Origin of the sequence: Kribbella sp. NPDC051936 (assembly GCF_040680955.1) — a bacterium.
Classification (GTDB): domain Bacteria; phylum Actinomycetota; class Actinomycetes; order Propionibacteriales; family Kribbellaceae; genus Kribbella.
Map to the genome: position 1 here is coordinate 1 of NZ_JBFAXS010000011.1, position 57076 is coordinate 57076.

Here is a 57076-nt window from a genome sequence, read left to right on the forward strand (position 1 = left end):
AATCCCCACCCCGACCGACGACTGACCATGACAACCAGCAAGGGGTCCACTTTCAACCGCCGCAAAGGGGTTCATTTTCACCCGTCGTTGACACGGCCCCCGTGCTTCCGCCCCGGGTACTGCGTTCAGCCGTCCCCGTGTACCCCGTGTACCGGATGGCGCTGTGCCTGCGGGGTGCGAGCACAGCTTGCCCAGTGGCCCCTCCGTGGCGATGCCCGTGCTGCGGCTCCCGCGTGGGTGCTGCGCTTCAGCCGCACTCAGCCGTGCACTGGATCGCGCTGTGCCCGCAGGTACGAGCACAGCTCCCCCAGCAATCCCCCGTGTCCCCCATTGCCCTGCGATCCTGCTCCGTGCCCGAGCCACCCGCTCGTGCAGCGCTTCCAGCTGTTCCCGCCGTACGACGTCTCCTAGGCCTGCCCGTCGTACTGCGCCCCCGTGCTCGTCGCGGTGCCGTCCCCCAGACGGCACTGCGTTTACGGCCGTGCGTTCCCCCGTGGTGCTGCGATCCTCGTTCCCCCGTGCGATCCCCGTCGTTCTTTTGCCCGGACCGCATCCCCCCGGTGCGGTCGGGTTGTTGTCGTCGAGTGCCGCCCCTGAACGGCATCGGCGATCGGTGTTGCTCCCCGTTGCATGGTGAACGAGCGGGTTCGGGGAAGGTGACGGGTCAAGCGTGACGAAGTTGGGATCTTGTCGCGTCCCAACCCTCCAACCCTGGATCCAGTCGCGCTATGTCAGCGTTCGATCGCAGACGGTGCCAGCCGGGGCCGATCGCGACCGCATGCCGGCGTGGCTTGCTGGCTTCGAGGAGCGCCAGCGGGGTGTCGAAGGTCGGCGCGAGATCGGTGATCCAGGAAGCGACCGGGGACCCAACCCCGATGGCGACGAGTGAGCCGTCCTCGGCCGGCGTGACCGCGATGTCGGCGTGGCTCAGCGCCCGAAAGAGCTTGCCGATCAACAGCCCGGGAAGATCGGGTACGTCGTACGAGACGGCAACGACCGCCGCAGCCGGCCCGACCACCTCGACCGCATGCAAGACGGGCCGCTCGGGATCGACGGCGTACGTCGGTGTGCCGGGCCAGGTCAGCGCGCTCATCTCAGCCACCGCGGCGTCGTCGCCGGCGACGGCCACCGCCACGTCGACCCGGTCGAGGGAGGCGAGCACCTCGTACGTGTCCTCCGCCAAGGCCAGCCGCCACTTCTCCGGATCTCGTCCCGGCGGCGCCCACGTGCCGACCGCAGGCACGACGACAACCACCACCCGCCGATCAACGACATCGCCCACACCGGAGCCGTCGGTCGCGCTCATGCCGGAGCGCTCGTCGCGTCGTAGACGGAGCGGGCAGTCTGAACCTCAGGCATGTGCGTCTCGGCCCAGAACTTGATGGCCGCGATAAGTGGCATCAGCGTGCCACCCAGCGGCGTGAGCTCGTAGTCGACGCGCACCGGAACGGACGGAGTGACCGAGCGAGTTAGAAGCCCGTCACGTTCCAGCGAGCGGAGGGTCTGGGTCAGCATCTTCTGGCTGACCCCGGCGATACGACGCGACAGGTCGGAGTAGCGCTGCGGCCCGTCCACGAGAGCGGTCAGCACCAGCGTCACCCACTTGTCGCTGATCCGGTCGAGCAGTTGCCGGGCCGGGCAGGTCGCCAGGAACGCGTCGTACTCGCGAGCGGCCTCCTCCCGGAGCTGAGCTGCGGTGCGCGTCGGCATGGCTCTCCTCGTCGTGCGGTACGCACTCCGAAGTGCGTACTTCCCGTCAGAGAGTAACTCTCCCAGAGTGATGCCCAAGCTCACATCGAAAGAGAGACATCATGCGCGCACTGGTCGCCCGGAAGCTCGCCGGCCCCGACGCCATCCAGCTGATCGAGACCCCCATGCCTGAACCAGCCGAAGGTCAGGTGCGGATCAAGGTAGCCGCGGCCGCAGTCAACCCGGTCGACGTGGCTGTCAGCGCGGGCCTCCTGGTGCAGTCCGGCTTGACCGCCGCCCGCGACCAGTTCGGCCTCGGCTGGGACGTGGCGGGAACAGTGGACGCAGGCGACCTTCCGCCAGGTACGGCGGTTGTCGGGCTGGCCGACCTCCTCGGCCGGCCGCTGAAGACGCACGCGGAGTACGTCGTGCTGGACACCGACGCCGTCGCAAAGGCACCCGCGGGCATGGAGCTGATCCCCGCGTCGACATTCGCCCTCAACGCCTCGACAGCACTCCAAGCCCTGCGCGCCTTCGAAAGCGGTCAGACAATCTTGATCACCGGCGCAGCAGGCGGCGTCGGCGGCTACGCGGTCGAGCTCGCCAAGCACTTCGGCCTGTCCGTGATCGCCACCGCCGGCGATCAGGACGAAGACTTGGTACGACGCCTCGGCGCGGACCACTTCATCGCCCGCTCGAAGGACCTGCCGACCGAGGTACGCCGAATCGTCCCGACCGGCGTAGACGGACTGGTCGACGCCGCAGTCACCGGCATCGCCGCCCAAGAAGCAGTCCGCAACCGCGGCCGGCACGTCCATCCACAAGGCGGTCCGCGGCCGCCGCAGCTCCGCGGCATCACGGTCGAGCAGCTCTTCGTCCAGTCGAGCCGCGACGATCTCGAACAACTCGTTCAGCTCGCGGAGTCAGGTGTGATCTCGGCTCGCGTTGCCGACACGTATCCGCTCGAGGATGCCGCAACGGCGTACAAAAGGCTGGCCAAGGGCGGCGTCCGCGGCCGCCTCGTCGTCGTTCCCTAGGCGATGGCCGGCAGCTCGGCGGTGATCAGGCCGAGGCGCAGCGCCGTCATGATCGCGTTGGCCCGGTTCGTCGCGCCGAGCTTCTCGTAGAGGCGGGCCACGTACGTCTTCGCGGTGGAGAGGCTGACGAACATCGCGCCGGCGATCGCCGGGACCGACAGACCGTCGGCGAGCAGGCGCAGGACCTCCTGCTCACGCCCGCTGAGCGACAGCGCGCAGCCCTTCGCGACCACGCGGCCGCGGCGGGCCAGGGCGGGCGCGAGACCGGTCGCGGTGAACGAGGACGCGGCGACGGCGGCATGCCGGATCGCTCCGAGGAGTTCGGTGTTCGGAGCGGTCTTGGCGACGAAGGCGGAAGCCCCGTTCTCCAGGGCCCGGAAGAGTACGTCGTCCTCGTCCTGCGAAGTCAGCACCACGATCCCCAGTGCGGGGTGGCGATCTCGCAGCTCGCGCGCGACGCGCAGGCCGTCGGCGTCCGGCAGCATCACGTCCAGTACGACGACGTCCGGGCGGGCGGAGGCGACCAGCGCCAGCGCCTCGGACGCGAGGCCACACTCACCGACGATGCTGATGTCGGCGTCGGCACTGACCAGCCGGATCAGCCCGTACCTGGTCAGTGTGTGGCCGTCGATGACGACGACGGTGATCGAACCGTTCATGATGTGCCCCCGTGAGACCCCTCAGCACAGAGTGACGAATTTCACCTGCTGTAACTGAAATCGGGCGAGGGCCACGCCCCGTTACGCGAATCAAGCAGGTGTTTTCCACCCACTTGGTTGAACGCTTGGTTACCAACTTCCGGAGCGTGCGAGGGCCACTGCGGGACGCTCCTGCTCGATCAGACCGAGGCGCAGACCGGCCATGATCGCCTGGGCCCGGTTCGACGCACCGAGCTTCTGGTAGAGCCTCGCGACGTACGTCTTCGCCGTCGAATGGCTGACGTACATGCTGGTTCCGATCGCGGCCACGGACAGGCCCGCGCCGAGCAGGGCCAGGACCTCGTTCTCGCGCGGGCTCAACATCGCCTTGGCGCCGGCGGCCTGACGTCGCGCGAGCGCCTGCCCCAGGCCGCTGGCGCTGAACGAGCCGGCGGCGACGGCCGCGTGGCGGATCGCCGCGAGCACCTCGGCCGCGGGCGCGGTCTTGGCGACGAACGCCGACACACCCATCTCCAGAGCCCGGAACAGCACATCGTCCTCGCCGTTCGACGTCAGCAGCACGATCCCGAGACCGGGATTGCGGTCGCGGAGCTCGCGGGCCACCCGTAGCCCGTCGACGTCGGGAAGTGCGGTCTCGAGGACGACGACGTCGGCCGCGGTGGTCGCGACGATCGCGGCCGCCTCCGCGCCGAGGCCGGTCTCGCCGACGACGACAATGTCCGGTTGTGCGCTCGCCAGGCCGGTGAGCCCGAAGCGCGTGAGAGTGTGGCCGTCGACGACGACGGTCCTGATGTGATGACTCATTGTATTCCTCCCCGTGTTGTCGTCACCCTAGGTAACGGAAACGCGGAGCGAATAGGGACTTTGGTCCCTAGTACGAGGGACTCAGCAGGGTCCCGTACCAGCTCGCCACCGGGGCAGCCGCGAACACCGCGAGGAGCACGCCGCCGATCATGAACGGACCGAACGGCAGCGCCGTCTTGCGCCCGCCGCGGCCGGCCAGCATCACAGCGACGCCGACGACCGCCCCGAGCAGGAACGCCGCGAACGCGCCGATCAAGAACGTCTGCCAGGACAGGAACGCCAGTACGCCGCCGACGAGGCCGGAGAGCTTGACGTCACCCCAGCCCATCCCGGCCGGGTACGCGACGACCAGGAGCAGGTAGAACCCGAACAACACCGCCCCGCCGACAACAGCCCGCCCGAGCGCCCACCAGTGGTGCTCCCACGCGGCAGCGCCGGCCAATAGTGCCAGCAGGACCGGGTATGACGGCACCACGATCGCGTTGGGCAACCGCCGTACGTCGAGGTCGATCAACGCGAGCGCCACCCCCGCACCGGCGAACCAGAGGTACGCCGGAAGTACCGCGACCGTGTCGAACCGCAAGGCGATCGCGGCGAACAGGAGCCCGGTCGCGAGCTCCACCAGCGGATAGCGCACGCTGATCGGCAGCCGGCAGTCCGCGCATCTCCCCCGCAACAGGACCCACCCGACCACGGGCACGTTGTGCCTGGCACGCACGAGACTGTCACACCGCGGGCAGTGCGACGGCGGTTTCACCACCGACTCCCCTCGCGGCACGCGGTACACCACCACGTTCAGAAACGACCCGACAGCCAGCCCGAGCAGCCCCGCGAACAGCGCGATCATCCTGGCCTCGACCAACTGAGCACGGTCACTTGCCGGTGTCCGGGGCTCGGTGTCATCGGATTGGAGTCGACCAGCGCGACCTTCGACCGCAACGCCGGCGTGCCACCCGTCGAACACGGTCCTGGTCCGGAGCAGATGTACGTCGACAGGTAGAGGCTGAACACGAAGCCTGGCGAATCGTCCGGCACCTCGATGACCGGGCCGCCGAACGTGAAGCTGCCGGTGACCTTGACCCACAACGACCGCGAGACGACCCCGAAGCGGAAGACCTGCTCCTCGGCGTTGTTGAGCGTGATGTCCAGGACCGCCTTCGGTGTGTAGGTCGTGCCCTGGACGTAGAACAGGCTGTCGTTGGACTGGGCGCTGACGACCGCGCAGGTCGACGCGTTGCCGACCCCGGTGTACGGCGTGTTCGTGATGCAGCCGGAGCCGCCGCGCAGCGTCGGGGTGACAACGGTCAGCTCGAGCCTCAGCGTGTCGAGCATCTCGGTGCCCTTGTGCTTCACGCCCGCCGAATAGGTGAGCTTCGTTCCGGAGAGATTGCCGCTGGTGACGAGCTGCGCGAGCGTGCCGAGGCCGCCTTGGAGTACGTCGATCGACTCGGTGTGCATGGCGGTGTCGCCGTACGACGGGACCGTGACGCTGAACGGCGTGCCGTTCGTCGGCTCGAGTCGGACTGAGACAGTGTCCTGTGACGATCCTGCCGTGTTCCCGTGGACGACGATCAACTTGGCAGCGGTGAGCACCGAGCCGGCCGGGATCGCGGTCGGTGGCGTGTACCCCGACACCTTCACCGTCCCGGTCTCGTTGCTCGCGCTCGTCTTGACCCACGTCGCGCTCTTGGTGTCAGCCAGACCGATCCATCCGGGGTTGTTCGTGAACGCCCCCGGGTCGTCGACCGTCGTCATACTCAGCGCGTTGGTGCCGGTCCACGCCGTCGGAGTGTCCGCGCCGGTGGTCTGGCCGTAGATCGCGATCGGCGCCCTGTCGGTGTGGTACGAACCGCAGATCTCCGCGTGCCCCTTGTTGACCACGAGTTGGCTGTCGCCGCCGAAGACGAACTGGACACCGACGGCGCCCGCGTCGTTGATCGGGTTGTCGCACGCGCCCGGGATGGCGGGCATCACCGGCGGCTTGGCGATGATGGTGCCGGCGGCGGCGGTCGGCGTACCGCCGATCAGGGTCCCGTTGTCGATCGTCCAGATGTTCGAGCCGGACGGGAGCAAGGGGTTGGAGTTGGTGCCGCTGTTGCGGAAGTCGAAGTAGTACGTGCCCGGCTTGAACCACCAGGTGCTGTCCTTGCAAGCGCTGCTGCTCTTCATCATGGTGCTCAGCCCGACGGCGTCGTCGTAGGTGCCCGGCTCGAACGTGACGACCGTGCCCCGGGTGGTGCAGGCCGGCAGGTCGCGGTGCGGCGGCGGTGCACTCGCATCGGAGGCGTAGTTCGGGTCGTCGCCGAGCTCATTGGCGGCGCTGCCGATGTTGCACGCCGTACCGATGCTCTGGATCGTTCCGGTGCAGGAGCCACGTGCCCAGACGTTGGCATTCGTGTTCAGGATGCCTTTGACCACGTTGATGTTGGAGTTCGAGAACACGTTGCCGTGCACGCGGAACGCGGACCCGGTGCTCGGCTGGGTGATGTTCAGACCGTCCTCGCCGGCGACCTTGCCCAGCGTCAGGATGGCGTTGCCGGGCCGGTTGCAGTTCGACAGCGACGGGCACTGGATCAGGACCTTCTTCGGGTCGGCCTCACAGGTGACCGCGGCGGAGTCGCTGCCGTGGAAGTTGGGCAGCTGGAGCGTGTCGCTGGAGCCGAAGCAGTACTGGCCGGTGTTGTGGTTATAGCTGCTGTTGCGCAGGTTGTTGATCGCGGCCTGCATCGCACCGTCGGCGTTGTAGGTGTCCGCGACCTGGTCGCGCAGGCCGACCGTCGTCCGCACACTGGTGTCCGACAACGTGAGCAGCGCGGACAGGCTGAGTGCGATCACGGTGATCACGATCAGCGCCAGGACGAGCGCCGCGCCCTCGTCCCCGCGAGCACGCGCGCGGGCGATGCGGTCTTTCATTGCTGCCTCCGCTGACCGGTGAGAGTGATCGGGTAGTCGCCGACGGACGCCCGCGTTACCTGGAACGCCATGGAGATCTGGTCGGGTACATCGGCCGCCTCGCAGGCGCTCGAACACGTCACGGCCACGCTCCCCGGCTTCACGTTGTGCGCGACCACGATGTCGGTGCCCGTGGTGGCAGGGCCGATGCATTTGACCCGGTGCAGCTCACTGACGACGCCGACCGGCTTCAGGTAGTAGGCCACGACGTTGGTGGACGCATCTGTCTTGGAGGCGTCCCACACGTCCGAGAGGAAGCGGACCACGGCCGTCGAGGACCCGCAGGTGTAGCCACCTTCGTTGTACGCCGCACCGAGTTGCACGGACTGCTTGAACGGCACCGAGCTCGCACTCACGGCCGCCCAGTCCCGAAGTCCCACCTCGGCGACGTCGCGCGCGAAGTACGACGAGCTGATCTGCGCGTCGTGCGACAACTCCAGCCGGTCGGACGTGTCTGTGGTGTTGCGAAAGGCGCCGATGACGACGTTCGCCAGCGGCACCGTGATGACGGCGAGGATCGCGACGGCGACGAGCAACTCGACCAGGGTGAACCCGTCGTCGGTACGGCGGCGGGTCAGCATGTCGTGTCCAATCCGCACGGCTTCCGCAGTACGACGTCCACTCGCTCGGTCGCACGGCCGTCGCTGCTGGCGACCTGGATCGTCAACTGCTGCAGGCCGAGGTCGGACGAGCAGCTCGACTGCCATGAGCTGCCGTTCCAGTACCGGACCGTGCCGGCGACAACGCTCGGCGTGAACCCGGACGGCGCGCTGAACGCCGGCACCAGAGCGTCGGGCTTGTACGACATGGCGCTCGCACATGGCACGTAGTGCTCGGCGGCAACCGAGGTCTGGATCGCCTCGGCGTAGTCGCGGACCGCTGTGCCGGCCGTCGCCTGTTTGCGGTGTACGTCGGAGATCAGGACGCTGGTGACCAGCCCGGCCATGATCGCGACCACTGCGATGCCCATGATGGCGACCGCGATCAGTAGCTCGAGCAGGGATTCGCCCTGCTCGCCGCGAGGGCTGCTCATGACTGGACCTGGCGGAAGATGCCGTACATCGCGGACACCAGGGCGACTGCGACGAAGCCGACGATCAGGCCCATGAGCACGATGACCAGCGGCTCGAACAGGCCGATCAGCTTCTTCAGCTTGTAGTCCAGCTCGCCCTCGTAGTACTCGGCCGTGACCTCGAGCTGCGTGTCCAGGGTGCCGGTGTCCTCACCGACCAGCATCATCTGCGCCGCGGTCTTGGGGAACAGCTTGGTCGCTGCCAGTGGACGAGCGAGGCCCTCTCCCTCCAGCAGGGCCTCGCCCGCCACGCCCAGCGAGCGCCGGAACACCAGGTTGGGCAGCGAACCGGTGGCGACGCGGAGCGCTTCCGGCAACTGCACGCCCGCACCGACCATCGAGGCGAGGATGCGGCAGAAGCGCTCGACCAAGGCGAACTGGATCGTGCCGCCGAGCACTGGCAGCGCGAGAAACACCTTGTCGCGCAGATAGCGGCCGCCGTGCGTCTGCACGACACCGAAGATGAGCAGCGCCAGTACGGCGACTCCACCGCCGAGCGCCCACCACCACGCGGTCAGGAAGTCCGTGACCGCGAGCAGCATCCGGGTCGGCAGTGGCAGCGTCGCGTGCAGGCTGGCGAAGAAGTCCTTGAACCGCGGCAGCACGAACGCTGCGAGCACGATCACCGTGACCATCGACATCACCGCCACGATCGACGGGTAGATCATCGCCTGCTTGACCTTGCGACGGGCCTCGAGGTCGCGCTCGAGGTACGTCGCGAGCTGCTGCAGCACCGTGTCCAGCTGCCCGCTCAGCTCGGCCGAGCGAAGGATGCCGCGGTAGAACTCCGGGAAGATCTTCGGGTGCCGGTCGAAGCAGTCCGAGAGCTTCTCGCCGCCGCGCAGACCGTGCTCGACCTCGGCCATCATCCGCCGGACCGACGCGTTGTCCGCCTCCTCGCCGAGCGAGTGCACCGCGTCGATCAGCGGCAGGCCGGCCTTGATGAAGGCGCCCAGCTGCCGTGACAGGTGCATCACCTCCTCGCGTTTCACGCGTCGCGGCGTGATCTCGAGCTGCAGGACGCTGCGCTTCTCGGTGACCCGGATGTCGCGCAGCTCGAGCTCGTACAGCGCCAGCTCGGCGTCCTCGCGGCTCTCCGCCTTGGTCGTGCCCTTCGCGACCTGGCCGTCCGGCGCGGTCGCGACGTACGCGTACTTGGTCATCGGTCAGCTCCCGACCATGTAGATGGATCGCATGACCTCGCCGATGGTGGTGACGCCCGCCTCGGCGAGCCGGATGCCCTCCTCGGTCAGCGTCCGCATGCCTTCGTAGCGGGCCACCTTGCGGATCTCGTCGTGCGCGGCGCGGTCGACGACCAGCTCGCGGATCGCGTCCGACACCGGCATCAGCTCGTAGACACCGGTCCGCTCCAGGAACCCGGTGTGCGCGCAGAAGTTGCAGCCCGCGCCGCGCACGAAGCCGTCGTCGGGCGTCCGGCCGCCGGCGGCCGCGAGGAAGGCGAGCTCCTCGGCCTTCGGCACGTAGTACTCGCGGCAGTTCGTGCACACCCGGCGGACGAGGCGCTGGGAGACCACAGCGGTGACCGAGGACGCGATCAGGAACGTCTCGATCCCCATGTCCAGCAGGCGGTGCAACGCTGTCGCCGCGTCCGTCGCGTGCAGCGACGAGAGCACGAAGTGGCCGGTCAGCGCGGACTGTACGGCGATCCGCGCGGTCTCGACGTCGCGGACCTCGCCGACCAGGATCACGTCCGGGTCCTGCCGCAGGATCGAGCGCAGACCGCCGGCGAACGTGATACCGGCCGCCTCGTTGATCTGGATCTGGTTGATCGAGTCGAAGGTGTACTCGACCGGGTCCTCGATCGTCATGATGTTGCGCTCGGGACTGTTGATCTCGCCGAGCGACCCGTAGAGCGTGGTGGTCTTGCCGCTGCCGGTCGGCCCCGCGCAGATGACCATGCCGTACGGCGCATGCAGCAGGCCCGAGTACGTCGCGGCCATGCGGTCCGGCATGCCGAGCTGCTCCAGCCGGAACAACGGACGGCTCTTGTCGAGCAACCGCAGGACGACTTTCTCGCCGCCGACCACCGCGGTCGTGGAGACCCGGATGTCGACCGGGCGTCCCTCGACGTCCATGCTGATCTGACCGTCCTGCGGGCGACGACGCTCGACGATGTTGAGGTCGGCGAGGATCTTGATCCGGCTCACCACCGCCGGCCCGATCGACCCGGGCAGTTCGAGTACGTCGTGCAACGCGCCGTCGATCCGGTACCGCACGCGAACACGGTCGCCGTGCGGCTCGATGTGTACGTCGGACGCGCGGTCGCGCAACGCCTGCGTGATGACGAGCTGCACGACCTGGACGACGGGAGCGTCGTCGCTGGCGCCGGGCGTCTCGTCGCGGATGTCCTTGCGGACCGCGTCGCGGGCCTCGAACACCTTGACCCGGTCGTCGATTCCGGTCAACGCGCGGTACGCCGTACCGATGGCGTGCAGCACGTCGGTCGGTGCAGCGAGCTCGAGAACGACCCGGCGGCCGAGTGCAGCCTGCAGCTCGTCGAGGACCGACGGGTCGGCGACAGCCACCGCGACGACGTCCTCGCGGACCTCCAGCGGTACGGCGACCAGGTTGCGAGCTGTTCGTTCGTCGAGGAGTGCGGCCGCGGCCGGATCAGGGCTCGTGGTCCGCAGGTCGGCGAGGCCGAGGTTGTGCTGCTCGGCGAGGTGACGGGCGCGGGTGCGCTCGATGTGCAGGTCCTGCTCGGTGGCGGCCGGGATGATCTCCGGGCGCGGGCTCGGTACGGCGTGCCGGGGTTCGGGCCGATCGGCCTTGCGAAGCTTCATGCCGGCACCCCCGCCCGCAGCCGCGGCCGCGCCTCGATGTCCTTCGGGTAGAGGCTGCGCGCGGCCGCGTCGTCGTACGTGACGACACCGTTCTGCACGAGCGTCGACAGCGACTGTTCGAGCGTGAGCATGCCGTCGCGCTGACCGGTGACGACCGAGTTGCGCAGCTGGTGCGTCTTGCCTTCCTTGATCAGGTTGCGGACGGCGGCGTCGGCGACCATCACCTCGTACGCCGCGACCAGTCCGCCGCCGATGCGCGGAATCAGCCGCTGGTACACCACACCCGTGAGCGCCGCGGCGAGTTGGACCCGCACCTGGGCCTGCTGCTCGGCCGGGAACACGTCGATGATGCGCGCCAGCGACTGTGCGGTGTCGTTGGTGTGCAGGGTCGCGAAGACCAAGTGACCGGTCTCGGCGATGGTGAGGGCGAACCGGATCGACTCCAGGTCACGCATCTCACCCACCAGCAGGACGTCGGGATCCTCGCGCAGTGCCGAACGCAGTGCGTCCGGGAAGCTTGCGGTGTCGCTGCCGACCTCACGCTGGTTGACGGCGGAGAGCTTGTGGTCATGGACGTACTCGATCGGGTCCTCGACCGTGATGATGTGGCAGGCGCGATCGGCGTTGATCTTGCCGATCATCGCGGCCAGCGTCGTCGACTTGCCGGAGCCGGTCGGGCCGGTCACCAGCACCAGGCCCTGGTGCTTGCGGGCGAAGTCGTACAGGACGGGCGGCAGGCCGAGCTCGTCCATCGTCGGGATCTCGCGCGGGATCATCCGGAGCGCCACCGCCGTGTCACCGCGCTGGGTGAACGCGTTGCCGCGGATCCGGGCCTCGTCGCGCCAGGTGAACGAGAAGTCGTGTTCGTGCTTGGTGTTCCAGTCCGCGGCCTGCTCGGCGGTGAGCACCTCTTCGAGCAGGCTGTCGGTGTCGTCGCGGGTCAGCGGGTCCAGGCCGTTGACGGAGTGCAGTCGTCCGTGGACGCGGATCTGAGGTGGCATGCCCGCGGTCAGCAGCAGGTCGGTGCCGCCGGCGTTCCAGAGCTCTTCGAGCAGCAGGTCGACCCGGCTGCCACGAGCAAGACTCATCATGGTGCTTCTCCAGGTAGTTGGTCGGATGCGGTGCTAACCGGTGGGGAAGAGCCTTGGGGAAACCCCTCCCCACCGGAGTCAGGCGGCTACGGAGCGACGGCGTCAGCGGTGCAGCCTGCAGGCGGACCGGCCTTCAGCGTGATCTTGCCGGTGGTGTCAGTGGAGGCGACGTACTTGGCCTCGTCGCTCCGCAGCAGACCAGCTGTCTTGAGCACGGTCAGGCTGCCTGCGTAGACGCCCGGGTCGGTCTTGGCGTAGTAGGCCTCCTGGGCGGTTGCGACGGTGCTGACCTCGGTCTTGCAGGCGGACGCCGCGCCGCGGTCCTGGATGCCGGAGACGGCGAAGACGACGATGCCGGCGAGGACGCCCAGGATGACGATGACCATCAGGAGTTCGATGAGGGTGAAGCCGGACTCGTTCTTGCGGGCTTCGCGGATCTTGTTGAGCATGATGTGTTTCGCTTTCTGTGCAAAGGATTCGAGTGGTTGTGAGGTGGTGCTACGCGGAGGGCGGATCCCGGCTGCACCTCCCGTCGCTCGCGACGAGGGTGTCGGCCAGCCGGCGGACGGCCTGGCTGACGGGATGGTCCGGATACCCGACGGTGATGGGTTCGCCCCGGTTGATCGAGGCGGGCACGTCGGTCCAGTTCGGCAGCTGGGTCGCGATCGGACTCCTGACCAGCTGGTCCGTGTCGGCCGCGGTCAGGTCCGCCCGGCGGTCCGACCGGTTGATGACGACGGACCGGGAGCCGGCGTCGTACAACAGGTCGAGGACGTCGAGGGTCAGCCGCAGGTTCTTCAGCGACGGCCGCTCCGAGGTGGCGACCAGCACGTGGTGATCGGCCGCGTCGAGCGCGGCCAGTACCGACGCATTGAACTGCGCCGGCGTGTCGACGATCACGAAGTCGTACACGTCGCGCGCCACGTCCAGGAGCTCGGCGACAAGGGTGTGCGGGATCTTCATCGCGTTCCCGGGACCGGCCGGAGCCAGCAGGCAGTCCAGCCCCGGGCGGTACATCGTCATCAGGTCGACGACTTGTTCCGTGGTGAGCGACCCGGCCGACGGCAGCGCGTCGCAGAGGCTGCGCCCGGGGCGCAACCCGAGGAGGCAGGCGACGTCGCCGAACTGGAGGTCCAGGTCGACGAGGCAGACGCGCCGGTCGCCGGGGGCGCACAGCGCGACGGCGAGGTTTGTGGCGACGGTCGTCTTGCCGCTGCCGTCCTTGGCAGCGAAGACTGTGATGATCCGCCCGTCCGACATCCTGACACCCCCTGTCGCCACTCTGTGTCACCGCGATGCGCGTTGACTTCGCCTAAAGAGTGGCGGCGCGGGAGTTTCCGTCACAGCGGGTGAACGGATGACAGGCCGGAACGTTCGGAGGACACGGCCCTCCGATCGGCCGACCCGGCGTCGGCCGAACGGCCGACAGCCTCAGCCGAGGGCGGTGTGGAGGCGGAGGGCTACCTGGATGTCGAGGGTGTGGTCCGGGGACTGCCAGCCGTCGCCGAGGAGGGCGGTGACGCGGTCGAGGCGTTGCTGGACCGTGTTGGGGTGGATGTGGAGTGAGGTGGCGGCGCGGGTCGGGCTCTGGCCGGCGGCGAAGTATGCCTGGAGGGTGCCGATCAGGTCGGTGCCTCGCTGGTCGTCGTAGTCGAGGACCTTGCCGAGGACGTGGTGCACGTGGGCGCGCAGGTCGACCTCGGACGCACCTACCAGGCCCGCCACGCCCAGGTCATCAGGTGTGGCCGACTCGCTGGTGCGGCCGAGGCGCAGCATTGTCGTGACCAGACGAGACGCTTGCCGGTGTGCTTCGACCAGGGGCTCGCCCCAGGTCGCAGGGCCTGTGACAGCGACGGTCACGCCGGTGCGCTTGGCGACCTCGGTCAAGTCGCGTGCTACAGCTGCTGCGCTGGTCCGAGCGAACAGCAACACCAAGTCCCCGCCGTACGGGCCGGCCAGGACCATTCTGTCTTCCAGTGGCGCGGACAGCCGAGCACGTACGGCGGAGTGGTCGCCGCGGCAGACTGCGACGACCAGGCGGTCGTTCCGGTGGTTCGGCGCCAGTAGACGGAGTCGATCGGTCAGAGCGCGCGGGTCGGCGCTTCCGCTGAGTACGTCGGCCAGCAGATCCGCCTGGGCGCGTTGGGATTGCTCAGCGGCCTGTCGGCGGAAGAGCAGGACCAGTGCGGTGACAACGGCAGCGCGTTCGACGATGCGCTGGTCTGCACCCGACAGGTCGTCCGCACCGCCGATGACCAGTGCACCGAGCCGTTCACCCTTGGCCGTTGCCGCTACGACCCAGCAGTCACCGATGCGGGTCAAGCGGCCGGACTCGGACTCCTGCCACGGCACCGGCGTACTGGGAACACTGCCGGCGACGGCGAGTTCGTTGCCGCCGGCATCGACCAGCACGACCCACATGTCGAGCAGCTCGGACAGTGCGGCGGCGATGGCGTCCACGTCCCCGCCGGACAGCACGATCTCGGCGAAGCGGTCGTGGGCCGCGGCCGCGTGCTCGACGCCCGCATGGGCCGCGGACAGCTGTTCCAGCGCGGCCTCGGTCTCGGCGGCTGCGCGCACCTGGACGATCGTCACCGCGGCCAGCGCTGCCAGCGAGCCGAGCAGCGACACCTCGTCGTGGCTGAACGGGCGCCGGGTGCGGTTGGAGGCGAACAGCACGCCCACGAACGCTCCGTCGACGATCAGCGGTGTTCCGCAGATCGCCACCAGCCCTTCGTCACCGACGGCGTGGTCGATCGCCGTAGTGTGCCTGAACCGCTGGTCGGACGGGTAGTCGGCGGTCCAGTACGGCTTGTAGGTCTCGGCGACTAGACCGCCGAGGCCTGCGCCCAGAGGAAGGCGGACCTGCTGGAACTCCGCCGACACGGACCCGTCGGTCGCACGCATGTAGGTGTCTCCGCGGGACGGGTCGTACAGCGTCAGGTAGGCAACGTCCACGCCGAGCAGGCTGCGGGTCCGATGCACGATGGTGCCGAGGACGTCGCCGGGGTCGCGGGCCGAGGCGAGCTCGCGGGCGACGTCGACCAGGGTCGAGAGCTCGGCCTCGCGCTTCTTGCTGGCGTCCATGCCGGCCCGGATGCGCAGGGCGAGGTCGCGCGCCACCGCGTCCTCGCCCGCCGCCCGGGCCAGCTCGCTCCCGGGCGCATCCTCGGCCAGCAGCCGCAGAAGCTCCTCCATGGTCCTACAGGGTAGTGAGGTCCCGGCGCCGCGTTTCGGAGTACGACGTCACCGCGACGATCGAGATCACCGCGCACGCTGCGACGTACACGGCGATCGCGTAGCCCGAGTCGTACGCCTTGAGCAGCGCGACCGCGATGAACGGCGCCAGGCCGCCCGCGATGATCGATGCGAGCTGATAGCCGACCGAGACACCGGAGTACCGCACCCGTGTCCCGAACAGTTCGGTGAAGAACGCGGCCTGCGGTCCGTACATCGCACCGTGCAGCACCAGACCGACCGTCACCGCCAGCGTCGCCAGGGCGAAGTTCTTCGTGTCCACCAAGGCGATGAAGACGAACGCCCAGATCCCCACACCGACCGCACCGATCAGGTACACAGGCCGCCGGCCGATCCGATCCGACAGCGAGCCCCACAGCGGAATGGCGAAGAAGTGCACGGCCGCGGCGATCAGTACGGCGTTCAGCGCGAACGACTTGCCCAGACCGAGGTGTTCCTTCGCGTACGTCGCGATCACGATCGTGAAGATGTAGTAGCTGACGTTCTCCGCCATCCGGGCGCCCATCGCGGTCAGCACCTCGCGCGGGTACTTCGTGATCACCTCGAAGAACGGCAGCTTCTCCGCCGGCTGCTCCTTCGCGCGGGCCTGCGCCTGCCGGAACACCGGCGACTCCTCGATCCGCAGCCGCACCCACAGCCCCACCAGGACCAGTACCGCGGACAGCAGGAACGGAATGCGCCAGCCCCACGAGTCGAAGGCAGCCTCGGACTGGAACGCGGCCAGCCCGGCCAGTACGCCGTTCGCGATCAACTGGCCCGCCGGAGCACCGGCCTGCGGCCAGGACGCCCAGAAACCGCGCCGTGCCGGATCACCATGCTCCGACACGATCAGTACGGCGCCACCCCACTCACCACCCAGCGCGAAGCCCTGGATGAGCCGCAGCACCGTGAGCAGGATCGGGGCGAGCGCACCGACCTGTGCGTACGTCGGCAGCAGACCGATGGCGAAGGTGGCGATCCCCATCATCAGCAGCGACAGCACCAGCAGCTGCTTGCGGCCCAGCCGGTCACCGAAGTGCCCGAACACCACACCGCCGATCGGCCGGGCGAAGAAGCCGACCGCGAACGTCGCGAAGCTCAGCAACGTCCCGGTGAGCTCCTCCCCCTTCGGGAAGAACAGGTCGCCGAACACCACCGAGGCGGCGACCCCGTACAGGAAGAAGTCGTACCACTCCACCGTCGTACCGACGAGACTCGCGCCGACCACCCGGACGATCGACGTCCGGGTCTGGGTCGGTTGTGTTGCCGTCATGGGCGGGCTCCTGAGTTGTTAGTGGGCGGTCCAGCCGCCGTCGAGTACGAACGAGCTCCCCGTGATGGAGGCGGACGCGGGACCGCACAGCACGGCCACGAGCTCCGCCACTTCGGCCGGTTCGATCAGCCGCTTCACCGCGACCGGCTCGAGCAGGACCTTGTCCAGCACCTCCGACTCGGACAGGCCGTGGGTCGCGGCCTGGTCCGCCAGCTGTGCGGTGACCAGCGGAGTCCGCACGTACGCCGGGTTCACACAGTTGCTGGTCACTCCGTGCGGCGCACCTTCCAGTGCGACGACCTTGCTGAGTCCTTCCAGCCCGTGCTTCGCAGCGACGTACGCCGCTTTGAACGGGCTGGCCCGGAGTCCGTGGACCGAGCTGATGTTCACCACCCGGCCCCAGCCGGCGCCGTACATGTGTGGGAGCGTCTGCCGGATCAGCCGGAACGGGGCCTCCAGCATGAGCCGGAGGAGGTAGCTGAACCGCTCCGGCGGGAACTGCTCGACCGGTGCGACCTGCTGGACCCCGGCGTTGTTCACCAGGATGTCCACGTCCGTCGGCAGCTCCGCCAGCCGGTCCAGCTCGGACAGGTCGGCCACCAGCGTCTCGACGCCCTCCAGCGCGTCGAGCCCGGCCTGGTCGAGGTCGACGGCCACGACGTGCACGCCGTCCGCTGCCAGGCGTTGGGCGCACGCGGCGCCGATACCGGACGCGGCTCCGGTGACGAGTGCTCGACGGGTCTCCATGGCGGACGACTGTAGGAATCCAGCTGCGCCGCGGCTATGGGATCGACTCACATATCGACAGCGGCATCAGTGGGCCGAGGAGCCACTTATCCACAACCCCGGCTATCAAGGCAGCGCGGCACGATAGCTGGACCTATTGTTGAAACATGGTCGATATCGAGCAGCCGAAGAAGAAGGCCGCCGGCGTCCCCGCGGTCCTGTCGTCGTTCAAGTTCGGCCTTCGCGAGATGGGCCCGGCGCGGACCGGCAAGGTCTTCGTGAAGATGAACCAGGACGGCGGGTTCGACTGCCCGTCCTGCGCCTGGCCGGACCCCGACCACAAGCGCAAACACGCGGCCGAGTTCTGCGAGAACGGCGCGAAGGCGGTGGCCTGGGAGGCGACCCGCAAGCGGGTCCCGCGGGCGTTCTTCGCGGAGAACTCGGTCGACGACCTGCAGCGGATCTCCGAGCTCGACCTCGGCAAGCTCGGCCGGATCACCGAGCCGATGCTGCTGCGGGCCGGCGCCACGCACTACGAGCCGGTCGGCTGGGACGAGGCGTTCCAGGTCGTCGCCCGGCACCTGAAGGCCCTCGTCGACCCGGATGACGCCGTCTTCTACACCTCCGGCCGGACCAGCAACGAGGCCGCGTTCCTGTACCAGCTGTTCGTGCGCGCCTACGGGACGAACAACCTGCCCGACTGCTCCAACATGTGCCACGAGTCGTCGGGTACGGCGCTGTCCAAGGTGATCGGGAGCGGCAAGGGCGCGGTCACGCTCGAGATGCTCGAGGAGTCCGAGCTCATCGTGATCGTCGGCCAGAACCCGGGAACCAACGCGCCCCGGATGCTCAGCCACCTGGAGATCGCCAAGCGCAACGGCGGTTCGATCGTCTCGGTGAACCCGCTGCCCGAGCCGGGGCTGATGAACTTCATGAACCCGCAGCGCCCGCGCGGCTGGGTCGGCAAGGGGACCGAGCTGGCCGACCAGCACCTGCAGATCCGGATCGGCGGCGACCAGGCCTTGTTCCTGGCGCTCGGGCACCTGCTGCTCGAGGCCGAGGCCGCCGCCCCGGGGACGGTGCTGGACAAGGCGTTCGTCGAGTCGCACACCAGCGGCTTCGAGCTGTACGCGAAGCACAACGCCGAGCTCGACTGGGACTCGGTCGAACTCGCGACCGGGCTGCGCCGGGCCGAGATCGAGGAGCTGGCCCAGCGGTTCATCCGCTCGAAGGCGACGGTGATCTGCTGGGCGATGGGCCTGACACAGCACCGCGAGGCGGTCGCGACGATCAGCGAGATCGTCAACGTGCTGCTCCTCCAGGGCAACATCGGCAAGCCCGGCGCGGGCCCGTGCCCGGTGCGTGGCCACTCGAACGTCCAGGGCGACCGCAGCATGGGCATCTGGGAGAAGATGCCGGACGCGTTCCTGGACCGGCTCGACCGCGAGTTCGCGTTCACCTCGCCGCGAGAGCACGGCGTCGACGCGGCCGCGACCGTGAAACGCCTGCGGGACGGCGACGTCCGCGTGTTCTTCGCGATGGGCGGCAACTTCGCCATGGCGACCCCGGACACCGAGGTCGTGCACCGCGGGCTGCGCGAGTGCGACCTCACCGTCCACGTCTCGACCAAGCTCAACCGGTCGCACACGGTCACCGGCCGCGAGGCGCTGATCCTGCCCACTCTCGGCCGCACGGACCACGACCACACGCCGGCCGGCCCGCAATCAGTGACGGTCGAGGACTCACAGGGCGCAGTACACCTGTCCACCGGCAACCTGGTTCCGCCGGCGCCGGAGCTGAAGTCCGAGATCGGCATCGTGTGCGCGCTGGCGCAACACGTCGTACCCGACGTGGGACAGATCCCGTGGGCCGACTTCGCCGACGACTACAGCCTGATCCGGCAGCGGATCGGGCGGGTGGCCGACGGGTACGAGGACTTCGAGAATCGGCTCCGCGCGAACGAGGGCGGCTTCCTGCTCGCGCACGCCGCGCGGGACAAGCGCGAGTTCAGGACGTCGGACGCTCGGGCACAGTTCACCGCGAACGACCTGACCTGGCTGCCGACCGAGCCCGGCCGGTTGCTGCTGCAGACGCTGCGCAGCCACGACCAGTTCAACACCACGATCTACGGCCTCGAGGACCGGTACCGCGGCGTCCACGGGACACGCGAGGTCGTCTTCGTGAACCCGGGCGACCTGGCCGAGCTCGGCCTGCGGGACGGTCAGTACGTCGACATCGTGAGCGAGTTCCGCGGCGTCGAGCGGCGGGCGGCGCATTTCCGGCTGGTCGCGTACCCGACGGCGCGTGGCTGCGTCGCGGCGTACTACCCCGAGACCAACGTGCTGATGTCCGCCGACGACCTCGCGAAGGGCAGCAACACCCCAGTCGCCAAAGGCCTGACAGTCAGGCTGAAGCCGTCCAGCTGACGGCGTCCACGTCCAGGTCACCCGTCGGTTGCGATGCGTCGGTCACCGTTCCTCCGATCCGGATCGAGACGTCGCCTGACCCATGGTTGAAGTAGCGCGAGTGCGCAGGCCACCGCGGCGCTGGTCAACCACAGGCCTTCGGGTCCGGCGGTTTCGAGGAGTTGGGTGACGGTGATCGGCGCGATCGTGGTCGCGATCCCCCAGCTCAGGCCGAAGATCGCGAGATACCGGCCGCGGGCCTTCTCCGGTGCGAGGCCGGACGCTTGGGTGAGGTAGCGGGTGAGGAGGAACAGTTCGCCGAGGCTCCACAGGACGGCGGCGAGCAGGAAGATCGCGAGGTTGTGGGCCAGCGCGACGACCACCAGGCCGACGCCGACGAGCGCGTAGCCGATCGCGATCGCGCGGAAGTCGTCCAGGTGCTGCACGCGGAGCAGCCGCTGGGCCGCGATCAACGTAACGGCCGAAACCGCGAGAATGATGCCGGTGCCCGACTCGGGGAGGCCTTGGTCGAGCAGGGTCAGCGGTACGCCGATGATCAGCTGCATGTAGATCGTCGCGAAGACCGTGCCGCCCGCGAGCAGCAGCACCAGCCGCCGGTCGCGCCACGCGGGCGCAGCCTTGTCAGGCAGATCGTCGCGCCGCTCCCGGCGTACGTCCGCGGGGAGTGCGACGGCCACGAGCGCGGCGCACGACAGACACGTGATCGCGTCGGCGACGAAGAGCCAGCGGAGGTCCCAGTGGCTGATCGCGGCGGCGAGGAGGCCGGCGAGGACGCCCGCCGCGGCCAGCGCCGCGCTGTACAGCCCGTACGCGGCTGGGCGGTCCTCGGGCTCCGTGACGTCGGCGATCATCGCCTGGCTCGGCGGCTCGTAGATCTCGAACGCGAGGCCGAGCAGGATCGTCGCAAGGACGGCGGACCACAGTGCGTGGCTGAGCGCGATCCACAGCTGGCCGACGGCACAACCGGTCAGGCCGAGGACGATCGTGCTGCGCCGGCCGAGCCGGTCGGCCAGCTGACCGCCGAGCAATCGGGACGGGATCGTCGCGGCTCCGAAGACCGCCAGGATCAGGCCGGTCTGGCTGAGCGACGCCTTGAACTCGACCGACAGCACCACCCCCAGGAACGGCAGCGTGAACGCTCCGATCCGGTTCACGGCCCGGGCGACGACCAGGATCCACACCGCGCGGGACAGTCCGCGCGCCGCGACGACTGTGCTCACCTCGAACCCCCATGACTGTCTAAATGGCTATGATCGGTCACGCAAGCCCGAGACTACGGAGGTATCGCGTGACTGGTCAAGTGTCTTTTGATAGTCATGCCCGGAGTGTGCTGGCCGCGTCGGTGGAGTACGTGAACCGGCTGACGCCCGGATACTCCGGCGGCCTTCCGTACGACGCTCCCGCCGACGACGCGATCGCCACTGCCGTCGCCGAGGCGCTCACCGCGATCGGCCATCCCCCGAAATCCGTACCGGCCGACGACGCGCGGCGGCTGGCGCATCTGGCCGGACGGATGCGGATCGTCTTCGAGGCCGCGAACGCGGGCGATCTGGACGCGGCGGCCGACGAGATCAACGCGTTGCTGCTCGACACCAACGCCCGCCCGCAGCTCGACCGCGGCAGGGACCGGCCGTGGAGCCTGCACTTCCACGGCCCCGACGAACAACTCGCGAACGGCTGGGCCGCCGGCTGCGCAGCCGGCCTCGCCCTCGCCGTCGGCAGCGACCTGGCCGGTCGCCTAGGCGTCTGCGCGGCCCCTCAGTGCGACCGAGTCTTCGTCGACGTCTCCAGGAACGGCCAACGCCGCTTCCACTCCCCCCAATGCCAAAGCCGCGTCAAAGCCGCCACGCACCGAGCCCGCCAGGCCGCCGGCTGACCCAACCCTGCACGGGGCAACATCCTCCGGCATCGCGAGCGCCCCACCCGAGAGGTTTCGGGTGGGGCGTCGGGGGTGTTGTCTCAGCCGACCGGGGTGAGTTCGCGGTCGGGGGCGGCGGGTGGGGTTTGGGGGGCATGCTTCGGCTGCTTGGGGCGGAGCCACTTGGGGGCCCACCAGTTGGCGTCGCCGAGGAGGGTCATGATGCTGGGGAGGACGACGGCGCGGATGATCGTGGCGTCGATCAGGATCGCGACGGCGAGGCCTACGCCCAGCTGCTTCATGTCCAGGGTGCTCAGCGTGGCGAAGACCGCGAAGACGCCGATCATGACGGCTGCCGCGCTGGTCACCACCCCGGCCGAGCCGGTGATGCCCTCGGCGACCGCCTGCTTGGTGGGTACGCCGCGGAGCACCGCCTCGCGGATCCGGCTGACCACGAACACGTGGTAGTCCATCGACAGACCGAACAGCACCACGAAGAGGAACAGCGGCAGCCAGCTGACCACGGCCCCGTTCGACCGGAAGTGCAGCAGGCCCTCGGCCCAGGTGTTCTGGAAGACCGCGGTGACGACGCCGTACGCCGCGGCCGCGCTCAGCAGGTTGAGCCCGATCGCCGTGATCGCGACCACCACCGACCGGAACGTCACCATCATCACGATCATCGTCAGCAGCAGCACGAACCCGATCACCAGCGGCAGCTTGTCCCGCGTGTGGGCGGCGTAGTCGACGTCCGCGGCCACGAACCCGCCGACCGCGTACTCGACGCCTGGCACCTTGCCGACCGTTTCCGGCATCAGTTCCTTGCGCAGCTTGGTCAGCGAGTCCCGGGCCTGGTCGCTGCCGCCCTCGTACGGCGTGGCGACCTCGAGCGTGGCGACTGTGCCGTCCTTGGAGAACCGCGGCTCCTCGAGACCGTCCGACGCGAACAGCTTGTCGCCCTTGGTCTTCTCCATCAGCTCGGCCAGCGCGGCCTTGACGGCAGGCTGCTGGTTCGCAGGCGCCCGTACGGCGACCTCGTGGCTGGTGCCCGTGCTGGGGAAGGCCGCGGTCAGCCGGTCGTACGCCTTCATCACCGACGTCGTCCGCGGCAGGTCCTCGGTGCCCGGGAACTTCAGCGTCATCCCCAGTGCCGGCGACGCGACCGCGAGCAGCGCGGTGACCGAGACCAGCAGGGTGGCGATCGGGTGCTTCAGGGCCGGCTTGAGCACCGTCGGCCAGAACCGCGGCTGTCCCTTGCTGGCCGTCAGCCGCCAGACGAACGGGATGCGCGGGCGGTCCACCCAGCGGCCGAGCTTCGCCAGCACGGCCGGCAGCACGGTCAGCGAACCGACGACGGCCACCGCGACGACCAGGATCGAGCCGACCGCGAAGGACGAGAACACCGCGTCGCGGGCCAGGAACAGCCCGGCCATCGAGATGATCACCGCCGTCCCCGAGACGACGACCGCGTGGCCCGAGGTCGCGGCAGCGATCTCGACCGCGTCGATGTGGCCGCGGCCCTTGGCGCGTTCCTCACGTTCGCGGCGCAGGTAGAAGAGCGAATAGTCGACGCCGACCGCCATACCGATCAGCAGGATCACGCTGTTGACCGCGTCGACCGCGGGCACCAGCTGGGACGCCGCGGCCGATAAGCCGATCGCGGCGGCGACCGAGGACAGTGCGAGCAGCACCGGCACCGACGCGGCGATCAGGGCGCCGAACGCGACCAGCAGGATCGCCAGCGTCACCGGCAGGCTGAACATCTCCGCCCGCTTGAAGTCCTTGCCGAGCGTCTCGTTGAGCGCCTTGCCGATCGACAGCCCGCCGACCTCCTCGATCCGGAGATCCGGGTACTGCTGCTGGACCTTGGCGGTCGTGTCGAGCAGCGGCTGGACCCGCGCGTCGTCGTCGGACCCCTCGGGCGCGTCCTTCAGCGTCACCCGGACGATGACCGCGTCGTTCTTCGGCGACGGCATCGGCTGAGCGACCTCCGCGACCCCACCGAGGGCGCGCATCTGCTGGATCACCACGCCGGCGGCCCGGTTCGCCGCGGTCCGGTCGAGCTGTCCGGACGGAGCCGTGATCAGCACGCTCTCGACGTCCGGGTCGTCGAAGTTGCCGGACTTGACGATGTCGTCCGCCCGGGTCACCTCACCGATGTCCCCCTCGTTCTTCGACTCCTTGGTGCCGGTCACCGAGCCGAGCGCGAAACAGGCGATCACGACGACCACCCACATCGCGATCGCCCGCCACGGATGGGTGGCGCTCCAGCGCGCCGCCCGTACCGTGATCTGTCCCCTGGCCATACCTACCCTGCCCCTCTGCGCCCCCTCAGGCGCCCCACCCAGCGCTCCCTGGCGTCACGCTGGCTACGGGCAAAAGCCTCGCTGCCACGGGCGCTCCGCGACCATGCAGGAAGCCCCCCAGCCCACCCTGAGGAAAACCCCACCCCACCCTTTCCCGTACGCCGTACGCACCCCGGCCCCGCTGCCATGCGCTCGACCTTGAGCACGCACCAACCGTTCTCGCCGCGCGCTGATGGTTGGTGGGTGCTCAAAGTCGTCGTACAAGAGGCGACGGCGGCGCGATCCGCGTCGGCGCAAGGCCGGCGCTGTGCGGGGTGGGTGGGGTAGGGGCGGATGGGGTCAGAAGTCGTCGAGGTCCAGGGAGGAGGCGGCGGAGATGCCCTCCAGGTAGCCCTCGGCGCGCTCGGCCTTGGGGTAGCGGTGGACCAGGGACCAGAAGGTGGCGTTGTGGGTCGGCTCGATCAGGTGGGCGAGCTCGTGGACCAGGACGTAGTCGACGACCCAGCCCGGCATCGCCTGCAGCCGGGTCGACAGCCGGATCGACCGGTCCGCCGGAGTGCACGATCCCCACCGTCTGTTTTGGTTCGAAACCCACCTCACCGACGCAGGTTCGGGCACTTCGGGGAGGTGACGACACGCGAGTTCGTGTGCTCTGGCCAACAATTTTTCGTCCGACACGCGGGATCGGCTGCGCTGCTTCTCCAGGCGCGCCAGCATGGTCTCGACCCAGCGCGCCTCCTCCGCGGCGGACAGCCGGTCGGGCATCAGCACGACCACCCGCTCACCGTCGCGGTAGGCGCTGACCGTGCGCTTGCGGCGCTTGCTGCGACGGATGTCCACGTAAGGCGGGATCGGGCGCGGTGGAGAGTCGGCCATGGCTCAAAAATGTACCCCCAGATTCCGACAACTTTCTTCGGTCCACATCCTGTGCATCGGCGTTTTCGCAGGTCAGACGCCAGATCTTGATCCTGCCGACCCCGGTTGTTCACATCGCGTTCCCCCGCCCGTCCACAGCGCCCGGCGGCGCGTCCCACAGGTTGCGCACAGAGTTATCCACAGGGGTGGACAACGCGGGCTTGCCACCGCCGCCGGCGTCTCCTAGCGTCGTCGGGAACAGGCTCCCGGACCGCTTCCGGGGCCGCTCGGAGGGGAAGCCGAGTGGTCGCGGAGGCGGACCACCGGGAGCCTGTTCCGTGTGGGCGAAACTTTCGGTAAGGGCTTTCCCAGGCGGGATTACGCGGCGCGCTGAGCGGGAGGTGCGCTTGAACCGGCGAAAAGCTGCCGTAGGGTGATTCCCGACTGGGCCGAACGGCCTACGGCAGGAACGGTCTGCCGTTAGCATCCAACGACTGCCCGGGGCGAGACCCCGGGCTGAAATTCAGAGCAAGGAGAGGGCCCTCATGGCAGAGACCTGGAGCGGCGAGTTCTACTGCGTCAAGTGCAAGGCCAAGCGCACCGCCGACGGCGAGGTCAAGGTCAACGACAAGGGCACGCGCATGGCGAAGGCCAAGTGCCCCGAGTGCGGTACGAACCTGAACCGGATCCTCGGCAAGGCCTGACGCACCAAGTCGTAGAGGCGGTGTCCGGCACGTTGCGCGTGCCGGACACCGCCTTTCGTCGTCCCCGGGCCCGCGACACACGGGCCCCCGCCGGAGCTGGGCTTGGGTGACCGGACAGAATGGGAGCGTGTCGGACCTTCCTCGCAAGGCGCTGAGCCGGACCGCGAAACTTGCCAGCCTGCCGCTCGGCGCCGCCGGGCGGGCCACGGTCGGCCTGGGCAAGCGCATCGGCGGTGCGCCCGCGGAGGCCGTGCTCGCCGAGTTCCAGCGCCGTACCGCGGACCAGCTGTTCGCCGTCCTGGGTGAGCTCAAGGGCGGCGCGATGAAGTTCGGGCAGATGCTCAGCCTGATGGAGTCGGCGATGCCGGAGGAGTTCGCGGCGCCGTACCGGGCGACCCTGACCAAGCTGCAGGACTCCGCCCCGCCGATGCCGGCCTCGACCGTGCACACGATCCTGTCGCGGGAGCTCGGCAAGCGCTGGCGGGACCGCTTCGAGGAGTTCGACGACCGGCCGGCCGCGGCCGCGTCGATCGGCCAGGTGCACCGCGGGCGGCTGAAGGACGGCCGCGAGGTCGCGGTCAAGCTGCAGTACCCGGGCGCCGCCGAGGCCCTGCGCGCCGACCTGCGCCAGCTCGGCCGGTTCGGCCGGACGATCGGCACGATGATCCCGGGCCTGGACGTGAAGCCGCTGGTCGCCGAGCTGCAGGAGCGGATCGGCGAGGAGCTCGACTACGACCGCGAGGCGCAGGCCCAGCAGCAGTACGCCGACGCGTTCAAGGACCACCCGGAGTTCGTGGTGCCGCGGGTGGTCAAGCACTCGCCCACGGTGATCGTGTCGGAGTGGATCGAGGGCCGCCCGCTGTCGTCGTACATCACCGAGGGCACCAAACAGGAGCGGGACGCGATCGGGCTGAAGTACGTCCGGTTCATGTTCAGCGGACCGAAGTACGCCGGTCTGCTGCACTCCGACCCGCATCCGGGCAACTTCCGGGTGATGGCCGACGGCCGGCTCGGCGTGGTCGACTTCGGCCTCTGCGCGCGGCTCCCGGACGGCCTGCCGCCGGCAATCGGGCGGCTGCTGCGGATCTCGCTGAACGGCGACGGCGTCGCGGTCCGGGACGGGCTCAAGGCCGAGGGCTTCATCAAGCCGCGGATGGACATCGATCCCGAGCAGCTGATGGACTACCTGGCGCCGTTCGCGGAGCCGGCCCGCTCGGAGACGTTCCAGTTCAGCCGGGCCTGGATGCGCGCGCAGGCGAACCGGACCGGTGACTTCCGGTCGCCCAACGCGTCGCTGGCCCTGCGCCTCAACCTGCCGCCGTCGTACCTGCTGATCCACCGGGTGTGGATCGGCGGGATCGCCGTCCTGTCCCAGCTCGAGGCCGAGGCGCCGTTCCGCGCCGTCCTGGAGGAGCTGCTGCCGGGCTTCACCGACGACTGAGGGCAGGCAGCGCCCGCAGGGTGACCGCGAGCAGGATCGTCATCGCGGTCAGGGCCACGGCGGTCAGTGCGGCCGCCAGGTGGAGGCCTGAGGTGAAGGCGTCGCGGGCCTGGTCGAGTACGTCGGCCGCGGCCCCCTGGCTGACTGCTTCGCCCAAGGAGTTGCCGCCACGACCGTCCGTCCGGCCGCGGTACACCGCGGTGACGAGGCTGCCGAGGACCGCGATCCCGAGGGCGTAGCCGAATTCGTTGCCGGTCTGGGTCAGCGCGCCCGCCGAGCCGGCCTTCTCCGGCGGGACCGACCCGATCACCAGGTTCGTCCCCAGGATGACCAGGGCGCCCGGCCCGAAGCACTCGAACGCGAAGGCGATCACCAGCACGGTGGTCGACGTGGTCAGGCTGACGACGACCATGCCGACGACGGTGAACGCGACGCCGACCGGGATCAGGACCCCCGGGCGGATCCGCTGCGCCAGCCTCGGGGCGAGCTGGAAGCCGATCGTGGACGTGATCATGCCCGGCACCAGCGCGAGACCGGCCTGCAGCGGAGTCATCCCCTTCACCAGCTGGAAGTACTGCGCGACGAACACCATCACCCCGCCGGACAGCATCGAGTACGCCGTCATGCTGCCGAGCGTCACGCTGAAGGTGCGGCGCGTGAACAGCCGTACGTCGACGAGCGGGTCCGCCAGGTGCAGCTGCCGCCGTACGAAGATCCAGCCGAACGTCGCACCGGCCACCAGCGCCACGACCGACTCCGCGCCGGCGCCGTGCGCGGCGAGGTGCTTCAGGCCGTGGATCGCCGGCAGGATCGCGGCCAGCGACAGGACGACGCTCGGCCCGTCGATCCGCCCGGCCCGCTCGTTGCGGTACTCCGGGAGGATGAACGGCCCGGCCGCGAGCAGTGCCACCATCGCGGGGACGCCGATCAGGAACGCCGAGCCCCACCAGAAATGGTTGAGCAAGACGCCGCCGACGATCGGGCCGACGATCGCGCCGACGGTGAAGCACCCGCCCCAGACGCCGAGCGCGGTGGCCCGCTGCCGCTCGTCCGGGAAGATCGTCGAGATCAGCGACAGGGTGCACGGCGCGATCGCGGCGCCGGCGATCCCCAGCACCGCGCGAGCGCCGATCAGCATGCCGGGGCTGACGGAGTACGCCGCCACGATCGAGGCGACGCCGAACACGGCAGCGGCGATCAGCAGCAGCCGGCGGCGCCCGATCCGGTCGCCCAGGGTGCCCATGGTGATCATCAGGCCGGCGACCATGAAGCCGTACACGTCCAGGATCCACAGCTGCTGGCTGCTCGTGGCGCCGAGCGCCTCGGTGACGGCCGGAACGGCGAGCAGCATCACGAACAGGTCGAGCGACACCAGGAGCGTGGCCAGGCACAGCACACCCAGCGCGATCCACTGCCGCCTGCTGGTCACCACGGCGTCTACCTCGAGGGTCATCGATCCGGTCCTTCCGAGAGGGTGTCTTCACCCCCTGCGTCGAGCGGATCGGCCGTGGATCGACACATCGCCCGGATTTTGTCCCAGCCGTGCCCTAGCGTGGTCGGTTCCTGCCGACGATGGGAGCTGGACCATGAACCGGATCGGGAATCTGCCGGAGGTCGTGTCGCCCGAGGACTGGCTCGTGGCGCGCCGGGAGCTGCTGGCGCGGGAGAAGGAGGTGACCCGCGCACGGGACCGGCTGAACGCCGAGCGACGGCGGCTGCCGATGGTCCGGATCAGCAAGGCGTACGTGTTCGAGGGTCCGGACGGGCCGGTCAGCCTGCTCGACCTGTTCGCGGGGCGCCAGCAGCTGGTGATGCATCACTTCATGTTCGGTCCGGACTGGGACGAGGGCTGTCCGAGCTGTTCGTCGGCGGCCGACGAGATCGGCAACCTGCGCCAGCTGCACGTCCGCAACACGTCGCTGGTCGCGGTCTCCCGAGCGCCGTACGAGAAGCTCGCGGCGTTCAAGGCCCGGCTGGGCTGGACGTTTCCGTGGTACTCGTCGTACGGGAGCGACTTCAACTACGACTTCCACGCAACCCTGGACGACCGGGTCGCGCCGGTGCTGCTGCACTTCCGCACGCAGGAGGAGCTGGCCGCGGAGAAGGGCACGCCCTGGACGGACGGGCCGTGGACGCCGGACATGAACGGCGAGGAGATGCCGGGGATCAGCACGTTCCTGCGGGTCGACGACGACGTCTTCCACACCTACTCGACCTTCGGGCGCGGCATCGAGGACTTCCACAACTGCTATCGGTACCTCGACCTCACGGTCCTCGGCCGCCAGGAGGCGTGGGAGAAGCCCGCCGGCCGGGCCGAACCGCTCGGGCTGCACGTCGGCGGTCCCGCGATGCGCGTCCCCGATCGGTACGAGGGGTGACTCACCAGTAGACCGGGTCCAGCTTGCCCTCGATGTTGCGGACGTTCTCCCGGGCGCACCGGTCGCAGTACAGCAGCTTGCGGCCGTCCTCGATCGAGGTCACCCAGGTCAGCGGCGCGTCCTCCGACTCCGCCTGCCGACCACACAACGCACAGGTAGCTCTGCTCACGGGCCATAGTGTTGCACCACCGGTCCCCAGGAATCTCCGCACCTCGGCGTTGAACGCCTCGGGTTCCTCGAGGTTGATCTCGTGACCGGCTCCGGGCAGCACCACGAGCTCCGCGGCGGGGATCGCCGACCACAGGGCCGCGGCGACCGTGCGGACCGGCGCGCGCTGGTCGCGCTCGCCCCAGATCAGCAGAGTGGGCACGGCCACGGTCGGCAGCACCGCGGTCAGATCCGACTCGGCGAAGGCGTTCAGCATCGGCAAGGTCCCGGCCCGGCGGCTCTCGAGCATCATCGTCCGGACCAGCTCCAGCGTCCCCGGCGGCACTGGCCCCTCGAAGAAAGTCGGCAGGTAGCCGTCCAGCCACTCCTCCGGCGGCCGGTCGACCTCCGCCCGGACCCGCCGGATCCGGGCCTCGGCTTCCTCCGGCGAGAGGGAGCCCTTCCAGCCGGCGTACGCCCCCGCCAGGACCAGCGAGCGCACGAGCCGCGGGTGGCGCTCCCACACGGCCAGCGCGAGGCCGCCGCCGAAGGATAGGCCGCACAGAGCGGCACGCTCGACGCCGAGCTCGACGAGGAGCGCGGCCACATCGTCCGCGTAGCCGGCCATCGTCATCTCGCCGGGCGGGTCGTCGGAGCCGCCGCAGCCGGGCGCGTCCCAAGCGATCACGTCGTACCGGTCGGCGAGCCCGGCCAGCTGCGGCCGCCAGGCGCGGCCGTCGCTCCACCCGCCGTGCAGCAGCACCAGCGCCGGCCCCGCCCCAGCCCGGTGGTAAGCCAGCTTCCTGCCGTCGATGTCAACCAACTTCATCGCCCGGCACCTCCCCCCGCCTATGCTCCTCAGCATGCGCTGGGTGATCCACGGTGAGGAAGAGGCTTGGTCCAATCCGTGGCTGAGCGTACGGCGGCTGGACGTGGAGCAGCCCGACGGGCGCCGGTTCGACTACCACGCGGTCCGGTTGAAGGACATCGCCGCCGCGGTCGTCACCCGGGACGGCTGTGTGCTGCTGATGTGGCGGCACCGGTTCCTGACCGATACCTGGGCGTGGGAGATCCCGATGGGGATCATCGAGCCTGGTGAGACTCCGGAGGCCGCCGCGGCGCGGGAGCTCGAGGAGGAGACCGGCTGGCGGGCGGACGGGCTGACCGAGCTGATCCGCTCCGAGCCCGCCGCCGGGATCACCGACTCCCGGCACTTCGTCTTCCGGACGACCGGTGTGCGGTACGCCGGACCGCCGACCGAGCTGAACGAGTCCGACCGGATCGAGTGGATCCCGCTGGCCGACGTCCCGGCGATGATCGCCCGGCACGAGATCGTCAGCGGCATCACGCTGGTCGGGCTCCAGCAACTGCTGCTGTCCGAACGTGGCTGAGGGGCGGCACCCCCGGTGGGTGCCGCCCCTCAGTGATTCAGCTGGTCAGGCTGTGCTTCTGGTGGATCAGACCAGGCGGGCGAGTGCGAGGCGCGCGCGTGCGCTGGCCCTCTCGGCTCGCCGGCCGGCCCGCTCGGCCTGCTTCTGCGCCTTCTCGATCTGGTGAGCGAGGCGGAAGCGCCGGTTCTGCTCTGCGTCGTTCAGCAAAGTACGACAATGAGCACGGGCGAGATCTTCATGAAGTAAATGCATTTCGGTGCTCCTGGTAAAAGTCTGAGTGGTCACGTTCGGACTCGATTCGGATGGGTTGAGGTCGTCAGGCTGCGGTTACGGTGTCACTCTTGCGGGGACGCCCACGGGGCCGCTTGCGCGGAACCACCACTCCCTGGACGAACAGCTCGCCGCCCCACACTCCCCACGGCTCGGAACGCTCGAGCGCTCCGGCCAGGCACTCGGCCTTCAGCGGGCAGGTGGTGCACAGCGACTTTGCGTACTCGACGTCCGCCGGCGATTCGGCGAAGAAGAGTTCTGGCGCGTAGGACCGACAGGGCAGGTCCTGCGACGTTGCGACCTCGGTGAAGACATCGAGGAAGCTAACGCTCATTCCGGTCACCTCCCAGTGACTTTGGTGCTGATCTCTTGTCGTCCGTGACGGCTGCCGGTTGACAGCCACCAAAACTGTGTTGACAAACAAAAGGGCCGCGGGACCCTATCGGGTTCCGCGGCCTTGGAGGTGCCGGCTCTGACGCTTGTCAGACCGGTGGACTCCATGCTCGAGAACCCGAACCGCCGTGCTTCACATCGCCGACAGCTCCGCCCTTGAACTGGGCAGCGCCGGAAGCCATGAGCACAACGGTCGCGACGTGCAGGCGCGGCGAGGCACCCTGAATCGGGGCGCACGGCAGCGCGGCAGCGTCGCTGAACGGCTTCTTGACCGTGTTGATGTTCATTCCAGGGCACCTCCTCTCGTTGTGGCGAAGCGGGCGGTTAGCTCGATCGCTATGGTGGTTTGAAGTTTTCGGCCAGGCTTCGACCGCAGAAAGAACAGTACGCCGTCCGCGCCGGAGCCTGCAAACTATTTATCGCCAGTTCGCGAAGTTGGCCGGAAGTTGCCGCTCCGGCGGCCGGATCTGGCTGCCGAACCCTGCTTCCGGCACGCTCCGGGGCGCCGTCCGCACGCTCCGAGATCGTTGCCTCTGTCACCTAACTGCCACGTCTGCCAGGAGCAGAATGCGGCACGTCCTCCAGCATGCGCCGCGATCGCCTTCCCGGCAAGCACATTTAGCCCCGCCGGGCGGGGTACCGCAGGGACGCGACCTGGGGGTGAGGAGGCCGGCGATGACGAATGAGAGAGCAGTGGGAGTTCCGGGCGGCGAGGCAGGCAGGCCACGCGAGATCCCGGCCCGCGGGTGGTGGCAGATCCTGCGGCGGGCGTGGGCCGAGGCCAAGGCCGACCAGGTGCCGTTGCTGGCCGCCGGTGTCGCGTTCTTCGGGTTCCTGTCCGTGTTCCCGGCGATCATCGCGGCCGTCCTCGCCTACGGGCTGGTCGCGGATCCGGCGCAGATCCGGAACCAGGCCGAGGACCTGGCGAAAGCGATGCCGGCCTCGGGCCGCGATCTGCTCCTGCAGCAGATCGACTCGCTCACCTCCGCCCCGCAGCGCAGCCTCGGCATCGGTGTCGCGATCGCCGTCCTCCTCGCGCTGTGGAGCGCGTCGAGCGGCATCGGCTACCTGATCACCGCCGTCAACCTCGCGTACGACGAGGAGGAGTCGCGGGGATTCGTCCGCCGGAAGGCGCTCGCCCTCGGCCTGACGCTGGGTGCGATCGTCTTCGTCCTGCTCGCCGCCGCGCTGTTCTCGGTCGGGGCCGCGATCGGGAACGACGTACCGGCCCCGGTGCGCTACGCGCTCGTCGCGCTCCGGCTGGTGCTCGCCCTGGTCCTGATCAGCATCGCGCTGGCAGTCATCTACCGGATCGCCCCGAACCGGGAAGCGCCTCAGGTCCGCTGGGTCTCCGTCGGCGCCGGCGTCGCCACCGTCATCTGGCTGCTCGCCTCGATCGGTTTCTCGGTGTACGTCGAAACGTTCGGGAGCTACGCGAAGACCTACGGCAGTCTGGCGGCGGTGGTCGTCCTGCTGTTGTGGCTCTGGCTCACCGCCTACGCCATCTTGCTCGGTGCGGAGATCAACGCAGAGTCGGAGCAGCAGACGATCCGCGACAGCACCTCCGGCGAACCGCGACCGCTCGGTGCGCGCGGGGCCGTGAAGGCGGACTCGGTCCCGGCCAAGGACTGACTACCGGGTACAGAGGTTGAGGATCTTCTCGCCGTACTTGGACAGCTTGGTGTTGCCGATGCCGGGGATCTGGCGGAGGGCCTGGGCGTCGCCCGGCCGGGTCTCGGCGATCGCGGTCAGGGTCGCGTCGGTGAGGATCACGAACGCGGGCATCCGCTCGGTCTCGGCCTGCTCGGTGCGCCACTCGACGAGCGCGTCGTACAGCTTCTGGTCGATCGTGGACGGGCAGTCCTCGCAGCGGCCGAGCTTGCGGGCGCCCGGGTCGAGCAGGCCGCGCCCGCAGACGCGACACTTTGGGATCGGGCGGCCCGAGCGGGGCTCGCCCGACGGGCGCTCGTAGCCGACGGACGTCGACGGGGTCCACTCGGTCCGCGCCGTCCGGACGCCGATCGGGTCCAGGAAGCGCGTCGGTCCCCGCGTGCCGCGGCCGCCCGGCGAGCGGGAGGTGGACCAGCTGATGAACAGCTGCTGCTTGGCCCGGGTCACCCCGACGTAGAACAGCCGCCGCTCCTCCTCCACCTGGGCCGGCGTCTGGGCGTAGCTGATCGGCAGCGTGCCCTCATGGGCCCCGACGATGAAGACGCACTCCCACTCCAGGCCCTTCGCCGCGTGCAGCGTCGCCAACGTGACGCCCTCCGCCAACGGCGCGTGCTGGATCGTCGCCCGCCGGTCCAGCTCGGCCATCAGCTCCGGCAGCCGGGCCTCGGGATGCTCGGCCGCGAAGTCGCTCGCCATCGTCACCAGCGCGCTCAGCGACTCCCACCGGTCCCGCACGGCGCCGGTCCCGGTCGGCGGCTCCTGCGTCCATCCCGCCCCGGCCAGCACTCCGGTCACAGTGGTGACCAGGTCGTCCGAGCCTTCGCCGGCCTTGACCTGCCCCCGCAGCAGTACGGCGGCCTGGCGGATCTCCGCCCGCTCGAAGAACCGCTCCGCGCCCTTCAGCACGGTCGGGATCTTCCGCTCGGCCAGCGCCTGCTCGAAGTTCTCCGACTGCGCGTTGGTCCGGAACAGGACGGCGATGTCCCGCAGCGGCACACCCTCGTCCCGCAGCCGGACGACGGCTCGCGCCACGGCGTCCGACTCCGCGACCTCGTCGGAGTACTCCCGGTAGACCGGAACCGGGCCGGCCTCCTTCTGCGACCGCAGCGTGACCCGCCCGGGCAGCCCGGTCGGTCCGGCCGCATCCAGGATCTTGTTCGCCACGTCGACGATCTGCGGCGTCGAGCGGTAGTCGCGGACCAGCTTGATCACGGTCGCCGACGGGTGCCGGGCCGCGAAGCGCACCAGGTTCTCCGGGTCGGCGCCGGCCCATGAGTAAATGGTCTGCGCCGGGTCCCCGACCACGCAGACATCCTCACGGCCGCCCAGCCAGAGGTCGAGCAGGCTCTGCTGCAGTGGTGAGACGTCCTGGTACTCGTCCACGACGAAGGTCCGGTACTGCCGGCGGATCTCCGCGGCCACTCGCTCGTCCTCCGCCAGCAGCGCGACCGTGCAGAGCAGCACGTCCTCCAGGTCGATCCGGCCGCGCTCCAGCTTGACGTCCTCGTACGCCGCGAAGATGCGGGCGATCGTCGGCGGGTCGAAGGCCGCCAGCGCCCGCGCCGACCGGGGCGCCAGCCGCGCGTAGTCGTCCGGGCGGACGTTGCTCACCTTGGCCCACTCCACCTCACCGGCCAGGTCGCGCAGCGCGGGCGTGTCCACCCGGACCCGGCAGCGGGACGCGGCCTCGGTCAGCAGCGGGAACTTGCGGTCCGCGATCGGCGGCAGCTCCCCGCCGTACACCTTCGGCCAGAAGAAGCGGGCCTGGCGGAGCGCGGCGGAGTGGAACGTGCGGGCCTGCACGCCCTGGACGCCGAGCTGCGCGAGCCGGCCGCGCATCTCCCCGGCGGCCCGCTGGGTGAACGTCACCGCGAGCACCCGGACCGGGTCGAAGGTGCCGGTACGCACGCCGTACGCGATCCGGTGGGTGATGGCCCGGGTCTTCCCGGTGCCCGCGCCGGCCAGCACCGCGACGGCCCCGTGCAACGAGGTCGCGACCGCCCGCTGCTCCGGATCGAGGGCCTCGAGGAGGTCATCGGCGGAGCCGGGTCGTGTGAAGTCGCTCACGGGCTGGGTCATGCGGGAACAGCACCACCTGCAACATGGTTCGGATACGTCGAGGGCAACCCTAGACGGCGCGCCCGACATAATCCCCTCCCACTCCACAAGGAGTCCGCCGATGTCGGCATTCACGATGTACTCCACGCCTTGGTGCGGCTACTGCCACCGGCTCAAGGGCCAGCTCAAGCGAGCCGGCATCGAGTTCACCGAGATCGACATCGAGCAGGTGCCGGGCGCGGCCGAGATCGTCGAGAAGATCAACAACGGGAACCAGACGGTCCCGACGGTGGTCTTCCCGGACGGAACCGCGATGACCAACCCGTCGCTCGCCCAGGTCGCGGACAAGCTCGTCGCCTGACACCCGACTCAGGTCATATCGCCTGAGTTATGGACTTTACGGTCATGGCCGTTATACCTTGCGATGAACGCCGTCGCAGGGAGTCCGCCCATGTTCTCGCGCCGTTCATTCCGCCATGCCCTGATCACGCTCGCCGCCGTGCTCGGCCTGCTCGCCACGAGCGGCCTGCACGCGGCGGCGGCCCCGCCGGGCGACGCGCCCCCGGACCTGCCGCACCCGTTCCCGTCGGAGAACTGGCCGCTCGGCACGCCGACGAAGCCGTTCGCGCCCAGTGCCGATGTCGTCAAGGACCTCGGCTCGCCGGTCAGTTCGCTGACGATCATGGAAGGCGCGATCGGCCGCACCCCTGACGGGCGCGACGTCGTGTACGCCGTGCCAGCAGGTGAAAACGCCCGTTTGAACGTGGTCGACCTGCACACCCGCGAGCTGATCCGGACCGTGCCGTTGCAGGGCGCGGCGGGTGGCTGGGCGATCGTCGTGACGCCGAACGGCGACGTCTACCTCGGTACGTACGCCAACGCGCATCTGTACCGCTACAGCCCCGCCACCGGCGAGGTGACCGACCTGGGTCAGCCCATCCCCGGTCAGTCCCAGATCTACGGCCTGACGTCCGACCCGGCCGGCAACGTGTACGCCGGGACGTACCCGAACGCCCACGCGTTCAAGTACGACACCACGACGGGACAGGTCACGGACTACGGCTCGCTCGACCCGGTGCAGCAGTACGCCCGGTCCACGGTCTACGACCCCGACCACAACAAGTTGTTCGTCGGCGTCTCCACCCCGAACGCTCGGCTGCTCCGCATCGACCCGGACACCAAGGTGGTCGAGGACATCACTCCCCCGGGCACGACCGCGAAGGACTTCATCGACCTGGACTACGCCGGCGGCAAGGTGTTCGCGAACGCCAGCAGCCGGCTGGTCGTGGTGGACGCGGTCACCGGTGAGCAGGTCAAGTACACCGACGCCACCACCGGTCAGCTCGTGATGGACTACCCGATCGCCGCCCGCGGTGTCTCCGCCGCCGGGCCGGGTGGCGTCTACTTCACCAACAACACCCTGTCGCTCACGCATTACGACCTGAGCACCAACACGGTCGGTCCGGTCTCGCCGCCGCGCACGCTGACCCGTGGCGCGTCCATCGGCTACGGCTGGGTGACCGAGAACGGCGTACCGGTGCTGTACGGCCTCGCCGGCAACTACTCCGGCGGCACGTTCCGCTACAACCCGGCGGACGGGACGCTCGCGCAGTGGAGCTCGCCGTTCCAGTACGTACCGTCGCCGCTGATGCACGAGCTGGCCGACCCCAGCACGGGCAAGGTGTTCGTCAACGTCTACCTGAACGGCTCCACCGCCGTGTACGACCCGGCGACCGGTAAGTCGACGGTCACCACGCGGCAGGGCCAAGTGGAGGGCTGGGCCTGGGACGGCAACGGCAAGATGTACGTCGGCATCTACCCGTACGGCCGGCTGTCGCTCTGGGATCCGAGGCAACCGGACAGCCCGACCAACCCGAAGGAACTGTTCAGCCTGGTCGACAGCGACCACCAGAACAGGCCGGTCGCGGTGGTCCCGGCGGGCAACCGCGTGTACGTCGGCACCACCCCGGCGTACGGCGAGTACGGCGGCGCGCTGACCGTGTACGACGTAGCGACCGGCAGCCACACGGTCTACCGCAACCTGGTGACCGACCAGACGATCTCCTCCGTCGTACCGGCAGGCGCTGACGTCTGGGTCGGCTCCAGCATCGAGGGCGGTCAGGGCACCGAGCCGCGGGCCACCGAGGCGCACCTGGTAAAGGTGAACCCGTCGACCGGACAGGTGCTCACCGACATCGTCCCGGTGTCAGGAGCGGCCAGCATCAACGAGTTGGTCACCGGACCGGACGGCAACATCTGGGGTCTGGCCGACGGGATCGTGTTCGTCCTCGATCCGTCGACCGGTGAGGTGAAGCGCCTGCTGCCTGTGTTCAGCGGATTCACCGGCTCACAGGACGGTGCGCTGTCCTGGCGCGACGGCTACCTGTATGGCGTGACCGGCGGCCGGCTGTTCGTGCTGGACATCCTGAGCGGCGACACGACCGTCCTGCGCAACCGCGGCCTCAACCGGCTCACCCAGACGCCGGACGGTACCTACTACACGCTGCTGCGGCCGGACGGCTACATCAACCCGACCAACCTGGCGTCGTACACGCCACCGGTCGACAGCTGTCCGCAGTCAGACCTCCGGCCGACGGTCTGGACCGGCAACATCGACAGCCACGTCCAGAACCGCTTCCTGACGTACGGCTGCACGCTGACCGACGTGCTGCCGGACGCCGAGGCGGACTGGCCGAGCCACAGCGCCTACGTCAGCGCGGTGGGTCAGAAGGTGCGAGAGCTCCAGGCCAACGGTTCCATCGAGCGCTGGGAAGGCACGCTCATCGTGACCGCCGCGGCCCGCTCCGACGTGGGCCGGTGATCACCAGCTCCCGGTGAGGCTGTCGCCGTACCAGCCTTCGATCAGGCGGCGGGAGATCGAGATCGCTCCCGGGAGGGCCATCGTGCCGGCTTCGACCAGCGCGCGGAGGTCCTCCCGGGTGAACCACTTCGCCTCGGCGATCTCGTCGGCGTCCACCTCGATGTCGAAACCGGTCGCCTTGGCGTAGAACCCGAGCATCAGGCTGGCGGGCAGCGGCCACGGCTGGCTGCCGGCGTACTGGATCTCCGGCCCGACGATCACGCCGGTCTCCTCGAGCACCTCCCGGCGGACGGTGGCCTCCAGGGACTCGCCGGGCTCCACGAAACCGGCCAGCGTCGAGTACCGGCCGGCGGGCCAGGCCTCGTTGCGGCCGAGCAGCGCGCGGTCCTGGTCGTCGGTGACGAGCACGATGATCGCCGGGTCGCTGCGCGGGAAGTGGCTGCGGCCGCAGACCGGGCAGTGCCGGACGTGGCCGGCCTCCACCACCTCGGTGTGTTCACCGCAGTTCGCACAGTGCGTGTGGACGCCGTGCCAGTTGGACAGGCCGATCATGTGGACGGCGATTCCCGCCTCGCGGTCGTCCAGGACGGCGCCCAGCTCGCGCAGACCGCCGTACGACTCGTCGGCCTCGCCCTCGGCCAGGACGCCGAAGACCGCGCGGCCCTCGGCGGTCATCCCGGCGCCCGACTCGCGGTCGATCCCGAGGAAGATGCGGGTGCCCTCGGGCGCCTCGGACGGCGGCACGAAGCGCAGCGCGGAGCGGTCGTCGACCACCTGGATCTGGTCGCCGGCCACCACGACCACCTGCGTCTCCGGCGAGACCCACGCCTTCTCCAGCCAATCGTCGTCACGGCGACGGTCGCCGGCGCGGTCGAGCACGGGTCGGGACAGGGCTAGCGAACCAGGTGCGATGGAGTAGGCCACGTACCTCAACATATCCCGCCCGCATGAGAGCATCCCGGCATGAGTATTCACATCGCCGCCGAGAAGGGGCAGATCGCACCGCGGGTGCTGTTCCCGGGGGACCCGCTGCGGGCCAAGTGGATCGCGGAGACCTACCTGTCCGACGTGATCTGCTACACCGAGATCCGCAACATGCTCGGGTTCACCGGCACCTACAAGGGTGAGCGCATCTCCGTGCAGGGCTCCGGCATGGGCCAGGCGTCCGCCTCCATCTACGCGAACGAGCTGTTCGAGGAGTACGACGTCCAGACGCTGATCCGGGTCGGCACCTGCGGCGCGCTCACCGAGGCGGTCCGGGTCCGCGACGTGATCGTGGCGATGTCCGCGAGCACCGACTCGCAGATGAACCGGCTGCGCTTCCACGGCATCGACTACGCCCCGACTGCCGACTACCAGCTGCTCCGCGCGGCGGTGGACGCGGCCGAGGCGGCCGGGCTGAACGTGCACGTCGGCCAGGTGTTCTCCGGCGACCTGTTCTACAACGACCGTCCGGACCTGGTCTCGCGGACCGCGGAGTACGGCGTGCTCGGCATCGAGATGGAGGCCGCGGCGCTGTACACGCTGGCCGCGAAGTTCGGCCGCCGCGCGCTCGGCATCATGACGGTGTCGGACCACCTGATCACGCACGAGGTGACGTCCGCGGAGGAGCGCCAGACGACGTTCTCCGAGATGATCACGATCGCGCTCGACGCGGCGATCGAGGTGCCGGTCTGAACCCGCGGTCCGGCGCTGCCGCACTGCTCTGCGCAGCGCTCCTCGCCGGGACGAGCGCATGCTCTGGCGACAAGCCGGAGCAGGCCGGCACCCCGAGCGCTTCAGGCACAACAGCGACCAGCACCACGCCCTCGGGACCTGAGGAGACGTTGCCCGACCTGACCGCCGCACAGGTCGTGGCTGCACTCAGCGCGAAGAGCTACCAGTGCAGCACCGACGAGGCGTACGAGACGTGCAGCCAGGGCACGACCTCGGTGCAGGTGCTCATCGGCAACCACCCGCGTCCGCCCGTGGTGTCGCTGCAAGCGTCCGGGTCGCCCGCGGAGGCGACGACGAAGCTGGCCGAATTCGCACCGCAGGCTCTCGAGCTGGCGCACGTGAACCCGCGCGGTCAGATCGTCGACTGGCTGACACAGCAGCAGGGCAAGACGACCGCCGCGACGACGGCCGGCAACTGGAGCGTCGAGTTCTCCACCGAGGCCGAGTCCGAGGCACCCGGTGCGATCCTCACCCTCACCGACAAGCTCTGCAAGGCGAACTGCGGAGCCGAGTAACCCGTCGGGCTACGCCGCGACCAGCTTGGGCAGGACCTGCAGCAGCCGGCCGGTCAGCAGGTCCGGGACCTTCTCCGGGTTGGCGGCGTAGCCGACGACGGCCTGCTCGAACAGGCCGTCGATCAAGGCGTACGCCGTCGGCGCGTCCACGGCCGCTGCGGTGCCGGTGAGATCGGCGTACCGACTGAGGATCCGCCAGATCATCTCTTCCAGCAGCTGGTCGATCGCCTCGACGTCCGGCCGGAGCTGCTCCTCGAACATGCTCTGCGCCCGCAGGTCGTACCAGAGCTTGTGCATCGGGGTCTCCTCGACCAGCGTCTGGGTCATCTTGCCCAGGAACCCGGTGACGAGGTCCTCCCCCGACGTCGCGGTCTCGACCACCTCGTCGTACCGCCGGGAGCACTTGGTCTTGTAGTAGCGCACGCAGTAGCTGATCAGATCGATCTTGTCGCGGAAGTAGTAGTGCACGACGCCGTGCGTGAACTCGGAGTTGTTCGCGATCTCCCGCAGGCTGGTGCGCGCGTACCCGAGCTCGCCGAGGGTCTTCAGCGCGGACTCGGCCAGCGCGATCCGGCGGCGCTCGATCTTGTCGATCCCGGAGACACGGGCAGGCCGCTCCTCAGCCGCGGACGCCACAGCACTCACCCACTCTCGAATCGGGGCCGATGCGTCAGAGTACCCCGCCCCGGGCCAGGCGCGTCCCGCGGCGGGGAGATTTCTTGACAAGTGTCAAACAAAGTCTTGACGAGTGTCAAAGGACTGGTCAGAGTGTGAAACAGCCCGTGCGAGCAGAAGGAGCTTCAGATGGGTTCACTCGATCTCTCCGGCCGCAAGGCCCTGGTCACCGGCGGCGCGCAGGGACTCGGCGAGGGGATGGCGAAAGCCCTCGCCGCGGCCGGCGCCAAGGTCGTGATCAGCGATATCCAGAAGGACGCCGGCGAGGCCGTCGCCGACGCGCTCGACCAGCAGTACGGCGGGGGCAACGGGTTCGTCGCCCACGACATCACCGACGACGGCGACTGGGAGAACGCGGTGGTCGCCGCCAACGACATCCTCGGCGGCCTCGACATCCTGGTGAACAACGCAGGCATCGAGATCACCAGCCTGCTCACCGAGGTGACCGCCGACCAGATCCGCAAGATGCTCGAGGTCAACGTGCTCGGCACCACGCTCGGCATCAAGTGGGGCCTGCGGACGATGCGCCCGGACGGCCTGGCCGGTCAGGGCGGCGCGATCATCAACGTCGCATCGGTCGCCGCCACCATCGCCTTCCCCGGCATCGCGGTCTACTCCGCGACCAAGTCCGCCGTCGACCGGCTGACCCGGGTCGCCGCGATGGAGTCCGGCAAGCTCGGGTACGGCGTCCGCGTCAACTGCATCTACCCGGGCCTGGTCCCGACCGCGATGGGCGCCGGCCTGGCGAACGACGTCGCGCAGCTCGGACTGTTCGAGTCGCCCGAGGCCGCGGTCGCCGCGGTGGTCGGGCTGACCCCGGCCGGCCGGCTCGGCGAGGTCTCGGACATGGCCGACGCGGTCGTCTTCCTCGCGTCCGAAGAGTCCCGCTTCATCACCGGTATCGGCCTGCCGGTCGACGGCGGAATGGGGATGTGATGACCACGAAACCCGTTGTCGTGTACGGCGCGTCCGGTTACACCGGGCGGCTCGTCTGCGAGTACCTGCGGCAGTATCACGTGCCCTTCGTGGCCGCCGGCCGTGACGAGACGAAGCTCAAGGCTTCTATGGACTCACATGTTCCCGGTATCGAGACAGCCGACTACGAGATCGCCGCGGTCGACCATGACGTTGCTGCGCTCACCGAGCTGTTCACGGGTGCGTCCGTCGTCCTCAACACGGTAGGACCGTTCAGCGAGCTCGGTCCGGTGGCGGTGGAAGCCGCACTCGCTGCGGGTGCGCACTACACCGACACGACCGGCGAGCAGGACTGGCTGATCACCTGCGACGAGAAGTACGGTCCGCGGTTCGCCGAGGCCGGTCTGGTGCTGGCTCCGGGCATCGCGCAGATGTACACGACCAGCGAGATCGCCGCGCAGCTCTGTCTCGAGCAGCCCGGGCTGGACTCTCTGGACATCGCGGTGTTCTGGGGCGGCAGCCCGACCATCGCTTCGACCCGCACGATCCTGGTGAACGCCGCGACGTCGAAGGCGCACTACTTGGAGGGCAACCAGTACGTCGAGTTCCCGGAGCAGGGTCTGGTGCCCCTGGTGGTTCCCGGCCGGCACGAGCTCGCCCTGTCGCTGCCATGGGGCGGCATGTCACATCCAGTGTGGTTCAAGCGCGATCCGCGGGTGGCGAACTGCAAGGCGCAGGGCGGCGTGTTCAACGCGGCGCTGATGAACGGGGTCCCGCAGATCGTCGCCGCGGCACTGGAGGCCACCAAGGACATGGCGCCGGACGAGCGGAACGCCGCACTGACGGAGACCGCCCGCCAGGTGATGAACGAGATGCCGCCACGCGAGAACCCGCGCGTCAACAAGACGCTGGACTCGGTGCATGCCTCCGGGCCGCTCGGCCGGGCGCACTGTGTCATCCACGGCAACAGCAACTACCAGCAGACCGGTCTGCTTCAGGCGTACGCGGCGTACTCGCTGCTGCAGACGCCGCCGAAGCGGGTCGGTTTCGCCAGTGGCTGTCAGGCCTTCGGTCACCGCGAGCTGCTCGGCGTACTGCGGAGCTTCGGGCTGGTGTCCGAGCCGCAGCTGACGGTGCAGCACTAGAGGAGTTGCTGTGCGGCTGGTCGACTACCTGGACAAGGGCGCATCGCTCGCGCCGGACGCCGCCTGCCTGACGACGGACGGCGAGTCGCTGACGTACGCCGAGGTGCAGCAGCTCTCGTACCGGATCGCGGGTGCCCTGGCGGCGACCGGCGTACGGCCGGGCGGCAAGGTCGCGATCCTGTCCGCGAACGACCCGGTGGCGTTCAGCTGTGTGTTCGGGATCAGCCGGGCGGGTGCCGTCTGGTGCCCGATCAATCCACGCAACGAGGCGGCCGAGAACCGGGAACTGCTCGACCAGTTCGACTGTGAAGTACTGATCTACCAGTCGGCGTTCGCACCGCTGGTGGACCGCATTCGGGACTCTTTGCCGAAGGTGCACACGTTCGTGTGTCTCGACGGGGAGCCCTCCTCCGGCCTCACCCCCCACCCCGCCGGCCGGAGGACCGTCGGCTGGGACGCGTTCTGCGGGGGCGCGTCCCAGCCGGCACCTGATCTGACCGATCCGGACGACCTGGCAATGATCGTCGGGACCGGCGGTACGACGGGCCGGCCGAAAGGGGTGATGCTCGGCAACGCCAACCTGGAGACGATGACCGCGCTGACGCTGATGGGCTACCCGTTCGGCGAGCGACCGGTCTACCTGGCACTGGCACCGCTGACGCACGCGGCCGGCGTGCTGTGTTTCCCGGTGCTCGCATGCGGCGGCGAGATCGTGATCATGCGAGCTCCCGACGTACACGCGTTCCTGGAGCTGATACTGCGGCACGGGGTGACGCACACGTTCCTGCCGCCGACGCTGATCTACATGGTGCTGGCGGCGCCGGAGCTCGACTCCACGGACCTGTCGTCGTTGCGGTGCTTCTGGTACGGCGCGGCGCCGATGTCGGTCGCCCGGCTCGAGGAGGCACTGCAGCAGATCGGTCCGGTGATGGCGCAGCTGTTCGGGCAGACCGAGGCGCCGATGATGATCTCGATGTTGCCGCCGGCAGCGCACTTCGATGCCGCCGGCAACGTCGCCCGGGGACGGCTGTCATCCGCGGGACGGCCGTCCCCGCTGGTTACCGTGGCGATCATGGGAGCCGACGGCGAACTGCTCCCGCACGGCGAGCGCGGCGAGATCGTGGTGCGCGGGTCGCTGGTGATGAAGGGGTACTACCGCAACGCCGAGGCGACCGCAGCAGCTTCGGCGTACGGCTGGCACCACACCGGCGACATCGGCTACCTGGACGCGGAGAACTACCTCTACATCGTCGACCGGGCCAAGGACATGATCATCACCGGCGGCTTCAACGTGTACTCCACCGAGGTGGAGCAGGCGCTGATGGCGCACGCCGCCGTCCAGGACTGCGCGGTGATCGGTCAGCCCGACGAGAAGTGGGGCGAGCGGGTCGTGGCCGTCGTCCAGCTCCAGCCGGGCGCCTCGGTGGACGCTGCCGAGCTGATCGCGTTCGCGAAGGCGCGCATCGGCAGCGTGAAGGCGCCGAAGGAAGTGCTCGTCTGGCCCGACCTGCCACGCTCCAAGGTCGGCAAGGTGGTCAAGCCGGACATCAAGGCCCGCTTAGCTGCTACCGGCTGAGGCACCTGCAGACGAGGCCACCACGATGGCTGCCGTGACGGCGGCCTGCATCTCGGTCACGGCCTTCTTGACCGCGGCGGCCGCCCAGTCCGAGTCGGCGATCTCTTTCGCGCGCTTCTTTAGCGCCTTCTTGTCCACCGCGTCCGTGACCACCTTCGGTACGACGTTCAGCGCGCTGAGGAGAGCGATCAACGCGGCCGTGCGCTCGTCCGGCGTCGTACCGACCTTCAGCACGCTCTCGAGCTTCCCGCGCACGTCCTGCTCATGCCGCGCGTCCTTGGCGGGCCAGCGCGTCACCGGAAACAGACCGAGCACCCTGCCCTGGTCCTGCTCCAGCACACCCCGCTCGGCGAGCCGGGCCAGCAGTTGGTCGCGCAGGCGCTTCGAGAGCGCACCGATCTGGTCCTTCGGCTTCTTCCCAGGCCTCTTGACGACGTACGCCAGGCGCTCGTCCAAGATCGGATCACCGGTCGGAGCACCGTCCAGCACGTGCAGGCGACCGGCCTTGCCGTCGACGGTGACGTCGAGCTTCTGGCCCAGCGTGAGCTCGATCAGCACCGCACCGGCCAGCGCGTAGTCCAGGCCGGGCGACCCGGTGAGCGGCTTGCCGGTCTCGTCGTCGTACAGGAGCAGCAGCAGATCCTCGGCGATCAACATGCCTCCACCGTAGGCACCACCGACTGCCCGGCGCATCCACCGCGCGGACTACCGCGAGGGTCCGTCCAGAGGCTCAGGTAGGGTCTACTAAGGTAAGCCTTAGCTAACATGCCCGCCCAGCCTGAAAGCAGCTCCGCCATGACCAGAGCACTGCCCGAGCCGACGTACCGGCGCTTCGTCGCCGGCCTCGGCACCCTCAGCCTCCGGCCGTTCGACCTCACCGAGGACGTGACCACGCTGCACAGCTGGGTCACCCAGCCGTACGCGCGGTACTGGGGACTGCTGACCGCGTCGGTCGCCGATGTGCACGCGGAGTACCGCAGGATCGCCGGGAGCCCGCACCACGACGCGTTCATCGGCGAGCACGACAGGCGGCCGGCGTTCCTGATGGAGCGCTACGCCCCGGCGTACGACGCTGTCGGTCAGGTGTACGACGCGGCGCCCGGCGACGTCGGCATGCACGTCCTGGTCGGGCCGCCGACGGCGCCGATTCCCGGGTTCACCGGGGCGGTGTTCGAGACGATCATGGACAGCCTGTTCAGCGATCCGCTGGTCGACCGGGTGGTGGTCGAGCCCGACGTACGGAACGTGAAGATCCAGGCGCTGAACGCGCGGATGGGGTTCCGCAAGCACAGCATCGTGACACTGCCCGGCAAGCAGGCATGGCTGAGCTTCTGCACCCGCGACCAGTACGCCGACGCGCACCGGATGAACGAGGCGGGCTGATGAACGACTGGGAGATCGTCAACCAGGCGCTGGTCCGGAAAGCGTTGTCGGAATTCACCCACGAGCGCATTCTCGAGCCTGTTGCCGACGGCAATGAGTATGCGGTCGGCCGGTACCGGTTCACGGCACGGCGCTATCCCTTGAATCACTGGGACATCTCGGCGGTGGTGCGTGACGACGGTTTGCCCGTCGACGCGCTGGAGTTCGTCACGGAGTTCCATGTGCAGCTCGGGATCGGGCGGGACATGCTGCCGGTCTACCTGGAGGAGATCAGCAGCACGCTGGCGTCGGCGGCGTACAAGCTGTCGAAGCCCGATCTGACGGCGACGGACCTGGTCACCGCGGACTTCCAGACGATCGAGGCCGCGATGACCGAGGGGCATCCGTGCTTCGTGGCGAACAACGGACGGCTCGGGTTCGGCCTCACGGACTACCTGGCGTACGCGCCCGAGACGGGCGCGGGTGTGCAGCTGACGTGGATCGCGGCCCGGCGGGACCGGACCACCGTTTCCTGCAGTTCCTCGTTGGCCTTCGACGCGTTCATGCGGTCGGAGTTGGGCGAGGAGACGCTGGCGCGGTTCGCCGAGATCGCCGATCCTGCGGAGTACGTTTACCTGCCGCTGCATCCGTGGCAGTGGGACAACAAGACCTCGATCACCTTCGCAGCGGACATTGCTTTGCGGCACATCGTCCACCTCGGCTCGACGGACGATGTCTATCAGCCGCAGCAGTCGATCCGGACGTTCTTCAACCGGTCCGCGCCGTCGCGCTGTTATGTGAAGACGGCCTTGTCGGTGCTCAACATGGGGTTCATGCGCGGGTTGTCGCCGTCGTACATGGCCGCGACGCCGGCGATCAACGACTGGGTGCATTCGGTCGTCTCGAACGACCCTGTCTTCAAGCGGTACGGGTTCACCGTCCTGCGGGAGATCGCCGCGGTCGGGTTCCACAACCGGTACTACGAGAACGCGACGGACAAGACCTCGCCGTACCGGAAGATGCTGTCGGCGCTGTGGCGAGAGAGCCCGGTGCCGTCGCTGGAGCCCGGCGAACGGCTCGCGACGATGGCGTCGCTGCTGCACGTCGACCGGCACGGGGCGTCGCTGGCCGCGGCGCTGGTGCGGGCGTCCGGGCTGGCGCCGGCGGACTGGTTGCGCGCGTACGTCGACGCGTATCTGATCCCGTTGCTGCACAGCTTCTACGCGTACGAGCTCGTGTTCATGCCGCACGGCGAGAACCTGATCCTGGTGCTGCGGGACGCGATCCCGATCCGGGTGATCATGAAGGACATCGCCGAGGAGATCGCCGTCCTGAGTCCGTCGACACCGGTACCGGCCGAGGCGGAGCGGGTGCGGGCCGACGTACCGGACGACGAGAAGCTGCTGTCGATCTTCACCGACGTGTTCGACTGCATCTTCCGGTTCCTGTCACCGCTGCTCGACCGTGAAGGCCTGCTGACGCCGGCCGAGTTCTGGTCGGTGGTGGCGTCGTCGATCCGCGACTACCAGGCGGCCACGCCGGAGCTCGCCGAGGCGTTCGCGAAGTACGACATCTTCGCGCCGTCGTTCGCGCTGTCCTGCTTGAACCGGCTGCAGTTGCGCAACAACCAGCAGATGGTCGACCTGACCGACGTCGCCGGGTCCTTGCAGTTCGCCGGGACCTTGGACAACCCGCTGATCACGGAAGTAACTGACTGACCAGGGTGCTTGTGGATAACTCCCGCGGCAGTACGGCGAAATCGGTCAAGCTGATGGAGTGACCACAGTCTCCGCTCCGCACGACGGCCGCCGGTACGAAGTGCTGGAGGGCCGCCTGCTGATCACCGGCGCCCAACCACCGGCCCACCACGCCGCCGTCGTCGCCCTGATGATCCGCCTGAAACACGCCTGCCCGGCTGACCTGCTCGTCGCGGTCAACTCCCTCGACTACCGCCCCGACCTCAACACCACCCTCCGCCCCGACCTCCTGATCTGCCACCGCACCGACGCCGGCCCCCACCTCCTCACAGCCCCACCCGTCCTCGCGGTCGAGGTCCTCTCCCCCACCACCCGAACCACCGACATCGTCCTCAAACGCGCCGTCTACGAGCAACACGGTATCCAGTCCTACTGGCTTCTGGACCCCACCACCCAAGAACTAACCATCCTCGACCTGACCCCCACCGGCTACACCTGCCAGGCGGTCATCCAGTCCGAGGAAACCTTCCACACCACCACCCCGTTCCCCCTCACACTCACCCCTGCAGACCTCACCAAATGACCCACCGAACGGGGCATCCAAGGGCATCCAGGGGCAGATCAGCGAAACGGCACCAACCACCCCTCAACTGCCGCCATGCTGGTTGTGTGATCGAGAAGGAGGCACCACCATGGGGTACGTGGAAACACTTGAGCCGGGACACTTCACGCTGGCCGATCTCGAAACGCTTCCCGACGACGGGAACCGCTACGAGGTGGTCGACGGGATGCTGCTGGTGACGCCCGCGCCGTTGACGGTCCATCAGACAGCGGTCGTCGAACTCACCTATGTTCTTCGGCATAGCTGCCCAGGCGACCTGAAAGTGCTGGTTGCACCGACGGACTACCGGCCGACGCCGACGAGATCGGTACAGCCCGACGTGCTCGTCTGCCACCGGAAAGATGTCGGACGCAAGACGATCGAGCAGCCGCTGCTACTGGCGGTCGAGGTACTGTCCCAGTCGACCAGCCTGGCGGACCGGGTCCTCAAGCGACGTTTGTACGAGCAGGCCGGCGTGACGTCGTACTGGATCTTCGACCCGGCCGAAGAAGAACTGACCGTGCTCGAACTCGAAGGCGATGCCTACGTCGAGCGGGCAGTTGTCACCGGCAAGGACGCGTTCGAGGCCGAGCTGCCGTTCCCGGTTCGTATCGTCCCCGCCGACCTCGTCATCTAGCACCAGCGGGGCAACCCGGGGCAGATGCTTATCTGCCCTCCCGTACTTGGGCCTGTCCGGTGCAGGCGCTGGGCATGTGGTCTGCCGAACCTGGTGAATTCACGCTTGCTGATCTCGACGCTGCACCGGACGAGGGTGCGCGGTACGAGCTGGTCGACGGAGTTCTGCCGCTGACCTACATGTCGTCGGTGGTTCATAGGGCGGGCAGTACGTCGAGCGGGCCGTTGTCACCGGCAACGATGCGTTCGAGGCCGAGCTGCCGTTCCCGGTCCGCATCGTCCCCGCCGACATCGTCCACTGAGACCCCTCACCCCTCACCCCTCACCAGGTGATCAGCCGTCGAGGAGTTGGGTGAGTTGGGGTTTGGTGGGGAGGTTTTCGGGGCGGATGATGTCGCCGGTGCGGACGTAGTAGAAGGCTGCGGTGACGTGGTCGAGGGGGATGTTCATGAGTTCGGACCAGGCGACTCGGTAGATGGCCAGCTGCAGGGGGTCGGCGGTTTCGCCGCGGGTGGTTTTCCAGTCGATGACGTCGTAGCCGCGGGAGCCGTCGGGGCGGACGACCTGGTAGACGGCGTCGATGCGGCCGCGGATCACCCGGCCGTCGAGGGCCAGGGCGAACGGGGCCTCGATCTCGTACGGCGTAGTGTCACCGAACGGGCCGTCGCGGAAGGCGTCCATCAGGTCGGTGAGGTCGGTGTCGTCGACGATGTCCTCGTCCGCGGCGCCGGGGAGGTCGTCGGGGTCGAGCAGTAGCTGCTGCCCGAAGTAGCTCTCCACCCAGGCGTGGAACCGGGTGCCGAAGCGCGCGGCCCGGTTGGGTTTACGCGGCATCGGCCGGGCCAGGTCGGCGGCCAGGCCGTCCGGGTCCTTCGCCAGCCGCATCACCTGGGTCGCGGACAGCGCAGCCGGCAGCGTCACGTCGTACGCCTTCCGACTCCGGCTTTCCCTTGCCTCGGACAACAATCGCTCGAGCTCGGAGTCCCAGCGCGCGACCGTCGCCTGCTCGTCGAGCAGCAGCGACTCCTCCGCCTCGACGGACGGTCCTTCAGCGCGCGCCTGCTGCACGAGCGCCGCCGCGTCGAGCCGCCGCTGGTACGACTCCAGGTCGTACGCCGTCGGCCAGGGCGCCTGCGTCTGCTCGGCGAGCTCCGGGTTCTCCTCGGTGAGCTCGGGCTGGTCCGCCCAGGCGATCACCCGCTCCCCGGCGTGTTTCTTCAGGGTGTCGAGGTACGCCGACGGGCCGCGCGGGCGTTTCTGCGTCGGACCCCACCAGTGACCGGTCGCCACCAGCAGCTCCTTCGCGCGGGTGAACGCGACATACCCGAGCCGCCGCTCTTCGAGCGCGTTCACGTCCTTGCACTCGTCGGCGAACGCCTTCAGCCCGGCGTTCGTCAGGTCGTGGATGTCCGGAAGCGTGTCGGCGTCGCCGCGCAGCGGCCACGGCAGGACCTTCGCGTTCGTCGTCCACTTGTCCCGGCCGCGGTCCGAGGGGAACACCTTCGACACCAGGGTCGGCACGAACACGACCGGCCACTCCAGACCCTTCGAGCGGTGTGTGGTGAGCAGCTTCACCGAGTCCGCCTCGCTCGGTACGGCGAGGTCGAGACCGGCCGCGTACTCCTCCTCGGCCGCCAGGTACGCCAGCAGACCGTCGAGCGAGCCGTCCGACTCGGTCGACACGAAGTTGCCCACGGCATCGAGGAACGCGGCCAGGTGATCACGGCGTCCGGCGTCGACGTGGTCGGGTGTCGCAGTCAGCTCGACGTCAAGGCCGATCGTGCTGATCACCCGTCGGACCAGGTCGAGCAGCGGTTCACCCGCGTGGGCGCGCAGCTCGCGGAGCTCGACCGACAGCTCCTTGAAGCGGGTCACGGCCTCCGGCGCATACGGCAGCGGCCCCGGATCGTCGACCGCCTCGGCGAGCGCGATGACCTCGGTCGAGTCCATCCCGGCAACGGCCGCGTCGAGCGCGGCGACCAGGTCGTCGGCGGCCGGCCGCTCCCCCGCGTCCGCGAGTCCGCGGGCGCGATTGGCGAGCAGCGCGAGGTCGCGGTGACCGATCCGGTACCGCGGGCCGGTGAGGATGCGGAGCATCGCCGCGTTCGCCGTCAGGTCGTTGACGGCCTGCAGCGTCGCGACGACGTCGACGACCTCGGGAAGCGCGAGCAGACCGCCGAGGCCGACGACCTCGACCGGGACCTTGCGCGCGATCAGGGCCTCGTGGACGGCGCTGAGGTCGACGTTGGTCCGCATCAGGATGCCGATGTCCTTCCAGCGGCGGTTCCGGGTGCGGTGCGCGGCGACGATCGCGTCGGCGACCCACTCGATCTCCTGCGAGCGCGTCTCGAACAGCCCGACGGTGATCGCGCCTTCGGGAGCGTCCGGCGGCGCCTCGAGCGGGATGACGCCGGGGTGCTGTTCGTACAGCTCGGCGGCGTGCTGGTTCGCGGCAGCGAGGATCCGGCTGCCACAGCGCCGGTTCACGCTCAGGACGTAGCGCTGCGCCGGTGAGCCGTCCGCCTGCGGGAAATGCTCGGGGAATTCGTCCAGGTTCGCCACGGAGGCGCCGCGCCAGCCGTAGATCGCCTGGCACGGGTCGCCGACAGCGGTGACCGGGTGACCCCGGCCGTGCCCGGCGTCCGGCCCGGCGAAGAGTGCCGTGAGCATCCGGCGCTGCGACACCGACGTGTCCTGGTACTCGTCGAGCAGGACGACCTTGTACCGCGCGCGCTCGACCGCGGCGACCTCGGGACACTCCTCCGCGAGGCGGGCGCCGAGCGCCATCTGGTCGGCGAAGTCGACGACGCCGCGCTCCCCCTTGTACGCCTGGTACTCCTCGACGAGCTGCAGGATCTCCCCGCGCTTCAGGGCAGTCTCGGCGAGCTTGCGGACCTCGACGGTCTGCTTGCGCGCCGCGGCGACCTCCTGTCGTACGGCGTCGTCGTGGTCGCGGATGTCGTCCGGGCGGAGCAGGTGGTCGGCGAGCTCGCCGTCCAGCGCGAGCAGGCTGTTGACGAGCGTCGGCACGTGGTGCGACGCGAACCGGATCGGCCCGGCGGACCGCCGTACGACCCGGCCGGCCAGCTGGAACCTGGTGGCGTCGGCGAGCACCCGCGAGTCCGGCTCGAGGCCGAGCCGGAGCCCGTGCTCCGCGATCAACGTGCCGGCGAACGCGTGGTACGTCGAGACGACGGGCTCGCCCGGCTCCTCCGGCTCCCAGTTGGGGATGTTGCTGCGCAGGTGCGCCGCGAGGATCGGGTGCTGGTCCCTCGGCAGCGTCGATCCGAGGACGCCGGCCTTCGTCAGGTCCTCGCGGATCCGGACGTCGAGCTCGTTGGCCGCCTTCTTGGTGAACGTCAGCCCAAGCACTTCCTCCGGCTTCACCTGCCCCGTGCAGATCAGCCACACCACCCGGGCCGCCATCGCGGTCGTCTTCCCCGACCCGGCACCCGCGACGATCACGCCCGGCGCCAAGGGCGCGGTGATCGCCGCCAGCTGCTGATCCGAGAACGGAATCCCCAGCAGGTCGCACAAGTCAGCCGTCGACGTGAGCTGAGCAGGCATCAGCAGACCCCCCGCAGAGGACGCCCGTCGTGACCGGAGACCCCTTGTTGTGACCTGAGACCTGGAATAACAGATCCCAGGTCACAGCAAGAGGTCCCAGCCACCCGCAGGTACGAGCGGAGGTGGGAGTGGGAGCTCTGCATCAGACGATCTCCCGGCCTTCGGGTTGGATGGGGCAGAGGGCCCGGGCCTCGCACCGGGTGCAGCCGTCGTTGCGTTTGGCCACGAAATCCTCCGAGCGGATCATCGTCTCGGCGTCGTCGACGGCCTCGTCGAGCCAGGTCCGGCCGGCCTCGTCGGTCTCCAGCGGGCCCTGGTGCTGGACCTTCGGGAAGCCGCCGTTGTCGTCGTGCCGCAGCTGCACGAGCTCGGCGCCGCCGGCGACCGCGTCCTCGCCGAGCTTCTTGAGCTGCCGCGCGTTGATCGCCCGCTGGTAGATGGCCAGCTGCACATGCCGCTCGAGCGCCGGCTTGGTCGGGATGTTGCGCCCGGTCTTCAAGTCGACCACCCGGACCATGCCTTCGGGGTCCTTCTCGATACGGTCCATCCGGCCCTTCACCCGCACCGCCGGGTGCTCCGCGTCGGGCAGCAGGACGTCGAATTCCACTTCGGTCCCGACCAGCGTCCGGTCCGGACGGCCCTGGTGCCACGCGACGAACCGCCGCAACGCCTGCTCCGCCTCACCGCGCTCCCGGTCCGAGATCCAGGCGGACTCGAACTCGAGCTGGGTCCAGACCTTGTCGAGCCAGCCGTTCAGCTCGTCGACCGACGGCGGCAGCGTTCCCGTCGCGACCGCGTCGGCCAGCGCGTGCAGCACCGAGCCGAAACCGAGCGCCGACGTACTCGGCGTCTCCCCACCGGCCCGCCTGGTCAGGAACCAGCGCAGCGGACAGTCCACGATCGTCGTCAGCGCACTTCCCGACAGCGGAACGGGCTCGGCGGGATCCGCGATCGGCCGCGCCGACTCGGTGCGCTCCCGCACGCCCCACCAGCGCGACGGATCGGCCGTCGGCACCAAGGCCTGATCCCGGTCGTCGACAGCCGAGGCCAGCAAGGCCAGCCGGTCCGCCGCCGCCCGCTTCAACGCCGGCGACGACGCCGGATCCGCCAGCACGCAGCGCAGATCCGCCACCAGCCCCGGCAACGACAACGGCCGCCGCGGGCGCCCCGCGACCAGCTTCCAAGGAATGTCCAGCTCGGCAATGAATCGGGACGGCTGGTCGCCGTCGGCCTCGGGTGCCTGTACGGCGGTCACGATCAACCGCTCGCGGGCCCGGGTGATCGCGACGTAGAACAACCGTCTCTCCTCGGCGAGCAACGCACCCGCCGACAACGGGTCGATCAACCCGTCGGGCCCCAACCGGTCCGGTTCCAGCAACGAACCGCGGCGCCGCAGGTCCGGCCACTGCCCTTCCTGGACGGAGGCGACCACGACGAGCCGCCATTGCAGCCCCTTCGACCGGTGCGCCGTCATCAGCTGGACGCCGGCCTCGCGGTACGTCCCGTCGAACCGGTTGTCCGCCGCGATGTCCAGCGACTCCAGCTCGGACAGGAACGCCGACACGCCCTTGAACCCGACCTGCTCCTCGGCCCGGCCGGCCGCGTCGAACAGCGCGCACAGCGAGTCGAGGTCCCGGTTCGCGGTGCGCGCGACCTCGCCGCCCGACGAGGCCTGGCCGCGCAGCCGCCGCAGCCACGGCGACTCCGACCACAGCGACCACATCACCTCGTCCGGCGCCGCGCCCGCGGTCACGATGTTCCTTGCCTTGAGCAACCGCTCGCCGAGCGCCGCGAACCGCGCCTCGGCCGGTGACGCCTCCTGGTCGAGCAGCAGCGGGTTCAGCATCGCCTCGCGCAACAGCTCGTCCGACGACCGCGGCAACCGCTGCCCGCCCGCCGCGTCGCGGTCCCGCCGGCGCAGTACCCGCGCCAGCCGGCGCAGCTGCCCCGCGTCCATCGCGCCCAACGGCGACAGCGCCAGCGCCCGGACGACATCGACGGTCAGGGTCTCCGGATCGGCCACCGCCCGCAGCGCCAGCAGCATCGGCCGGACGGCGGGCTCGCGCGACAACGGCAGCTCGTCGCCCGCGACGTCCACCGGGATGCCGGCCGCGGACAACGCCCGCCGCAACGGCGGGATCGACCGGCTGCCGGAGCGCACGAGCACGGCCATCTCGTTCCATCCGATGCCGTCCTGGACGTGCGCCCGGCGGAGCAGATCGGCGATGTGTTCCAGCTCGGCGCCGCTGGTCGAGTACAGGTTCGCCTCGACCTTGCCCGGGCCGTACACACACGCGGACGCGTCGGGGTTGCGGAAGCGCTCGAACGTGTCGCGGTCCAGCGATCCCGGCACACCGAGCCGGTTGACGACGTTGCGCGACACGCGCTGCAACGTGGTGCCGAAGCGCCGTGTCGTCCCCAGCGCGATCTGCGCGGCCTCCGCGCCGTCGCGGGTGCGGAACTCGTCGGTGAACCGCAGCAGCCCGCGCACGTCCGCGCCGCGGAACGTGTAGATCGACTGGTCCGGGTCGCCCACGACGACCAGGTCGCGACCGTCACCGGCGATCGCCTGCAACAGCTTCGTCTGACCGGGATCGGTGTCCTGGTACTCGTCCACGAACACCGCCTTGAACTCTGCCCGCAGCTTCGCCTGCACCTGCGGCTGCTGCGCCAGGATCACCGCGCGATGGATCAGCTCGGAGTAGTCCAGCACCTGCTCGGCGTCGAGGATCTGCAGGTACTCCTGGAAGAAGTCGCCGACCGCGACCCACTCGGCCCGCTCGGCCGATCGCCCGATCGCGGACAGGTCCTCCGGGTCGAGCCCCAACTGGCGCGCCTTGCCGATCACGGCCTGCACCTCGTCGGTGAACCCGCGGGTCTTCAACGCCGGATGCAGACTGCCCGGCCAGTGCACCGCACCGACGTCACGACTGCCCGACAACGCCTCGCTCAACCGCAGCGCCTGCTCCGGACCGGACGGCAGCCGCAGTGGTACGTCGAACGCGTCGGCCGGTGTGAACCGGCGCAGCAACGCGTAGCAGAAGGAGTGGAACGTCATCGACGGCATCACCCGCGTCGTCCGCCCGAGGCGCCCGGTGATGCGATCGCGAAGCTCGGTCGCGGCCTTCCGGCCGAACGTCAGCACGAGCACCTCGTCGGGGCTCAGGCCGCGGTTGCGGACCCGGTCGACGACGGCCTCCACCAAGGTCGTGGTCTTACCGGTGCCGGGCCCGGCGAGCACCAGCAGCGGCCCGCCCGGATGCTGCACGACGGCTTGCTGGTCGGCGTCGAGAACAGGTGCCTCCGCGCTCCGGCGCTCCTCCCGGACCAACCGGTACCGGGATCCCTGTCTGCTGACCACCGACACATCTCAACAGACGGCACCGACAGTCCGCGACGAGGCTCCCCGGGCGCCGGCCGGATCGCCGGAAACCGGACAGAACCGCGTAGCCGGCCGATAACTTTCCGCAGCTCCGGTGCATCGAGTCCCTCGACGGCAACACGACGACAAGGAGCACCGAATGAGGACGCTGCGGCACACCGCCGCCCTCCTGGGGACGGCTGTTCTCCTCGCAGGACCGACGACCACCACCGCCTCGGCGGCGAACCCGAAGATCGCGTCGATCTGCTCACTGGACCTCGGCTCGATCACCGCAGGGGGCAACTACGTCGACCAGGTCCTGTCCGCCGCGAGTCCGCCGGCCGCGAGCGAACGCCGGGTGGGCCCGCAGATCGCCGACCCGGGCGCGACGAAGGCCAGTGCGACCTGGGAGTTCTCCTACGACAGCCACGACGGCATCGTCGACCGCGGCTACGCGATCTACGGCACCTGGCTCTACAGCACGCTGATCGCCCGGCCGCCGGACGGACCGTGGTGGGGTCAGGCGAACATCCAGGACGGGATGGGCGACTTCACCCAGCTCGCCCGGTCCGGCTACCCGAAGGGCGCCGACCCGACCCGCGAGTACCTGTACGGGCTGCGCAACGACGGCGTGCTGTTCCGCTGGAAGAAGGACAGCACCGGCTTCCACGGGCTCGGCTCGTCCGCCGGGTTCTCCGCGGTCAAGACCATGACGCTGATCAGTCAGACCGCGACGTACGACACGCTTCTCGCGACCACGCGAGGCGGCGCGCTGTACACGATCCGGATCCCGGTCACGTCGCCGATGACGCCGGTGGTGAAGGCCGTGCGGACGTCGACCTGGCAGGGCTTCGAGGCGATCGTCGCGGAGAAGTGCGGCACGCAGAGCACGCTGCTCGCCGCGGTCGACCGGGACAGCGGGTCGGCGTACCTGTATGCGATCGGGCACGCGAACGGAACCGCCACGGTCATCCAGGCCCTGGGCAAGGTGCCTGGCACGTTCAACGACCCGATCTACTTCCTGCGCACGTCGCAGGAGGGTTCGTCGCTGTACGGCGAGTAGACGCTCTAGTCGTGCGGATCCCAACGGGCCTGGCGCAGGTTCACCCGGCCGTTGGTGATCCGCACGCCGTCGGAGCGCAGCCGGTGGAGCTGCTCGTCGCCGACCTCATCGGCCGGTACACCGGACGCGCGGATCACCCGCCACCACGGCACGCTCGCGCCGTACTCGCGCATGATCGCGCCGACCT

The 57076-nt window shown here is 69.2% G+C and carries 51 protein-coding genes (1 of these 51 cut by a window edge); 20 read left to right on the forward strand and 31 right to left on the reverse strand.

Annotated features, from left to right (window positions below; translation table 11 throughout):
• Window positions 1-664: 664 nt before the first annotated feature.
• Both AB0L64_RS34305 and AB0L64_RS34310 read right to left on the reverse strand, forming a co-directional pair.
• The gene (locus tag AB0L64_RS34305; protein WP_363717058.1) at window positions 665-1306 is read right to left on the reverse strand and encodes a DUF2064 domain-containing protein; all 642 of its coding nucleotides are present in this window, start codon (window positions 1304-1306) and stop codon (window positions 665-667) included.
• A complete protein-coding gene (locus AB0L64_RS34310; protein ID WP_363717060.1) occupies window positions 1303-1710 on the reverse strand; it encodes a helix-turn-helix domain-containing protein in 408 nt (135 codons plus the stop codon). The genes AB0L64_RS34305 and AB0L64_RS34310 overlap by 4 nt, the downstream gene beginning before the upstream one ends.
• A gap of 101 nt (window positions 1711-1811) precedes the next feature.
• On the opposite strand from AB0L64_RS34310, the gene AB0L64_RS34315 reads away from it, so the two are divergent.
• The gene (locus AB0L64_RS34315) at window positions 1812-2726 is read left to right on the forward strand and encodes an NADP-dependent oxidoreductase (protein ID WP_363717062.1); all 915 of its coding nucleotides are present in this window, start codon (window positions 1812-1814) and stop codon (window positions 2724-2726) included.
• Here AB0L64_RS34315 and AB0L64_RS34320 read toward each other — a convergent pair.
• From AB0L64_RS34320 to AB0L64_RS34385, 14 genes are all read right to left on the reverse strand, one after another.
• Window positions 2723-3385 carry a response regulator transcription factor gene (locus AB0L64_RS34320; protein ID WP_363717064.1) on the reverse strand — a complete coding sequence of 221 codons (663 nt, stop codon included), beginning with the start codon at window positions 3383-3385 and terminating at the stop codon, window positions 2723-2725. The two genes, AB0L64_RS34315 and AB0L64_RS34320, sit on opposite strands and share 4 nt — an antisense overlap.
• A gap of 129 nt (window positions 3386-3514) precedes the next feature.
• A complete protein-coding gene (locus AB0L64_RS34325; protein ID WP_363717066.1) occupies window positions 3515-4189 on the reverse strand; it encodes a response regulator transcription factor in 675 nt (224 codons plus the stop codon).
• 67 nt (window positions 4190-4256) lie between these two features.
• Window positions 4257-5051 carry a prepilin peptidase gene (locus AB0L64_RS34330; RefSeq protein ID WP_363717068.1) on the reverse strand — a complete coding sequence of 265 codons (795 nt, stop codon included), beginning with the start codon at window positions 5049-5051 and terminating at the stop codon, window positions 4257-4259.
• Window positions 5033-7102, reverse strand: a complete 2070-nt coding sequence (locus AB0L64_RS34335; protein ID WP_363717070.1) for a hypothetical protein — start codon at window positions 7100-7102, stop codon at window positions 5033-5035. Before AB0L64_RS34335 ends, AB0L64_RS34330 begins: the two co-directional genes overlap by 19 nt.
• Entirely contained in the window at window positions 7099-7740 is a 642-nt protein-coding gene (locus AB0L64_RS34340; protein WP_363717072.1) for a prepilin-type N-terminal cleavage/methylation domain-containing protein, read from the reverse strand. Before AB0L64_RS34340 ends, AB0L64_RS34335 begins: the two co-directional genes overlap by 4 nt.
• Window positions 7716-8174, reverse strand: coding sequence for a type II secretion system protein (locus AB0L64_RS34345; protein ID WP_363717074.1), 459 nt, complete (start codon window positions 8172-8174; stop codon window positions 7716-7718). Before AB0L64_RS34345 ends, AB0L64_RS34340 begins: the two co-directional genes overlap by 25 nt.
• The gene (locus AB0L64_RS34350; RefSeq protein WP_359925693.1) at window positions 8171-9376 is read right to left on the reverse strand and encodes a type II secretion system F family protein; all 1206 of its coding nucleotides are present in this window, start codon (window positions 9374-9376) and stop codon (window positions 8171-8173) included. The genes AB0L64_RS34345 and AB0L64_RS34350 overlap by 4 nt, the downstream gene beginning before the upstream one ends.
• 3 nt (window positions 9377-9379) lie before the next feature.
• Window positions 9380-11017: a GspE/PulE family protein gene (locus AB0L64_RS34355; protein ID WP_363717077.1), complete on the reverse strand. Its 1638-nt coding sequence runs from the start codon at window positions 11015-11017 to the stop codon at window positions 9380-9382.
• Complete coding sequence (locus AB0L64_RS34360; RefSeq protein WP_363717079.1) at window positions 11014-12105, reverse strand: type IV pilus twitching motility protein PilT; 1092 nt, start codon at window positions 12103-12105, stop codon at window positions 11014-11016. Before AB0L64_RS34360 ends, AB0L64_RS34355 begins: the two co-directional genes overlap by 4 nt.
• Window positions 12106-12194: 89 nt before the next feature.
• On the reverse strand, window positions 12195-12557 hold the full coding sequence (locus AB0L64_RS34365; protein WP_363717081.1) for a prepilin-type N-terminal cleavage/methylation domain-containing protein: 363 nt from the start codon (window positions 12555-12557) through the stop codon (window positions 12195-12197).
• A 49-nt stretch (window positions 12558-12606) separates the two neighbouring features.
• Complete coding sequence (locus tag AB0L64_RS34370; RefSeq protein ID WP_363717083.1) at window positions 12607-13368, reverse strand: AAA family ATPase; 762 nt, start codon at window positions 13366-13368, stop codon at window positions 12607-12609.
• A gap of 171 nt (window positions 13369-13539) precedes the next feature.
• Complete coding sequence (locus tag AB0L64_RS34375) at window positions 13540-15306, reverse strand: helix-turn-helix domain-containing protein (protein ID WP_363717085.1); 1767 nt, start codon at window positions 15304-15306, stop codon at window positions 13540-13542.
• Window positions 15307-15310: 4 nt separating this feature from the next.
• The gene (locus AB0L64_RS34380; protein WP_359925708.1) at window positions 15311-16618 is read right to left on the reverse strand and encodes an MFS transporter; all 1308 of its coding nucleotides are present in this window, start codon (window positions 16616-16618) and stop codon (window positions 15311-15313) included.
• An 18-nt stretch (window positions 16619-16636) separates the two neighbouring features.
• A complete protein-coding gene (locus AB0L64_RS34385; protein WP_363717088.1) occupies window positions 16637-17365 on the reverse strand; it encodes a 3-hydroxybutyrate dehydrogenase in 729 nt (242 codons plus the stop codon).
• Window positions 17366-17511: 146 nt separating this feature from the next.
• Here AB0L64_RS34385 and AB0L64_RS34390 point away from each other — a divergent pair, with 146 nt between their 5' ends.
• Window positions 17512-19770 (forward strand): FdhF/YdeP family oxidoreductase, encoded by a 2259-nt coding sequence (locus AB0L64_RS34390; protein ID WP_363717090.1) that lies wholly within the window; start codon window positions 17512-17514, stop codon window positions 19768-19770.
• A gap of 17 nt (window positions 19771-19787) precedes the next feature.
• On the opposite strand, the gene AB0L64_RS34395 is transcribed toward AB0L64_RS34390, so the two are convergent.
• The gene (locus AB0L64_RS34395) at window positions 19788-20990 is read right to left on the reverse strand and encodes an MFS transporter (RefSeq protein ID WP_363717092.1); all 1203 of its coding nucleotides are present in this window, start codon (window positions 20988-20990) and stop codon (window positions 19788-19790) included.
• Between the two features lie 80 nt (window positions 20991-21070).
• Between AB0L64_RS34395 and AB0L64_RS34400 the strand changes: the two genes are divergently transcribed.
• On the forward strand, window positions 21071-21646 hold the full coding sequence (locus AB0L64_RS34400; protein ID WP_363717094.1) for a CGNR zinc finger domain-containing protein: 576 nt from the start codon (window positions 21071-21073) through the stop codon (window positions 21644-21646).
• An 83-nt stretch (window positions 21647-21729) separates the two neighbouring features.
• On the opposite strand, the gene AB0L64_RS34405 is transcribed toward AB0L64_RS34400, so the two are convergent.
• Window positions 21730-23931 (reverse strand): MMPL family transporter, encoded by a 2202-nt coding sequence (locus AB0L64_RS34405; protein ID WP_363717096.1) that lies wholly within the window; start codon window positions 23929-23931, stop codon window positions 21730-21732.
• Between the two features lie 339 nt (window positions 23932-24270).
• Window positions 24271-24807, reverse strand: a complete 537-nt coding sequence (locus AB0L64_RS34410; RefSeq protein ID WP_363717098.1) for a YgjP-like metallopeptidase domain-containing protein — start codon at window positions 24805-24807, stop codon at window positions 24271-24273.
• Window positions 24808-25331: 524 nt separating this feature from the next.
• On the opposite strand from AB0L64_RS34410, the gene AB0L64_RS34415 reads away from it, so the two are divergent.
• Together AB0L64_RS34415 and AB0L64_RS34420 are read left to right on the forward strand one after the other, a co-directional pair.
• Window positions 25332-25490, forward strand: coding sequence for a DUF5679 domain-containing protein (locus tag AB0L64_RS34415; RefSeq protein WP_012922897.1), 159 nt, complete (start codon window positions 25332-25334; stop codon window positions 25488-25490).
• A gap of 127 nt (window positions 25491-25617) precedes the next feature.
• Window positions 25618-26931 (forward strand): AarF/ABC1/UbiB kinase family protein, encoded by a 1314-nt coding sequence (locus AB0L64_RS34420; protein ID WP_355700193.1) that lies wholly within the window; start codon window positions 25618-25620, stop codon window positions 26929-26931.
• On the opposite strand, the gene AB0L64_RS34425 is transcribed toward AB0L64_RS34420, so the two are convergent.
• Complete coding sequence (locus AB0L64_RS34425) at window positions 26918-28384, reverse strand: MFS transporter (RefSeq protein WP_363717101.1); 1467 nt, start codon at window positions 28382-28384, stop codon at window positions 26918-26920. The genes AB0L64_RS34420 and AB0L64_RS34425 overlap by 14 nt on opposite strands.
• A gap of 133 nt (window positions 28385-28517) precedes the next feature.
• Here AB0L64_RS34425 and AB0L64_RS34430 point away from each other — a divergent pair, with 133 nt between their 5' ends.
• Entirely contained in the window at window positions 28518-29309 is a 792-nt protein-coding gene (locus AB0L64_RS34430) for a DUF899 domain-containing protein (protein WP_363717103.1), read from the forward strand.
• Between the two features lies 1 nt (window position 29310).
• On the opposite strand, the gene AB0L64_RS34435 is transcribed toward AB0L64_RS34430, so the two are convergent.
• On the reverse strand, window positions 29311-30285 hold the full coding sequence (locus AB0L64_RS34435) for an alpha/beta hydrolase (RefSeq protein ID WP_363717105.1): 975 nt from the start codon (window positions 30283-30285) through the stop codon (window positions 29311-29313).
• A 34-nt stretch (window positions 30286-30319) separates the two neighbouring features.
• Here AB0L64_RS34435 and AB0L64_RS34440 point away from each other — a divergent pair, with 34 nt between their 5' ends.
• Window positions 30320-30847, forward strand: coding sequence for an NUDIX hydrolase (locus tag AB0L64_RS34440; protein ID WP_359925742.1), 528 nt, complete (start codon window positions 30320-30322; stop codon window positions 30845-30847).
• Between the two features lie 66 nt (window positions 30848-30913).
• Here the strand turns inward: AB0L64_RS34440 and AB0L64_RS34445 are convergent, their stop codons facing one another.
• The 3 genes from AB0L64_RS34445 to AB0L64_RS34455 form a co-directional block, all read right to left on the reverse strand.
• On the reverse strand, window positions 30914-31054 hold the full coding sequence (locus tag AB0L64_RS34445) for a hypothetical protein (RefSeq protein WP_355700199.1): 141 nt from the start codon (window positions 31052-31054) through the stop codon (window positions 30914-30916).
• Between the two features lie 109 nt (window positions 31055-31163).
• Window positions 31164-31451: a WhiB family transcriptional regulator gene (locus AB0L64_RS34450; protein ID WP_131285495.1), complete on the reverse strand. Its 288-nt coding sequence runs from the start codon at window positions 31449-31451 to the stop codon at window positions 31164-31166.
• Between the two features lie 148 nt (window positions 31452-31599).
• Window positions 31600-31797 (reverse strand): hypothetical protein, encoded by a 198-nt coding sequence (locus AB0L64_RS34455; RefSeq protein ID WP_359925748.1) that lies wholly within the window; start codon window positions 31795-31797, stop codon window positions 31600-31602.
• A gap of 388 nt (window positions 31798-32185) precedes the next feature.
• Between AB0L64_RS34455 and AB0L64_RS34460 the strand changes: the two genes are divergently transcribed.
• On the forward strand, window positions 32186-33142 hold the full coding sequence (locus tag AB0L64_RS34460) for a YihY/virulence factor BrkB family protein (RefSeq protein ID WP_363717109.1): 957 nt from the start codon (window positions 32186-32188) through the stop codon (window positions 33140-33142).
• On the opposite strand, the gene AB0L64_RS34465 is transcribed toward AB0L64_RS34460, so the two are convergent.
• A complete protein-coding gene (locus tag AB0L64_RS34465) occupies window positions 33143-35260 on the reverse strand; it encodes an ATP-dependent DNA helicase UvrD2 (protein ID WP_363717112.1) in 2118 nt (705 codons plus the stop codon).
• Window positions 35261-35360: 100 nt separating this feature from the next.
• Here AB0L64_RS34465 and AB0L64_RS34470 point away from each other — a divergent pair, with 100 nt between their 5' ends.
• Both AB0L64_RS34470 and AB0L64_RS34475 read left to right on the forward strand, forming a co-directional pair.
• The gene (locus tag AB0L64_RS34470) at window positions 35361-35600 is read left to right on the forward strand and encodes a mycoredoxin (protein ID WP_355700203.1); all 240 of its coding nucleotides are present in this window, start codon (window positions 35361-35363) and stop codon (window positions 35598-35600) included.
• A gap of 90 nt (window positions 35601-35690) precedes the next feature.
• Complete coding sequence (locus tag AB0L64_RS34475; RefSeq protein ID WP_363717114.1) at window positions 35691-38060, forward strand: hypothetical protein; 2370 nt, start codon at window positions 35691-35693, stop codon at window positions 38058-38060.
• Here the strand turns inward: AB0L64_RS34475 and nudC are convergent, their stop codons facing one another.
• Complete coding sequence (nudC, locus tag AB0L64_RS34480) at window positions 38061-38984, reverse strand: NAD(+) diphosphatase (RefSeq protein WP_363717116.1); 924 nt, start codon at window positions 38982-38984, stop codon at window positions 38061-38063.
• 39 nt (window positions 38985-39023) lie between these two features.
• On the opposite strand from nudC, the gene deoD reads away from it, so the two are divergent.
• Window positions 39024-39737: a purine-nucleoside phosphorylase gene (gene deoD / locus AB0L64_RS34485; protein ID WP_363717118.1), complete on the forward strand. Its 714-nt coding sequence runs from the start codon at window positions 39024-39026 to the stop codon at window positions 39735-39737.
• Window positions 39738-39886: 149 nt separating this feature from the next.
• Window positions 39887-40291 (forward strand): hypothetical protein, encoded by a 405-nt coding sequence (locus tag AB0L64_RS34490; RefSeq protein WP_363717120.1) that lies wholly within the window; start codon window positions 39887-39889, stop codon window positions 40289-40291.
• A gap of 9 nt (window positions 40292-40300) precedes the next feature.
• On the opposite strand, the gene AB0L64_RS34495 is transcribed toward AB0L64_RS34490, so the two are convergent.
• Window positions 40301-40936, reverse strand: coding sequence for a TetR/AcrR family transcriptional regulator (locus AB0L64_RS34495; protein WP_355700208.1), 636 nt, complete (start codon window positions 40934-40936; stop codon window positions 40301-40303).
• A gap of 159 nt (window positions 40937-41095) precedes the next feature.
• Between AB0L64_RS34495 and AB0L64_RS34500 the strand changes: the two genes are divergently transcribed.
• Genes AB0L64_RS34500 through AB0L64_RS34510 form a run of 3 tightly spaced genes read left to right on the forward strand, consistent with a single transcriptional unit; the run spans window position 41096 to window position 44602 of the window.
• The gene (locus AB0L64_RS34500; RefSeq protein ID WP_363717123.1) at window positions 41096-41902 is read left to right on the forward strand and encodes an SDR family oxidoreductase; all 807 of its coding nucleotides are present in this window, start codon (window positions 41096-41098) and stop codon (window positions 41900-41902) included.
• Window positions 41902-43026: a DUF5938 domain-containing protein gene (locus tag AB0L64_RS34505; RefSeq protein WP_363717125.1), complete on the forward strand. Its 1125-nt coding sequence runs from the start codon at window positions 41902-41904 to the stop codon at window positions 43024-43026. The genes AB0L64_RS34500 and AB0L64_RS34505 overlap by 1 nt, the downstream gene beginning before the upstream one ends.
• Window positions 43027-43036: 10 nt before the next feature.
• A complete protein-coding gene (locus AB0L64_RS34510) occupies window positions 43037-44602 on the forward strand; it encodes an AMP-binding protein (protein WP_363717127.1) in 1566 nt (521 codons plus the stop codon).
• Here AB0L64_RS34510 and AB0L64_RS34515 read toward each other — a convergent pair.
• Window positions 44585-45259 (reverse strand): GPP34 family phosphoprotein, encoded by a 675-nt coding sequence (locus AB0L64_RS34515; RefSeq protein ID WP_363717129.1) that lies wholly within the window; start codon window positions 45257-45259, stop codon window positions 44585-44587. The two genes, AB0L64_RS34510 and AB0L64_RS34515, sit on opposite strands and share 18 nt — an antisense overlap.
• Before the next feature lie 138 nt (window positions 45260-45397).
• On the opposite strand from AB0L64_RS34515, the gene AB0L64_RS34520 reads away from it, so the two are divergent.
• From AB0L64_RS34520 to AB0L64_RS34535, 4 genes are all read left to right on the forward strand, one after another.
• Window positions 45398-45985 carry a GNAT family N-acetyltransferase gene (locus AB0L64_RS34520; protein ID WP_363717132.1) on the forward strand — a complete coding sequence of 196 codons (588 nt, stop codon included), beginning with the start codon at window positions 45398-45400 and terminating at the stop codon, window positions 45983-45985.
• Window positions 45985-47682, forward strand: coding sequence for an IucA/IucC family siderophore biosynthesis protein (locus AB0L64_RS34525; RefSeq protein ID WP_363717134.1), 1698 nt, complete (start codon window positions 45985-45987; stop codon window positions 47680-47682). The genes AB0L64_RS34520 and AB0L64_RS34525 overlap by 1 nt, the downstream gene beginning before the upstream one ends.
• 58 nt (window positions 47683-47740) lie before the next feature.
• Window positions 47741-48244 (forward strand): Uma2 family endonuclease, encoded by a 504-nt coding sequence (locus AB0L64_RS34530; RefSeq protein WP_363717136.1) that lies wholly within the window; start codon window positions 47741-47743, stop codon window positions 48242-48244.
• 109 nt (window positions 48245-48353) lie between these two features.
• Window positions 48354-48899: a Uma2 family endonuclease gene (locus AB0L64_RS34535; RefSeq protein WP_363717138.1), complete on the forward strand. Its 546-nt coding sequence runs from the start codon at window positions 48354-48356 to the stop codon at window positions 48897-48899.
• 332 nt (window positions 48900-49231) lie between these two features.
• On the opposite strand, the gene AB0L64_RS34540 is transcribed toward AB0L64_RS34535, so the two are convergent.
• Together AB0L64_RS34540 and AB0L64_RS34545 are read right to left on the reverse strand one after the other, a co-directional pair.
• The gene (locus AB0L64_RS34540; protein ID WP_363717140.1) at window positions 49232-52465 is read right to left on the reverse strand and encodes an ATP-dependent DNA helicase; all 3234 of its coding nucleotides are present in this window, start codon (window positions 52463-52465) and stop codon (window positions 49232-49234) included.
• Between the two features lie 142 nt (window positions 52466-52607).
• Window positions 52608-55826 (reverse strand): ATP-dependent DNA helicase, encoded by a 3219-nt coding sequence (locus AB0L64_RS34545; RefSeq protein WP_363717142.1) that lies wholly within the window; start codon window positions 55824-55826, stop codon window positions 52608-52610.
• Between the two features lie 160 nt (window positions 55827-55986).
• Between AB0L64_RS34545 and AB0L64_RS34550 the strand changes: the two genes are divergently transcribed.
• Entirely contained in the window at window positions 55987-56889 is a 903-nt protein-coding gene (locus AB0L64_RS34550) for a hypothetical protein (RefSeq protein WP_363717144.1), read from the forward strand.
• 5 nt (window positions 56890-56894) lie between these two features.
• Here AB0L64_RS34550 and AB0L64_RS34555 read toward each other — a convergent pair whose 3' ends face one another.
• Window positions 56895-57076, reverse strand: partial view of an MGMT family protein gene (locus AB0L64_RS34555; protein ID WP_355700220.1) — the 3' portion only. Its footprint extends 115 nt past the window's final position; the window shows 182 of its 297 coding nt (coding positions 116-297); its start codon lies beyond the right edge, outside the window — the gene reads right to left on this strand; its stop codon occupies window positions 56895-56897.

Coding starts and splice junctions, on each gene's coding strand:
- AB0L64_RS34305 (WP_363717058.1), bottom strand. CDS start 1,306: ATGAGCGCGACCGACGGCTCCGGTGTGGGCGATGTCGTTGATCGGCGG.
- AB0L64_RS34310 (WP_363717060.1), bottom strand. CDS start 1,710: ATGCCGACGCGCACCGCAGCTCAGCTCCGGGAGGAGGCCGCTCGCGAG.
- AB0L64_RS34315 (WP_363717062.1), top strand. CDS start 1,812: ATGCGCGCACTGGTCGCCCGGAAGCTCGCCGGCCCCGACGCCATCCAG.
- AB0L64_RS34320 (WP_363717064.1), bottom strand. CDS start 3,385: ATGAACGGTTCGATCACCGTCGTCGTCATCGACGGCCACACACTGACC.
- AB0L64_RS34325 (WP_363717066.1), bottom strand. CDS start 4,189: ATGAGTCATCACATCAGGACCGTCGTCGTCGACGGCCACACTCTCACG.
- AB0L64_RS34335 (WP_363717070.1), bottom strand. CDS start 7,102: ATGAAAGACCGCATCGCCCGCGCGCGTGCTCGCGGGGACGAGGGCGCG.
- AB0L64_RS34345 (WP_363717074.1), bottom strand. CDS start 8,174: ATGAGCAGCCCTCGCGGCGAGCAGGGCGAATCCCTGCTCGAGCTACTG.
- AB0L64_RS34350 (WP_359925693.1), bottom strand. CDS start 9,376: ATGACCAAGTACGCGTACGTCGCGACCGCGCCGGACGGCCAGGTCGCG.
- AB0L64_RS34355 (WP_363717077.1), bottom strand. CDS start 11,017: ATGAAGCTTCGCAAGGCCGATCGGCCCGAACCCCGGCACGCCGTACCG.
- AB0L64_RS34360 (WP_363717079.1), bottom strand. CDS start 12,105: ATGAGTCTTGCTCGTGGCAGCCGGGTCGACCTGCTGCTCGAAGAGCTC.
- AB0L64_RS34365 (WP_363717081.1), bottom strand. CDS start 12,557: ATGCTCAACAAGATCCGCGAAGCCCGCAAGAACGAGTCCGGCTTCACC.
- AB0L64_RS34370 (WP_363717083.1), bottom strand. CDS start 13,368: ATGTCGGACGGGCGGATCATCACAGTCTTCGCTGCCAAGGACGGCAGC.
- AB0L64_RS34375 (WP_363717085.1), bottom strand. CDS start 15,306: ATGGAGGAGCTTCTGCGGCTGCTGGCCGAGGATGCGCCCGGGAGCGAG.
- AB0L64_RS34380 (WP_359925708.1), bottom strand. CDS start 16,618: ATGACGGCAACACAACCGACCCAGACCCGGACGTCGATCGTCCGGGTG.
- AB0L64_RS34385 (WP_363717088.1), bottom strand. CDS start 17,365: ATGGAGACCCGTCGAGCACTCGTCACCGGAGCCGCGTCCGGTATCGGC.
- AB0L64_RS34390 (WP_363717090.1), top strand. CDS start 17,512: ATGGTCGATATCGAGCAGCCGAAGAAGAAGGCCGCCGGCGTCCCCGCG.
- AB0L64_RS34405 (WP_363717096.1), bottom strand. CDS start 23,931: ATGGCCAGGGGACAGATCACGGTACGGGCGGCGCGCTGGAGCGCCACC.
- AB0L64_RS34410 (WP_363717098.1), bottom strand. CDS start 24,807: ATGGCCGACTCTCCACCGCGCCCGATCCCGCCTTACGTGGACATCCGT.
- AB0L64_RS34415 (WP_012922897.1), top strand. CDS start 25,332: ATGGCAGAGACCTGGAGCGGCGAGTTCTACTGCGTCAAGTGCAAGGCC.
- AB0L64_RS34425 (WP_363717101.1), bottom strand. CDS start 28,384: ATGACCCTCGAGGTAGACGCCGTGGTGACCAGCAGGCGGCAGTGGATC.
- AB0L64_RS34430 (WP_363717103.1), top strand. CDS start 28,518: ATGAACCGGATCGGGAATCTGCCGGAGGTCGTGTCGCCCGAGGACTGG.
- AB0L64_RS34435 (WP_363717105.1), bottom strand. CDS start 30,285: ATGAAGTTGGTTGACATCGACGGCAGGAAGCTGGCTTACCACCGGGCT.
- AB0L64_RS34440 (WP_359925742.1), top strand. CDS start 30,320: ATGCGCTGGGTGATCCACGGTGAGGAAGAGGCTTGGTCCAATCCGTGG.
- AB0L64_RS34450 (WP_131285495.1), bottom strand. CDS start 31,451: ATGAGCGTTAGCTTCCTCGATGTCTTCACCGAGGTCGCAACGTCGCAG.
- AB0L64_RS34455 (WP_359925748.1), bottom strand. CDS start 31,797: ATGAACATCAACACGGTCAAGAAGCCGTTCAGCGACGCTGCCGCGCTG.
- AB0L64_RS34460 (WP_363717109.1), top strand. CDS start 32,186: ATGACGAATGAGAGAGCAGTGGGAGTTCCGGGCGGCGAGGCAGGCAGG.
- AB0L64_RS34465 (WP_363717112.1), bottom strand. CDS start 35,260: ATGACCCAGCCCGTGAGCGACTTCACACGACCCGGCTCCGCCGATGAC.
- AB0L64_RS34470 (WP_355700203.1), top strand. CDS start 35,361: ATGTCGGCATTCACGATGTACTCCACGCCTTGGTGCGGCTACTGCCAC.
- AB0L64_RS34475 (WP_363717114.1), top strand. CDS start 35,691: ATGTTCTCGCGCCGTTCATTCCGCCATGCCCTGATCACGCTCGCCGCC.
- deoD (WP_363717118.1), top strand. CDS start 39,024: ATGAGTATTCACATCGCCGCCGAGAAGGGGCAGATCGCACCGCGGGTG.
- AB0L64_RS34500 (WP_363717123.1), top strand. CDS start 41,096: ATGGGTTCACTCGATCTCTCCGGCCGCAAGGCCCTGGTCACCGGCGGC.
- AB0L64_RS34505 (WP_363717125.1), top strand. CDS start 41,902: ATGACCACGAAACCCGTTGTCGTGTACGGCGCGTCCGGTTACACCGGG.
- AB0L64_RS34515 (WP_363717129.1), bottom strand. CDS start 45,259: ATGTTGATCGCCGAGGATCTGCTGCTGCTCCTGTACGACGACGAGACC.
- AB0L64_RS34520 (WP_363717132.1), top strand. CDS start 45,398: ATGACCAGAGCACTGCCCGAGCCGACGTACCGGCGCTTCGTCGCCGGC.
- AB0L64_RS34525 (WP_363717134.1), top strand. CDS start 45,985: ATGAACGACTGGGAGATCGTCAACCAGGCGCTGGTCCGGAAAGCGTTG.
- AB0L64_RS34535 (WP_363717138.1), top strand. CDS start 48,354: ATGGGGTACGTGGAAACACTTGAGCCGGGACACTTCACGCTGGCCGAT.
- AB0L64_RS34540 (WP_363717140.1), bottom strand. CDS start 52,465: ATGCCTGCTCAGCTCACGTCGACGGCTGACTTGTGCGACCTGCTGGGG.
- AB0L64_RS34550 (WP_363717144.1), top strand. CDS start 55,987: ATGAGGACGCTGCGGCACACCGCCGCCCTCCTGGGGACGGCTGTTCTC.